Annotated in this window: 47 protein-coding genes (1 of these 47 running past the window's edge); 26 read left to right on the top strand and 21 right to left on the bottom strand. The window is 66.2% G+C overall.

Annotation, left to right across the window (positions count from 1 at the left end):
- The 3 genes from GF399_13010 to GF399_13000 form a co-directional block, all read right to left on the bottom strand.
- The coding region annotated (locus GF399_13010) for a DNRLRE domain-containing protein (protein ID MBD3401235.1) crosses the window boundary (this coding region is incomplete at its 3' end): on the bottom strand, nt 1-166 show 166 of its 609 nt. The annotated region extends 443 nt beyond the left edge of the window.
- A 153-nt stretch (nt 167-319) separates the two neighbouring features.
- Nucleotides 320-1939, bottom strand: a complete 1620-nt coding sequence (locus GF399_13005) for a hypothetical protein (protein ID MBD3401234.1) — start codon at nt 1937-1939, stop codon at nt 320-322.
- Nucleotides 1940-1952: 13 nt separating this feature from the next.
- Nucleotides 1953-3368 carry an undecaprenyl-phosphate glucose phosphotransferase gene (locus GF399_13000; protein ID MBD3401233.1) on the bottom strand — a complete coding sequence of 472 codons (1416 nt, stop codon included), beginning with the start codon at nt 3366-3368 and terminating at the stop codon, nt 1953-1955.
- 148 nt (nt 3369-3516) lie between these two features.
- On the opposite strand from GF399_13000, the gene GF399_12995 reads away from it, so the two are divergent.
- Complete coding sequence (locus tag GF399_12995) at nt 3517-3681, top strand: hypothetical protein (GenBank protein ID MBD3401232.1); 165 nt, start codon at nt 3517-3519, stop codon at nt 3679-3681.
- A 468-nt stretch (nt 3682-4149) separates the two neighbouring features.
- Here the strand turns inward: GF399_12995 and GF399_12990 are convergent, their stop codons facing one another.
- The gene (locus GF399_12990) at nt 4150-4929 is read right to left on the bottom strand and encodes a hypothetical protein (GenBank protein MBD3401231.1); all 780 of its coding nucleotides are present in this window, start codon (nt 4927-4929) and stop codon (nt 4150-4152) included.
- A 161-nt stretch (nt 4930-5090) separates the two neighbouring features.
- Nucleotides 5091-7514: a signal peptide peptidase SppA gene (gene sppA, locus GF399_12985; protein ID MBD3401230.1), complete on the bottom strand. Its 2424-nt coding sequence runs from the start codon at nt 7512-7514 to the stop codon at nt 5091-5093.
- Between the two features lie 163 nt (nt 7515-7677).
- Between sppA and GF399_12980 the strand changes: the two genes are divergently transcribed.
- Complete coding sequence (locus GF399_12980; GenBank protein MBD3401229.1) at nt 7678-8754, top strand: hypothetical protein; 1077 nt, start codon at nt 7678-7680, stop codon at nt 8752-8754.
- Nucleotides 8755-8871: 117 nt separating this feature from the next.
- Here the strand turns inward: GF399_12980 and GF399_12975 are convergent, their stop codons facing one another.
- Nucleotides 8872-9234, bottom strand: a complete 363-nt coding sequence (locus GF399_12975; protein ID MBD3401228.1) for a hypothetical protein — start codon at nt 9232-9234, stop codon at nt 8872-8874.
- A 362-nt stretch (nt 9235-9596) separates the two neighbouring features.
- Between GF399_12975 and hisS the strand changes: the two genes are divergently transcribed.
- From hisS to GF399_12950, 5 genes are all read left to right on the top strand, one after another.
- Nucleotides 9597-10958, top strand: a complete 1362-nt coding sequence (gene hisS / locus GF399_12970) for a histidine--tRNA ligase (protein MBD3401227.1) — start codon at nt 9597-9599, stop codon at nt 10956-10958.
- A gap of 183 nt (nt 10959-11141) precedes the next feature.
- On the top strand, nt 11142-14702 hold the full coding sequence (locus GF399_12965; protein ID MBD3401226.1) for a T9SS type A sorting domain-containing protein: 3561 nt from the start codon (nt 11142-11144) through the stop codon (nt 14700-14702).
- 203 nt (nt 14703-14905) lie between these two features.
- Complete coding sequence (locus GF399_12960; GenBank protein MBD3401225.1) at nt 14906-16687, top strand: ATP-binding cassette domain-containing protein; 1782 nt, start codon at nt 14906-14908, stop codon at nt 16685-16687.
- Between the two features lie 427 nt (nt 16688-17114).
- Nucleotides 17115-18386, top strand: coding sequence for a 2-hydroxyacyl-CoA dehydratase (locus tag GF399_12955; protein ID MBD3401224.1), 1272 nt, complete (start codon nt 17115-17117; stop codon nt 18384-18386).
- A complete protein-coding gene (locus tag GF399_12950) occupies nt 18383-19195 on the top strand; it encodes a 2-hydroxyglutaryl-CoA dehydratase (protein ID MBD3401223.1) in 813 nt (270 codons plus the stop codon). The genes GF399_12955 and GF399_12950 overlap by 4 nt, the downstream gene beginning before the upstream one ends.
- Nucleotides 19196-19886: 691 nt before the next feature.
- On the opposite strand, the gene GF399_12945 is transcribed toward GF399_12950, so the two are convergent.
- From GF399_12945 to GF399_12935, 3 genes are all read right to left on the bottom strand, one after another.
- Entirely contained in the window at nt 19887-20735 is an 849-nt protein-coding gene (locus tag GF399_12945; GenBank protein ID MBD3401222.1) for an ABC transporter permease, read from the bottom strand.
- Between the two features lie 86 nt (nt 20736-20821).
- A complete protein-coding gene (locus GF399_12940) occupies nt 20822-21637 on the bottom strand; it encodes an ATP-binding cassette domain-containing protein (GenBank protein MBD3401221.1) in 816 nt (271 codons plus the stop codon).
- Between the two features lie 230 nt (nt 21638-21867).
- Entirely contained in the window at nt 21868-22833 is a 966-nt protein-coding gene (locus tag GF399_12935; GenBank protein ID MBD3401220.1) for a GNAT family N-acetyltransferase, read from the bottom strand.
- 614 nt (nt 22834-23447) lie between these two features.
- On the opposite strand from GF399_12935, the gene GF399_12930 reads away from it, so the two are divergent.
- Together GF399_12930 and GF399_12925 are read left to right on the top strand one after the other, a co-directional pair.
- Nucleotides 23448-23888, top strand: coding sequence for a tRNA-specific adenosine deaminase (locus GF399_12930; GenBank protein ID MBD3401219.1), 441 nt, complete (start codon nt 23448-23450; stop codon nt 23886-23888).
- Entirely contained in the window at nt 23872-24642 is a 771-nt protein-coding gene (locus tag GF399_12925; GenBank protein ID MBD3401218.1) for a hypothetical protein, read from the top strand. The genes GF399_12930 and GF399_12925 overlap by 17 nt, the downstream gene beginning before the upstream one ends.
- Here GF399_12925 and GF399_12920 read toward each other — a convergent pair.
- From GF399_12920 to GF399_12875, 10 genes are all read right to left on the bottom strand, one after another.
- Complete coding sequence (locus tag GF399_12920; protein MBD3401217.1) at nt 24639-25385, bottom strand: DUF5131 family protein; 747 nt, start codon at nt 25383-25385, stop codon at nt 24639-24641. The two genes, GF399_12925 and GF399_12920, sit on opposite strands and share 4 nt — an antisense overlap.
- Before the next feature lie 48 nt (nt 25386-25433).
- A complete protein-coding gene (gene tcmP, locus GF399_12915; protein MBD3401216.1) occupies nt 25434-25925 on the bottom strand; it encodes a three-Cys-motif partner protein TcmP in 492 nt (163 codons plus the stop codon).
- Nucleotides 25926-26195: a three-Cys-motif partner protein TcmP gene (tcmP, locus tag GF399_12910; GenBank protein ID MBD3401215.1), complete on the bottom strand. Its 270-nt coding sequence runs from the start codon at nt 26193-26195 to the stop codon at nt 25926-25928. It abuts the gene before it with no gap.
- Between the two features lie 42 nt (nt 26196-26237).
- Nucleotides 26238-29087, bottom strand: a complete 2850-nt coding sequence (locus GF399_12905) for a BamA/TamA family outer membrane protein (GenBank protein ID MBD3401214.1) — start codon at nt 29085-29087, stop codon at nt 26238-26240.
- Nucleotides 29088-29363: 276 nt separating this feature from the next.
- A complete protein-coding gene (locus tag GF399_12900) occupies nt 29364-30074 on the bottom strand; it encodes a hypothetical protein (GenBank protein ID MBD3401213.1) in 711 nt (236 codons plus the stop codon).
- Nucleotides 30064-30453, bottom strand: a complete 390-nt coding sequence (locus GF399_12895; protein ID MBD3401212.1) for a tetratricopeptide repeat protein — start codon at nt 30451-30453, stop codon at nt 30064-30066. The genes GF399_12900 and GF399_12895 overlap by 11 nt, the downstream gene beginning before the upstream one ends.
- A complete protein-coding gene (locus GF399_12890; GenBank protein MBD3401211.1) occupies nt 30450-31268 on the bottom strand; it encodes a stage 0 sporulation protein in 819 nt (272 codons plus the stop codon). The genes GF399_12895 and GF399_12890 overlap by 4 nt, the downstream gene beginning before the upstream one ends.
- 78 nt (nt 31269-31346) lie before the next feature.
- Entirely contained in the window at nt 31347-32270 is a 924-nt protein-coding gene (locus GF399_12885; GenBank protein ID MBD3401210.1) for a DNA polymerase III subunit delta', read from the bottom strand.
- On the bottom strand, nt 32267-32920 hold the full coding sequence (tmk, locus tag GF399_12880) for a dTMP kinase (GenBank protein ID MBD3401209.1): 654 nt from the start codon (nt 32918-32920) through the stop codon (nt 32267-32269). The genes GF399_12885 and tmk overlap by 4 nt, the downstream gene beginning before the upstream one ends.
- An 11-nt stretch (nt 32921-32931) precedes the next feature.
- On the bottom strand, nt 32932-33426 hold the full coding sequence (locus GF399_12875) for a hypothetical protein (GenBank protein ID MBD3401208.1): 495 nt from the start codon (nt 33424-33426) through the stop codon (nt 32932-32934).
- Nucleotides 33427-34368: 942 nt separating this feature from the next.
- On the opposite strand from GF399_12875, the gene GF399_12870 reads away from it, so the two are divergent.
- The 5 genes from GF399_12870 (at nt 34369) to GF399_12850 (ending at nt 38337) form a co-directional block, all read left to right on the top strand.
- Entirely contained in the window at nt 34369-34695 is a 327-nt protein-coding gene (locus tag GF399_12870) for a hypothetical protein (GenBank protein MBD3401207.1), read from the top strand.
- Nucleotides 34696-34863: 168 nt separating this feature from the next.
- Nucleotides 34864-35193, top strand: coding sequence for a hypothetical protein (locus tag GF399_12865; GenBank protein MBD3401206.1), 330 nt, complete (start codon nt 34864-34866; stop codon nt 35191-35193).
- 204 nt (nt 35194-35397) lie between these two features.
- Nucleotides 35398-35715 (top strand): hypothetical protein, encoded by a 318-nt coding sequence (locus GF399_12860; GenBank protein ID MBD3401205.1) that lies wholly within the window; start codon nt 35398-35400, stop codon nt 35713-35715.
- A gap of 136 nt (nt 35716-35851) precedes the next feature.
- Nucleotides 35852-37096: a DUF21 domain-containing protein gene (locus tag GF399_12855; GenBank protein ID MBD3401204.1), complete on the top strand. Its 1245-nt coding sequence runs from the start codon at nt 35852-35854 to the stop codon at nt 37094-37096.
- Nucleotides 37093-38337, top strand: coding sequence for a DUF21 domain-containing protein (locus GF399_12850; GenBank protein MBD3401203.1), 1245 nt, complete (start codon nt 37093-37095; stop codon nt 38335-38337). Before GF399_12855 ends, GF399_12850 begins: the two co-directional genes overlap by 4 nt.
- 285 nt (nt 38338-38622) lie before the next feature.
- On the opposite strand, the gene GF399_12845 is transcribed toward GF399_12850, so the two are convergent.
- The gene (locus tag GF399_12845) at nt 38623-39297 is read right to left on the bottom strand and encodes a hypothetical protein (protein ID MBD3401202.1); all 675 of its coding nucleotides are present in this window, start codon (nt 39295-39297) and stop codon (nt 38623-38625) included.
- 526 nt (nt 39298-39823) lie between these two features.
- Here GF399_12845 and GF399_12840 point away from each other — a divergent pair.
- From GF399_12840 to GF399_12825, 4 genes are all read left to right on the top strand, one after another.
- A complete protein-coding gene (locus GF399_12840; GenBank protein ID MBD3401201.1) occupies nt 39824-40120 on the top strand; it encodes an HPr family phosphocarrier protein in 297 nt (98 codons plus the stop codon).
- Nucleotides 40121-40225: 105 nt separating this feature from the next.
- The gene (gene ptsP / locus GF399_12835; GenBank protein MBD3401200.1) at nt 40226-42013 is read left to right on the top strand and encodes a phosphoenolpyruvate--protein phosphotransferase; all 1788 of its coding nucleotides are present in this window, start codon (nt 40226-40228) and stop codon (nt 42011-42013) included.
- A 119-nt stretch (nt 42014-42132) separates the two neighbouring features.
- Nucleotides 42133-43482 carry a hypothetical protein gene (locus GF399_12830; protein ID MBD3401199.1) on the top strand — a complete coding sequence of 450 codons (1350 nt, stop codon included), beginning with the start codon at nt 42133-42135 and terminating at the stop codon, nt 43480-43482.
- Between the two features lie 419 nt (nt 43483-43901).
- A complete protein-coding gene (locus GF399_12825) occupies nt 43902-45242 on the top strand; it encodes a hypothetical protein (GenBank protein ID MBD3401198.1) in 1341 nt (446 codons plus the stop codon).
- A gap of 1156 nt (nt 45243-46398) precedes the next feature.
- Here GF399_12825 and GF399_12820 read toward each other — a convergent pair.
- Nucleotides 46399-46998, bottom strand: a complete 600-nt coding sequence (locus GF399_12820; protein MBD3401197.1) for an NUDIX domain-containing protein — start codon at nt 46996-46998, stop codon at nt 46399-46401.
- Nucleotides 46999-47086: 88 nt separating this feature from the next.
- On the opposite strand from GF399_12820, the gene pgk reads away from it, so the two are divergent.
- The 8 genes from pgk to ribD all read left to right on the top strand — a co-directional run bounded on the left by pgk (nt 47087) and on the right by ribD (nt 56974).
- Complete coding sequence (gene pgk, locus GF399_12815; protein ID MBD3401196.1) at nt 47087-48286, top strand: phosphoglycerate kinase; 1200 nt, start codon at nt 47087-47089, stop codon at nt 48284-48286.
- Between the two features lie 170 nt (nt 48287-48456).
- Complete coding sequence (locus GF399_12810) at nt 48457-49290, top strand: bifunctional methylenetetrahydrofolate dehydrogenase/methenyltetrahydrofolate cyclohydrolase (GenBank protein MBD3401195.1); 834 nt, start codon at nt 48457-48459, stop codon at nt 49288-49290.
- A gap of 22 nt (nt 49291-49312) precedes the next feature.
- Nucleotides 49313-50569 carry an efflux RND transporter periplasmic adaptor subunit gene (locus tag GF399_12805; GenBank protein ID MBD3401194.1) on the top strand — a complete coding sequence of 419 codons (1257 nt, stop codon included), beginning with the start codon at nt 49313-49315 and terminating at the stop codon, nt 50567-50569.
- Nucleotides 50570-50628: 59 nt separating this feature from the next.
- Nucleotides 50629-51309: an ATP-binding cassette domain-containing protein gene (locus GF399_12800; protein MBD3401193.1), complete on the top strand. Its 681-nt coding sequence runs from the start codon at nt 50629-50631 to the stop codon at nt 51307-51309.
- Nucleotides 51306-52985 (top strand): tetratricopeptide repeat protein, encoded by a 1680-nt coding sequence (locus GF399_12795; GenBank protein ID MBD3401192.1) that lies wholly within the window; start codon nt 51306-51308, stop codon nt 52983-52985. Before GF399_12800 ends, GF399_12795 begins: the two co-directional genes overlap by 4 nt.
- A gap of 197 nt (nt 52986-53182) precedes the next feature.
- Nucleotides 53183-54496, top strand: coding sequence for a DNRLRE domain-containing protein (locus GF399_12790; GenBank protein MBD3401191.1), 1314 nt, complete (start codon nt 53183-53185; stop codon nt 54494-54496).
- A gap of 15 nt (nt 54497-54511) precedes the next feature.
- Nucleotides 54512-55684 (top strand): hypothetical protein, encoded by a 1173-nt coding sequence (locus GF399_12785; GenBank protein MBD3401190.1) that lies wholly within the window; start codon nt 54512-54514, stop codon nt 55682-55684.
- A gap of 129 nt (nt 55685-55813) precedes the next feature.
- Nucleotides 55814-56974, top strand: coding sequence for a bifunctional diaminohydroxyphosphoribosylaminopyrimidine deaminase/5-amino-6-(5-phosphoribosylamino)uracil reductase RibD (ribD, locus tag GF399_12780; GenBank protein ID MBD3401189.1), 1161 nt, complete (start codon nt 55814-55816; stop codon nt 56972-56974).
- The last annotated feature ends 697 nt before the right edge of the window (nt 56975-57671 follow it).

Here is a 57671-nt window from a genome sequence, read left to right as displayed (position 1 = left end):
TCGCCAAACACACCCCCGCCAGCAACACCACCGCTAACAAAACGTAACGCATTCTGACCTCCCGGCTGCGCCCACAGCTAAGATAATCCGAAGCATCCGGGGCGTCAAGCCCCCTCATCACACACACCCCGACGAGAGCGCCCAGCCGAGGCTCGGTCAACACCATAAACCCCGTACCGACCCTTGCGAAAAAGGCGCGGTGCGGGGGCTGGTACCGCCGGCGGCTCGCGGGAGAAACGAGCGCCGGCGCGGTTGTTGCCCGCGTTGCCCCGCCAGGGGGAACGCGGCGAGCAAGAACCGTGCCGGCGCGGCGGAGGGCCTAGCGCCAGTCGAGCAGATAGCTCGCCGACAGCCCGGCGTAGATGTCGGTCAGCTCGGCGCCCTCGAGGTTGGCGTAGTTTGTCGCCCGGCGCAGGGCCAACTCCAGGCCCACCTCGAGGTTACGGTTGGGGTGCCAGGCCCCGGAGAGGGCGTAGGTCTGCAGCTCCTCGACCACCCCGGAGGGGAACGGCTCCGAGGTGAAGCCCTTGGCTTCCCACTCATCCTCGATGCGCCCCTCGCCCTTGCGGTCCAGGGTCACGGCGAAGCGGGTCGACCAGTCGGCGCCGAAGTCCCAATTCAGGCGGAAGCTCCAGCGGTCGGCGTCGTTGCCCCGGGGAAAGCCCAGGGGATGGCCGAGGTAGAGCAGCTTGTCGTAGTCCGGCTTGACGTTGTAGACCCAGTTCCAGACCTTGAGGTACTCCAGCGACAGGGTCAGTCCGGCCAGGTTCAGCGGATCGGCCCAGGCCGCCCCGGCGAGGAAGCCGATGTGCGGCGGCTCGGGATCGTCCTCGTACTGGTAGTCGTCGATCATCAACTGGCCCCAGAAACGACCGCCGGGGAAGGGCAGCACGTCGACATCGAGCTGCCAGAAGGGATTGTCGTTGTGGACCCGCCCGGCGAGCTGCTCGACGTAATGCAGCATCAGCTGGTTGAGGTAGGCCAGGTCGATGCCGCGACCCTCACCGCCGTAGGTGGTGGCCTCGCCCAGACCGACGACCAGCCAGGGCGCCGCCTGCCAACTCAACCGATGACCGACCAGGAAGCGGTTGTAGTAGGTGTAGTCGCTCTCCGGCCCCTCGCGCCAGGTGTCCAGGGCGCAGTGGAAGTAGCTGAAGCGCAGCGGCCCCCACTCCAAGCCGTAACCAAAGCCGTCGGGGGCCGGAGCGGTGCCCGAGAACAGCAGCGAGCCGCCGATGCTGTAACCCCACTGGAGCTGATCGCGCCCGGCCCAGGCCTGGAACCACTCCGTCGGCCGCCAGCGCAGGAAACCGTAGTCGAACTGGGCCGAGATGCCCGCCTTCCAGTCCAACCCGCGCCAGTCGGAGTCCTCCAAGCCGTCGGTGTCGGCCTCGGCCCTGCCCCAAAGGGCCAGCTCGTCGCCGTAACCGCCACCGAACAACAGCTCCAGGCGCTCGCGATCCCGCAGACCGGACTCCGGCTCCGCGGGCGCGTCCTCACCCTCGGCGCCGTCCTCCGGCAACTGCAGTTCGGCGGAGCGGTAACCGGCGGAGGCCTCGAGCCGGGCGCCGACCTCGAGGGCCGGCTCCGGCGGCTCATCGCGGGCGGCGTAATCCGCCCGGGAAGCCGGTCCCCGATCGGACCGCCAGCGCTCGATCTCCGGGGCGAACTCCTCGACCAACCGGTCCAGCCAGCCCCGCGAGGCGGGATGCAGGCCCACCTCGCCGCGCTCGTACTGCTCCAGCAGGTAACCCGCTCCGGCGGCGAAGTCGGCCCGGGACCAGGGACGCTCGCCGAAGCGCTCCGCCGTCCACAGCCCGCGGATGACGAGCTCATCGGCCACCTCATAGGCCCAGTGGTCCAGGGGCACCGTGGCCGCCGGCAGGGCGGCGCCGGCGCCGGTGGCGATCATCAACGAGAATACCAGTAGTCGTTTCAACACGATGACCTCGCTAATAGGCGTCCCGGCCGCCGATCACCCGGAAGATGGTCATGAAGATGATCCGCAGATCCAGCCAGAAGGACCAGTTCTCGATGTAGTAGATGTCGTACTCCACCTTCTGCGGGATGGTCAGCTCGTAGCGGCCGTTGACCTGTGCCCAGCCGGTGATCCCCGCCTTGACCTGGTGGCGGACCTGGAAACGCGGCACGCTCTCCTTGAACTGCTCGACGAAATGGGGCCGCTCCGGCCGGGGCCCGACGATCGACATATCCCCCTTGAGGACGTTGAAGAACTGGGGGATCTCGTCCAGGCTGGTGCGACGCAGGAAACGGCCGAAGGGCGTCACCCGGGGGTCGTCCTTCTTCGTCCAGACCGTATCCGAGCTGCTCTCGCTCTGCACGTACATCGTGCGGAACTTGTAGAGAGTGAACTCCTCCAGGTCGCGGCCGACGCGGCGCTGCTTGAAGATCGCCGGCCCCTTGCTGGTCAGGGCCACCCCGGCGGCTACCAGGACGTAGAGCCAACTGAAGACGAGAATGAACAGCAGCGAGACGATGAAGTCGAAAGCCCGCTTGACGAAGCGGTTCCAGAGCGAGTGCAGCGGCACCTCGCGCAGCCCCACCACCGGGATGCCGTCCATATCCTCGAGCTGGGTCCGCTGGATCGAGCGGCTGAGCAGCACCTCGAAGAAGTCGGGCACGATCGAGGCGTTAACCCCCTCACGCTCGCAGAGATCGAGGACGGCCAGCAGGCGGTGGTTGTGGTGGCGCGAGAGGGCGATGAAGACCTCATCGGGCCGGTTCCGCTCCAGCACCGCGGTTAACTCGTTGAAGCCGCCCAGGTACTCGAGGCTCTCCAGCCGTCCCGCGTCGACCGCCTCCTCGGCGATGTAGCCCGTCACCTCGTAGCCGTACTCCGGATGATCGAGCAGCCGCTCGACGACCTGTTCGGCCAGACCGCCCGCCCCGATGACCAGGGCTTTGCGCGTGTCCACACCCATCCGGCGGACCCGCCGCGCCACGGCGTCCACCAGCAGCCGGAAGACGGTGATGAAAACGACGTCCAGCACCCAGAAGAAGGCCAACAGCCAGCGCGACAGGGCGCTGACCCGCCAGAAGATCGTCACCCCGTAGGCCACCACCAGGACCAGGAAGCTGATGCGCAGCACCGCCAGGAACTCCTCGATGTTCGAGTGTCCCCGGCGGCGGGAGTACAAACCGTTGGCGGCGAAGACAGCCACCAGGGTGACCATGATCGCCAGGGCGAAGGGCAGGTAGTCGGCGAAACTCGGCGTCCAGTCCGGCAGATTGGGCGCCAGCTTCCAGACGAAACGCATCACGTAGGCCAGCGCCAGGGCGCCGAAGGTGCACGCCAGGTCGCCGACCACCAGAACGACGGCGATGAGACGGTCCTGTCGGTGGAGCAAGTCGCCTCCGCTAAGATGTTAACATAGGCCAGTTTAACACCGAACCGCCCCCTTGGCAACCGGGATGACCCGAGCTGTCATGCCTGGGGACGACTATGAACGCGCAGTCGTTCGACAATTTTTCCTCACGCTCACCGAAAGGAGAATAATGAAGAAGGTCTTCGCCATCATCCTGGGGGTTATCGGCTTGGGATTCGCCATCTTCGGTTACTTGGACGCCCGACCGATAAACGAGCCCATCGTCCTGTCCATCATAGGCCTGGCCGTCGGTCTACTCGGCGTGATCATCGCCCTGCCGCAGGAGCCGCAGTAGTCGCCCCAAGCGGCCTGACGGCGCGCACGCAAGAAGCGTGACGGCGGCGGCCGGGTGCCCCGGAGCCTCCCGCCGGCGGCGGCACGGGGCATGACGCCCCCGCCCGCGCACGACGGCGGCCGTAGGGCGGGTTGGTGCAGATGATGAAGACATGACGCCCACGCCCGCGCACGACGGCGTTACCGGCATAAGCGCCGGGAACACCGCTACCCGTCCACGACCCAGCCGTCGGCGCGCTTGTTGCCGCGCCGGACCCCCCGGTCCGGCGCGCACGCAAGAAGCGTGACGGCGGCGGCCGGGTGCTCCGGAGCCTCCCGCCGGCGGCGGCACGGTTTTTGCAACCCCGCGGTCTCCCCGGCGGGAGACCGCGGGCAAAAACGCGCGCCGCCGCCTCGATACCGACCCTTCCGCACAGACGACAAACCCTCCCGGCGGGAGGGTTTGTCGCACTTCATCGCGGACGGTAAACTACTCGTCGGCGGCGTCGCGTTCGTGGTTCCAGCGGACCCACTCGCTCTGCTCGGCGGGATCGGAGTGGGAGAAGGAGCCCTGGCGCAGCACCTCGCCGTCGGCGCCGATGATGACCTCCTGCATCGAGGTGATCAGGTTGCGGCGCCACTCCTCCTCGGTGACCTCGTGGGGTCCGGCGACCTCGTGGGGTCCGACGACCTCGTGCTTGCCGTCCCCGTCTTCACCCTCGGCGGCGCCGGTCTCCCAGAAGCCGGGGCCGGTGATGGCCTTCATCGGGTCCCAGAGCTCGACGGCGCCCTCGTAGACGCGCAGCATGGTGGTGCCGTCGCCGGTGACCGAGACGCGGTAGGTGGTGCCGCGGCAGGCGGCGCCCATGATGTCCGAGGTGATGGAGAAGCTCTCCGTGGAGCCCAGCTCCTCGATATTGGCCCAGACCTCGCCCTCTTCGACGTTGAACAGGGTCTCGTTGTAGCCCTCGCGGCTCTCCTCGAAGAGCTTGACCACGTCGACGGTGGTGCGCGGCGCCAGGCGGACGGCGCTGCCGGTGTTGAGGGTCAGCTCGGCCCGGCTGAGCTGATAGGTGCGGACCTTGTAGCCCCGGCTGACGACGCTGTTGAGTTCGGCGACGTCCCAGGTCTCCTGGACCTCGGGCTTCTTGACGACCTCGCCCTCGACGTAGGTGACCACGGCCTCGGTGTCTTCCTCGTCGGCGGCGTAGAGCAGGCCTGTTAGCGCCAGAACGACGGCGGCGACCGCTAGACTGATGAACCTGCGCATAACTACCTCTCTTCTTGCGCTTCGTCGCCCCCTGGTCAACCCGCTGGGTAACGCAATGGGCAACGGCGGAACGGCTACCCTAAGTTAGCTCATTATAGCCGAGAAGGGGTTCGGTTTCCAGCGGCTGACGGGCCTGAACGTTGTCAATTTGCGTCAGCGGTTCACAGGTCCAACTCGACCACGGCCAGGTCGCTGTAGCCGAGGAGTTCGACGAGATCGCGGCTGACCAGCTCCATGAACAAGGGCCCCCAGTCACCGTAGGTGATGATGTCGGGATCGGGGTGCTGGACGTCGGCGCGCTCGGCGGCCAGCTCGACGGCCCGGCGCAGGCCGCCCAGCTCGTCGATCAGCCCGCCTTCGAGGGCCTGGCGACCGGTCCAGACCCGGCCTCCGGCCAGCTCGTAGACCTCGTCGAGCTCCAACTCGCGCTCGGCGGCCACCTTCTCGACGAAGATGTCGTAGAAGTACTCCAGCTCTTCTTCGAGCATCGCCTTCTCCTCGTCTGTCAACCGGCTGCCGTAGTCGCCCAGAGCGGCGTGCTCGCCGACGGTGTAGCTTTCGCGGACGATACCCTCCTCGGCGAACAGGCGCTCCAGACTGGCCCGGATGCCGACGACGCCGATGGAACCTACGGCGCTGGCGGCCTCGGCCAGGATATAGTCGGCGGGACAGGCGATCCAGTAGCCGCCCGAGGCGGCGATGTCGGCCATCGAGGCGATGACGGGCTTGCCGTCCTCCAGGCAACGCTTGACGGCGCGGAAGATCTGGTCGCTGGCGATGCCGGAACCGCCGCCGGAATCGATCCGCAGCACGATCGCCTCGACGAGGGGGTCCCGGCGGGCGCGGTCGAGCTGGCCGGCGACGGTCCGACCGCCCATCGTCCGACCGCCGCGCAGGAAGTCCCGGGTGGAATCGCCCTCGTGGATCGCACCATAGGCGCCGATGACGGCGATCCGGGGCCGGGTGCTCCACTCGTCCTCCCAGTAGGTCCGCTCGGCCAGGCCGACGACGCGCACCCCGTCGGCGTTGTCGACGTCGTCCCCGGCGGCGCGGGCCGCGGCCGTCAGCGCGTCGCGGTACTCGCCGAGTTCGTCGACCAGGCCGTAATCCAGGGCCTCGTCGGCGTGCAGCAGCCAGGTGTCGGTCAACTCGGCCAGCTCCGCTGCGCTGAGCCCGCGGCGCTCGGCCAGGTGCTCGCAGAGCTGGGCGTGGTTGTCGTCGAGGAGGGACTGGATCGCCGCGGCCTGCTCCTCGGAGGCCCCCTTGGTGGTGGGCCAGAAGCTGGACTTGTAATCCCCGGCCGTAATCGTCTCCAGGTCGACGCCGTACTTCTCGGCCAGGCCGCCGTAGCGGTTGATGTTGAGCGCCATGCCCAGACCGCCGACGTCGGAGAGAGGCGGCAGGTAGACCCGGTCGCAGAAAGCGGCCAGATAGAGGGCGCCGGGATCGACCCCGCCGCCGGCCAGCACGGCGTAGACGGGCAGTCCGGCGGCCCGGGTGCGGTCGATCTCGGCGCCCAGCTCCTGGATGGAGCCGGTGACCTCGCCGAAGAAGCCGCCCAAACCGTGGATGGTCAACAGCACAGCGTCGACGTCATCGTCGCGCCGGGCGCGTTCCAACTCCCCCAGCAGGCGGCGCAGCGGGGTGACGGTCCCCGCGGGCAGGAGGCTGAAGCCGGCGCCGACGTCGTCGAGGGCTCCGGCGACGGTCAGCGTCAGCACCCCCGGCGGCGCCAGACAGACCAGGGGCTCGCGCCGGTCGAGATTGAAAGCCGTCCAGCCGCCGTGACGGGTGAACTCACCCTCCTCGGTCAGCGCGCCGCCGTAACCCAGCACGGCGTGGCTGAGCTCGAGGGCCGCCCCGACGGTCAGCCCGCCGGCGTCGTCGTAGCTCACCGTCAGCGCCAGGCCGTCCAGGGGCCGCAGCTCGAGGGCGGCCCGCCAGTCGAACTGCTCCGCCTCGTCGACGAGATCCTCGGGATCGGCGGTCCAGCCGCCGTCGAAGGCCAGGGTCAGCAGGTCCGGCGCAGAGTGGAGGAAGGGCGCCAGGGGCCGCAGAGCGACAGCGCCGCCCAGGCGGTTGTGCAGCTCGCTGGTGCCGACCTCCGCCCCCAGGGCGTTCTCCAACACCCCGCCCAGGGAGAAGAAGCTCCAGGGCCGCCAGAGAACGCCGCAGCGCAGATCGAAAGCGGTATCGTCCAGGGCGCCCAGGTGCTCGGTGAACCAGTCCAGACCCAGACCGAAACTCAGGCGCCGGTCGCCGAAGCCCAGTCCCAGGGAGAAGCGACCGTAGTAGTCGTCCTCGAAGACGCCGGGACGACGCCGGTAACCCAGGGCCAGCGGCCCGAGCTGCAGCGCCCCGGCGTAGTCTTCCCAGGCGTCCTCCAACCCGGCGAGGGCGAAGTAGCCATTGGGCCCCCGGGCCGGTCCCAGGGCCGCCGGATTGGCCCACAGCGCACGGGCGTCGTCGATCGCGGCCGCGCCGGCGGCGGTGCCCGTCGTCGCGGCGTCGAAGGTCTCCGCCGCGACGACCGCGGCCGAGAGGACGAGCAGAACGAACAGGACGAAGCTTCTGCCTGGCTGCATGACGGTCTCCTATCTCTGAACCTGGGTACTCCGGGGCCGCCGGAGGTCCACGGCCAAGAATGGAAACATTATTGCACGAACGGGGGGTGTTGTAAAAGGGTCGACGACGGTAAACCCGGGCCGCCTCCACCGTCCGCGGGAACGATGTGGTAAACTTGTCTCGATGAGACCCTCCGCCGACAACCCGCCGCCTCCGGCCGCGCCGGTCCGCACGCTCTCCGCGCTCTTCGCCGTTCTGGCGACGCTGGCGCCGACGGCCTGCACCACCCACGAGACCGTCAAGGAGTTCGCCGCCGCGGAGCTGGCCCTGGCCACCGGTCGCTACGACGAGGCCCTGGAGCACTACACCGCCGTCGAGCAGCCCGAGCTTGCCGACGCCGTCGCCGAGGGGATGCGCACGGCCCGGGCCCTGCGCGACCTCAACGCCGCGGCACGGGCCCTGCGTGACGGCGACACCGCCCGGGCCGTCAATCTGTTCTGCCGTCCCGAGTGGTCCCGGGTGCCACGCTACAAGATCCCACCGACCGAGGTCGAAACCCTGGAGAGTATACGCCGCAAACTGGTCGTGGCTCTCGAAGAACGGCTGTCCAGCGATCCCATCCTCCTCGAGCATCCCAGCGTGCTGCTGCCCGCCGGACTGCAACTCGAAGAATTGGGCATCCTGCCCCAGGGGCTGGAGCGGACCATCCGCCATTACCGGGCCTGGGGCTTCCGCCGCCGAGGCGACATCGCCGCAGCCTGGTGCGAAACCGCCCTGCTGCGCAGCATCGGCGGCGTCTACGAGGCCGACCGCCTGCGCGATGAACTGGAGCCCCTCCTCGGGAGCGTCCTTGACGATTTGCCCCGCGAAAGCGTCCGACGCCTCGACTACACCATCGAAGTCGACGGCTACACCCTGGGTCCCGACGGAGCCCTGGAGGTCGACTACACCCTGCTGACCCCGGAGCGAAGCTGGGTACCCCCCGTCTTCTGCGTCGTCTCCCGGGAACCCCCCGGCTTCCGCCAGGTGGCCGTCCTGCAAAACGACCCGGCCGCCGAACCCCTGGAAATCGACACCAGCGACGAATACGCCCCCGTCTACCGGCTGAAGCTCACCTCACGGGGAGACCTCTCGAGCTGCCTCGACCACGAGCTGTACCTGGCGCTGCGTAACTACGGCGGCCAGCGGGCCTTCAAAAAGCTGACCCAACTGCTGGACAGCTTCCTGCCCCTGTTGCGTCTGAACGGCGCGGGCGACTGAAGGCCGCCGAGCGTTTCGACGTACACTCCGGCAAACCGTCCAGCGAACCAACGAAAGGGGGCTCCGTCGACGGATCGCTATCCGTCACCGAAACCCCAAAACGAACCGGAGAAAGACCTAGGCGAAATCGTCCCACTGCTGGCGCAGCAACAGGAAGAGGATCAACGGGCTGAGGAGGGCCCAGATCCACATATAGTAGGGATAGCCCTGGTAGATTTGCAAGCCCAGGTTGACCAAGGCGGCGGCGCAGATGGCCCAGAAACCCCAACGCTTCCAGAGCATCAGCACGATCGCGCCGACGAGCATGGCCAGACCGGCGATGCCGTAGACGGCGAAGACCCAGATCTCGTCACCGCCGGAACTGTACTGCGAACCGATGTCGGTGATAAAGAAGTTCATCGTCGAGACGAAGGCACCGGACAGGATCATCAACACCAGCCAAGCGGTCAGGCAGCCGCCGCGCTGTCGCGGATCGGTCATGGATTCCCCCTTCGGGTTAGCTTCGAGATGGTCCGCTGATATCGCCCGCGCACAAACCAATATGCGCGGCTGACAGACTCAGAATCCCAGTATATACCCTGTCGCCGAAAGGGTCAATTCGTTACCGACCATCCCGACCCGCACAAAAAAGCGGCCCGCAACGTCGGCAACCCGACGCCGTCGGAACCGGCACGGTTTTTGCATCTCGGCGCCCGTTGGAGTTATGATAACGTCCGCCTCCGCAAAAACCGTGCCGGTTCCGACGGCGTCGGGGGCGTCCCTTCCCGACGGCCGCTTTTTTGTGCGGGCGGCGGCGGCGATCAACGCTCAGGGGACCTTTTCCCTCCACTCCGGACATAACCATGGAACGCATCACTCCGCGCACCTTCAAGGGCACCCGCGACTTCCTCCCCCAGGCGATGATCCCGCGGGAGGACCTGCTGACGATCATCAAGGAGAGTTTCGTCCGCTACGGATTCGCCCCGCTGCAGACGCCGGCCTTCGAGTATCTGGACGTCCTGACGGGCAAGTCCGGCGGCGAGGCGGACAAGCTGATCTACCGCCTGGACTACAAGGGCGGCGGTGAGCTGGCCCTGCACTACGATCTGACGGTCCCCCTGGCCCGGGTGGTGGCCCAGTATCCGACCGAGATCGTCCTGCCCTTCAAGCGCTACCAGATCCAGCCGGTTTGGCGGGCGGACCGTCCCCAGTTGCGTCAGGGGCGCTTCCGCGAGTTCGTCCAGTGCGACGTGGACATCGTCGGCGTGGCCGAGGCCCTGGCCGACGCCGAGATCATCGCCCTGACCGCCGACATCCTCGGGCGCTTGGGCTTCGGCGGGGGCGAGGGACGTTTCGTCATCCTGGTCAACGACCGCCGCCTGCTGGCCGAGTTGACGGCGCAGGCGGGTCTGAACCCCGGGAAGGACCTGCAGGCGGTCTGCCGCTGCCTGGACAAGTACGACAAGGTCGGTCGTGAAGGGGTGGCGGCGGAGTTCGAGAGGGAAGGGGTCCCGCCGGCCCGCGCCGCGGAGCTGCTGAAGACCTTCGAGCTGGTCAACGCTCCCGGTCCGCAAGCGGCCCGCGCCAACCTCGAAGGGCTGGCGGCGCGCCGCCACGGAGCGACGAGTCCGGCCTTGGAAGAACTGGAGCGGCTGTTCTCCAGCCTGGCCGCCCTGAGCGTTCCCGACGACGCCTGGGCCTTCACCCCCTGGCTGGCCCGGGGGCTGGACTACTACACCGGCCCGATCTTCGAGAGCGTCCTGCCGGGCAAACCCCACATCGGCTCGCTGACCGGAGGCGGGCGCTACGACGGCCTGGTGGGGCGTTTCGCCAAGCGCGACCTGCCCGCCACGGGGACGACGATCGGCATCGATCGTATCCTGACGGCGATGGAGCAACTGGAGATGTTCGACGAGCGCCCCAGCCGGACCCAGGTGCTGGTGGCCTACTTCGGCGGGGAGACGCGCCGGGAATCCCTCGGACTGGCCGCCCGGCTGCGGCGGTTGGGTTACAACGTCGAGGTCTACCTGGAGGCGGCCAAGCTGGGCAAGCAGTTCAAGTACGCCGACCGCCTGAGCATCCCGCTGGTGGCCCTGATCGGCCCCAAGGAGGCCGCCCGCGGGCTGGTCCAGGTCAAGACCCTGGCCGACGGTGAACAGCGCGAGCTGGCCGACGACGATGCGATCTTGAGCGAATTCCTGGCCGCACAGCTCGCAAAGGGCTGAGGCGCAGCGTGGACAGCGCCGGGACCGCTGGTCGATCGACCCCACGGCCGCTCGTGGGGTCGTAGCTATTGCAGCGGTCACAGAAAGCGGCGCCGTCTTGAGCTATAATGCATACTCGAGGGGATAAACCATGCAGTTTTATCATTCCGGCAGGTTTCGGTCGGTTCCCGGTTGGAGGTCACCGTGCGGCAGACAATGAAGCTGACCCTGTTGATCGTGTTGATGATGGTCGCCATCGCCCCGGGGGGCTGGCTGTCCGAGGAGATCGACTACCGCGACGGCGGGCATTTCACCGAGCGTCCGGCGGTCCACTTCTCCCCCGACGGTACGCTGTACCTGGTTGTTATCGACAGCTCATCGTCTCAGCTGTTCCTCTACGAGATGATCACGCCGGACAACTGGTCCAATCAGGTGCTGACCAATGATGTCTACGACTACGGGGTGGACTTCGGCTTCGACGACAACGCGGCGCCCCAACCCGTCGTCTTCGCCTATAACTCCTCCGGCTACATGATCAATTTCTTCTACTACACCTCCTCCTGGCAGGTCGACTATATTGACCCCAACGGCAGCGGCGTCAACCTCCACGTCCAGGAGCATCATCTACCCAACATCATCCCGCTGGCGACCCAGGTGTTTGAGGCCTCGTTGATGAAGCCCACCTACGCCGTCTATGACAAGGACACCTACAGCTTCCCGACCCTGACCATGGTCGACAGCTACAACGACGCCGAGAACTGGGCCCGGGCGGTCCACAACCAATACGATGGGTTCACCTACGTTTTCTACGTCAACGAAACCGGCGACCTGGTCTACGAGAGTGAAATCGACTTCAGCGGCAGCGGCGCCATGGTCAATCCGGGCTCGCTCTGCAACCGTCAGTACGACGCCGACGGCGGTCAGAATCAGCTCTTCGTCGCCTACTACAATGAAGGCACCGACAACCTGGAGGTCTTTTCCGCCGATGCGGACTCGATGGGCAGCTGGTTCCAGGTCGACGAGATCTATTCCGCCGGCAGCCACACCTTCCCCCTGGGCTCGATCGCCCTCGACGTCCACCAGGGTCCGGTCCAGGACCTGCCCCAGGTGGTCTTCACCGCCGACGACGGCGGCGGCCCCGCCTTCTACCACGCCCGCTTCGACGGTGCCCGGTGGTACACCACCCACCTCGGCGGAGCCGAGGGCGAGAACTACCTGCTGGACTTCGCCCTCGACATCACCGGCCATCCCTACATCGTCCACTACCACAACCAGGGAACCTACGACGACACCATCGAGCTGATCTACTGCGACAACTTCCCCCCCGATTTTTTCAAACTGACCTCCCCTGTCGACGGCGCCACGGTCACCACGGACACCCCGACCTTCGAGTGGGAGAGCAGTATGGACTTCGAGGGCGGCGATGTTTACTACACGCTGCGCCTGGCCCTCGACGAGACGATGGAGACCCTGTTGCATGAGTTCGACGCCGACGTCTCGACGATCTACATCCCCACCGTCGACGAGGCCCTCCACGACGGCGAGTACTGGTGGAACGTCATCGCCACCGACGACGCCGATCAGCAAACCTGGTCACTGTTCAAGCATTTCCTGACCGTCGACGCCGACGACACCCCCTTCCCCGACAGCGCCGAGGCCTTCGCCTACGACGACACCCAGGGTATCCAGGACGGCGACTGGGTCGAGATCGTCTTCAGCGAGCAGATCGACGGCCCGCCGGCCATCGACGGCGCGAATATCGACGCTTACCTGCCCCTGGAGGGCGGCCACACTTGGACCGACGGCAACGGCCAGATCCAGAGCGCCGTTTGGGGCTACAACCACGTCGGCAACGACACCCTGCTGGTCTACCTCTCGACGGGCGGCGGCGCCCCCACCGTCGAGGTCGGCGACATCATCGACTTCTCCAACGCCCCCAGCAAGTTCTACGACCTGTCGAGCAACCCGATCAACGGCGCCATCACCATCACCGGTAACTTCGGACCCCAGGGACCCGAGTTCGACGCCGGTCACCAGTTCATCGAGACCCTGGAGTACGCGCAGGACAACGAGATCACCTGCACCTTCATGCCCGATGAGAACGTCGACAGTTGCGAGATCTACTGGGCCTACGGCGGGACGACGGACTTCGGCAGCTTCGCCATGACCGAGGACGTCGACGGCTGGCGGTACACCCTGTCCGCCGCCCAGGTGAGCACCGACGGCATCGCCTACGGCTTCCACGCCGTCAGCCCCGAAGGCGGCCACTCCTGGTACCCGGAGAACTTCTCCGACGGCACCCACCTCCACGCCCGGGTGCACTGCGACGTCTTCGTTCCCGACGACGTCGACATTCCCGCCGGTGACGACGTCTCCGCCTACCGGATGATGTCCAACCCCTTCGAGTTCCCGACCGACGCCGACGACCCACAGAGCCAATTCGCCGACGACTTCGGCCCCTACGACGCCGCCGACTGGCGCGTCTTCGGCTGGGACGCCGCCGCCCAACAGTACTTCGAGTACGACCCCGGAGCCGACAACTTCGCCCTGAAGCCCGGCGACGGACTGTGGCTGATCGTCCGCGACGGCTGCGACTCCCTCGACATCGAGGACGGCACCGGCCTGAAGCCCGACCCCGCCGACCCGCACATGATCCCCCTCCAGGCCGGCTGGAACCTGATCGGCGCCCCCTACAGCTTCTTCGTCGCCTGGGAGGACTGTTACCACCTCGAGGACACCAACACCGTCGAGCCGCCGCTGACCTGGAACGGCAGCGACTACGACGAGGACTCCCACCTGCTGACCGGCGTCGGCTACTGGGTCTGGTCCGACGGCGAGGACATCCTCTACGTCCCCGCCATCGCCAGTGATCCCGGCGGCACCGGCGGAGGCGACGGCTCCGCGCCGCTCACGCCCGGTTCGCGACCCAGCGGCGGCGCTCTGCCCGACCTGACCCGCTCGCTGACCCCGACGCTGAGCGTCCCCGGTAACGGCGACGCATCCCCGCCCCTGGTCAGCTCCCGGGCCGACCACGGCGACGGCTGGGGCGATCCCCGCCGCTGGCGCATCGCCTTCTCCCTGAGCGACGGCGCGGCCGCCGACCGTCGGCACCTTCTCGGCGTCGACCCCGCCGCCGGCGACTATCACGACGCCCTCGAACGCCACGAGCCGCCCAACCTCGGCGAGCGGCCCCTGCTGTGGTTCGAACACGACGACTGGCCCAGCCACCGCGGGCGCTACGCCACCGACCTGCGCCGCCCCTTCGACGACGGGTCGAGCTACAGCTTCCACCTACAGGCCGCCGGTCCCGCCGAGCTGAGCTGGGACATCGAGAACGGCTGGCCCGCCGGCTTCGGCGCCCTGCTCGAACTGCCCGACGGCCGCGTCATCGACCTGCTGGCCCAGTCCCGCCTGACCATCGACGAGGCCCTGACCTCCAGCGGGCTGCCCTTTAACGTCCACGTCGGCACCGCCGAGTACCTGGACGGCGAATACGTCGCCGACCGCTTCACCCTGGCCCAGAGCTACCCCAACCCCGCCGCCGGTCTGGTGCGCATCGAGTACGAGCTGCCCCACTCCGGCAACGTCGAACTGGCCGTCTACGATATCGCCGGCCGCCGCGTGGCCACCCTGCACTCCGGCGAGCAGACCGCTGGACGTCACGCCGCGGCCTGGGACACCAACGCCGTCGCCCCCGGCGTCTACCTCTACCGCCTCAGTTGCGACGACGCCCGCCTGACCCGCCGCCTGGTCGTCGAACGCTGAGCGGAATGCTGTAGCAGCGACACATATCTGAACGGGTCGACCCCTGGGTCGGCCCGTCAATTCCACGGCGGACCGCAACGGGTCCGCCCTACGTGGACCGCTGTAGACAGTACCCTTGACGCAGGGGGGCCTGGAGCCCCACCGCTTCAACGCCCCGGCGAGCCGCTCGCCCGGCAGGCCCGAGCGCCGCAAATGCGCGACGAATGAGGGCCGGCAAGGTTCTTGCGCCGAGCCGAGCCGGTCGCGAGACCGACTCGGCTCGGCCTGCAACGAACCGTGACGGCCCGGCGCCGAACACCCCGACCCTTGCCCCCGGGAGTCCCGCTGCTGTATCATCGCCCTCCGCAAACACTTTCCTTGGAAGCGCCATGCTACGCGCCGTCGACCTCGCCGCCTACGTCGGCAACACCCCGCTCTACACCGGGGTGTCCTTCGACCTGCCCGCCGGCGAACGCCTGGCCGTCGTCGGCCCCAACGGCTGCGGCAAGACCACCCTGCTGGAGATGCTCGTCGGCGACCGCGAACCCGACGAGGGCGCCGTCGAACTTTCCAAAAACGAAGTCCTCGGCTACCTGCCCCAGGTGCTGCGGGAACCGTCCCACGTCACCGTCGGCGCCTACGTCTCGCGTGATTTCGCCCGGCTCGAGGAGCTGGGGCGCAAGATCGAGAAGCTGCACAGGGAGCTGGGCCGCTACGCCGGTGATCGCAGCTACACCGCCAAACTGCTGCGCCGCCTCGAACGGCTGACCGAGCGCTTCGACAAACGAGGTGGCTACGAGCTCGAGCACCGGGTCCGCCGGGTGCTCTCCGGCCTGGGCCTGGGCAAAGTCAAGCACGGCCGACCCCTGAGCACCCTCTCCGGCGGCCAGAAGACGAAACTCGCCCTGGCTCGGCTGCTGCTGGGCGAGCCGACACTCCTCATCCTCGACGAGCCGACCAATCACCTCGACCTGCCGGCGGTGACCTGGCTGGAGCGTTACCTCTGGCGCAGCGAGGCCGCGCTGATCATCGTCAGCCATGATCGGGCCTTTATCGACCGTTTGGCGAACCGCGTGCTGGAGATCGAACCCGAGAGCGCCTCCGCCCACCTGTTCCGCGGCAACTACTCGGCCTACGTCGAGCAGCGCCGCCGCCGCCGTGAGCTGCAGCTCAAACAGGCCGCCGCCCGGGCCGAGGAGCGGGCCAAGCTCGAGGCCTACGTCCGCCGGTACAAAGCCGGCAACCGCTCCACCCAGGCTCACGACCGCGAACGCAAGCTGGCCCGCCTCGAGCCCGTCAGCGTCCTGGCCGAGCGCCGGGGACCGGATTTCGGCTTCCGCCGCTCCACCCGCCCCGGGGAGTGGACGCTGCGTTACGCCGGAGTGACGGCGGGCTACGGGCCGCGGATGATCCTGCGCAAACTGGACCTCGAGCTGCGCCGCGGGGAGCGCCTGGCCGTCGTCGGCCCCAACGGCTCGGGCAAGACCACCCTGTTGCGCCTGGCCACCGGCGCCCTCCAGCCCCGCAAGGGCTACGTCGAGCTGGGGCTCAACGTCCGGCTGGGCTACCTGGCCCAGGAGCACGACACCCTGGACCCCGAGGCCGGCGTCCTCGAGGAGCTGCAAGAGGTCACCGGGCTGCGGCTGACCGCCGCCCGCTCCCATCTGGCCCGCTTCGACTTCGGCGCCGAGGACGTGGAGAAGCCCGTCGGCGTGCTCAGCCAGGGCGAGAAGACCCGCTTGACCCTGGCCCAGCTCGTCTGCCTGGATCGCAACCTGCTGCTCCTCGACGAACCGACCAACCACCTCGACTTCTGGGCCCGGGAGTCGATGGAGCGCGCCCTGATCGAGTACGACGGCGCCGCCCTCGTCGTCTCCCACGACCGCTACTTCCTGCGCCACATCGGCGTCGAGCGGGTGCTGGTGCTGCCGGAGCAGGAACTGATCGGCATCGCCGAGCTGGAGGACTACTACGCTCCGGGCTCGGGCCGCCGGGCGACGGGCTGAGCGGCCCCCGGACCGAAACCGCGGCAACACCCTGCACGGCGGAGATACTCTCCGCCGTTGTCATATCGAGGCGACACGGGCCGCCCGGTCGTCCGGTCCCCACGACGGAACAACGGCCCGAGTTCATCCCGGCGGATTAGTAGAGGCTGCGGTTTTCCCATCGCCGTTGACAGTATTGCAAAGGGATAATAAACTAGTCGAGCCTCGTACCAACCCAACCCGGGAGTGACGATGTACCACCGCACCTGAGCCCAGGTCGCGACGCGGCGCACCTGAACGTGCGCCGTCGGCGGCTCGGAGCGGGCCGCCCGCGCAAGTTTCGCCGGGCCGACGGGGTACGTCGTCCGGGTTCCCGGGTGAACCACCCGGCCTCCCGTCGTCAACCTCCTCGGCCACCGTCCCCACCCGTACCGAGGAGGTTGTTTCGATGCCCGAAGACCACCACCCCATGTGGCGGAAGCTCGGCCTGGATCTCGACAAGCACGACCGGCTGCTCGGGATCCTCAACGAGTTCTATCCCGCCGTCTACCTCCAGCAGGACCAGCGCCCCGCGGCCATGGACTACTTCGATTTCGTCATCAGCGAAATCCACGGCCTGCGGATCAAGGAGCTGCTCGAGCACAAGGCCGCCGGCGGCAAGGTCGTCGGCACCTTCTGTCTCTATGTCCCCGACGAGCTGCTGACCGCCCTCGAGGCCATCGGCGTCGGACTCTGCGCCGGAACGGACTTCTCCATTCCCGACGCCGAGGTCGATCTGCCGCGCAATCTCTGCCCGCTGATCAAGAGCTTCTACGGCTTCAAGGCCGGGATGATCTGCCCCTACTTCGAGGCCACCGACGTCATCATCGGTGAAACAACTTGCGATGGTAAAACCAAGGCCTACGAGGTCCTGGGCGAGAAACACCCGGTGCGGGTGCTGGAGATCCCCCACCGCAAGAACGACGAGACCTTCAAGCTCTGGCGGGCCGAACTGTCCGCCTTCGTCGACTACCTCGAGGAGCTGACCGGCAACAAGCTGACCGCGGAAAAACTGCGGGCGGCCATCGAGCTGCACAACAACAAGCGCCGCGCCTTGCAGCGGCTCAATAAGCTGCGCTGGCGACGCCCCGTGCCCATCAGCGGCAAGGACGCCCTGCTGATCAACCAGATCGCCTTCTACGACGATCCCGCGCGCTTCACCGCCTCGGTGACCAAGCTGGCCGACGAGGTCGAGGCCCGCGTCGGCCGGGGCGAGAGCCCCTTCGCCGCCGACGCCGTGCCGTTGATGACCTCGGGCACCCCCTACGCCATCCCCAACTGGAAGCTGCACCACGTCGTCGAGGGACCGCAACGGGTCATCGTGGCTGAGGAGAGCTGCGTCGGCAGCCGATACTACAGCGAGCTGGTCGACGAGGACGCCGCCGATCTGGACGGCATGCTCGAGGCGCTCGCCCGGCGCTACTTCAACATCCACTGCGCCTGCTTCACCCCCAACACCGAGCGCCTGGACGACATCGTCGAGCTGGCCGGGGCCTCGGGCGCCCGGGGGGTGATCAACTACACCCTCTCCTTCTGCACCCCCTACCTGGTCGAGGATAAGCTGGTCCGCGACCGGCTGGAGCGGGAGGGCATCCCCCTGCTCTCCCTGGAGAGCGACTACAGCATGGGCGACGTCGAGCAGCTCAAGACGCGCATCGACGCCTTCGTGGAGTCGCTGTGAGCGGTGACGACGGGGGGACCGCCCGGTCCCCCCGCGCCTTCGCCGGCGTCGACGTGGGATCGACGGCGACCAAGGCCGTCGTGGTGGACGCCGCCGGAGCCGTCCTCGGCCGGGGCGTGATCCCGACGGGGGTTTCCGGGGAGCGGGCGGCCCGTCAGGCGCTGGCCGCGGCCGGCCTCGACGACCCCGACGGGGCGTCCGTCGCCGCCACGGGCTACGGGCGCGAACTCGTCGGCTTCGCCGGCGAGCGGATCACCGAGATCACCTGCCACGCCCGGGGGGCCTTCGCCCTGCGACGGGCCGAGCTGACCCTGATCGACATCGGCGGCCAGGACACCAAGGCCGTCGCCGTGGGTGCCGAAGGTTCCGTGCTGCGCTTCGTGATGAACGATCGTTGCGCCGCCGGCACCGGGCGCTTCCTCGAGGTGATGGCCCGAGCCCTGGAAACGGACCTCGAGCGCTTCTCCAACCTGGCCCTGAAGGCGGAAAGAGCCAGCCGCATCAATAGCATGTGCACCGTCTTCGCCGAGAGCGAGGTCATCGGTCTGCTGGCCCGGGGCGCCCCGCGCGCCGCAATCGCCCGCGGCCTGGTCGAGGCCGTCGCCGAGCGCGTTTCGGGGATGGCCCGCAAGGTCGGGCTGCGGGAGAGCGTCGCCCTCTCCGGCGGCGTGGCGCTCAACCCCGCCGTGGTCGAGGCCCTGGGCGCGGCGCTGGGCGTCCGCCCCGTCGTGCTGAGCGAGCCGCAGTTCGTCGGCGCCCTGGGCGCCGCGCTGCTCTGCCGGGAGCGTCGGGCAACCGCTGACGGATAACCGTAAGGCGCAGCGCCCACCCCCGGGCCGTCACGGTTCTTGCAGGCCGGGTTCTCCCCGGCGGGAGAACCCGGCGCAACAACCGCGCCGGCCCTGGGCGAAGCCCCGTCCCGCCCCGCCGGTCGGGGGCTCGGGCACCCCGTCGGCTGGGTAAAGCAGCGGGCGGCTGCGGACGGCCGCCCCTACGACAATCCGGCAGAGCCATAGTACGACCGGCGGGGTCGCGAAACCCCGCCGGTTTTCCGTGTTTACGTTCGCTTCTTGAGGCGGACTAGAGGTTTTCCTTCTCGTCGCCGCCGTCGATGCTGCTCAGGTTGCTGAACAGGGCTTCGAGGTCCTGCTGGCGGGCGAGACTCAAATCGTCGAAGGGATACATGCTTATCTCCTTGGAGTGGAGTTGGTGGTTCAGGTTTATTGTGGGCGACCCGCTACGGCGTGCGTAAGCCGTAGAGGCAGTGCCTCCGCCGGATCGCGTCGACGGCAATCGCCGTTTTCAGCGTCACCGCCGCGCACGATCCGTTATGGCGTACGTAAGCCGTAGAGGCCGACGGTGCGCACGCTCCGGCGCTGCTTGAACTTGGTGAGCTTCATGGTTGCCCTCCTTTCCGCGGTTGTCGGGGGCCTTCATCTCCCCCTGTGTCTCTATAAGATACAAGAAATTGGCGCCGGTTTCAGTTCCAGCGGTTTTTCTTCAGCCGCTGCGTTTGAGCTTGCCGGTGCGCTTGGCGTGGCGCTCGGCCAGGCCGAAGATCCACAGGCCCAGCGGTATCAGCGCCACCCCCATGCCCAGCAGGATCAGGATGTCGCCCCACAGGCTTTCCAGCCCGGCGCCGTCGAGCAGGGCGGCGCGGCTGGCCCGCAGGGTGTAGGTCGCCGGGCTGACGTAGGACAGCGGCCGCAGCCAGGCCGGCAGGACGTCGATCTCGTAGTAGACGCCGGAGACCAGCAGGATCAGCGCCTGGATGATGTGCGTCGCCTGGGCGCCCTTCTCCGGGCTGATCAGCGGCAGCACGGCGGCGATGATGCCCAACCCCATGAAGGCGAAGCTGGACGAGGCCAGCACGATCATGAAGGCGCCGATATTGGCTCCGGCCAGGGAGAGGTCGAAGAACAGCACCACCACGCCCAGCACGATGGCCGTGCGCAGCAGGCCGTAGACCGCGGCGAAGAAGCAGGTGCCGCCGAGGCGGGTCAGCCGGGTCACCGGGGCCATGAAGGTGTACTCGATGGTCCCTTCCCAGCGCTCCCAGGCCACGTCCTCGCTGACCACCTCGAAGAGTACCGACAGGTAACTCCAGAGCAGCGCCCCCACCACGAGGTAGAGCACCCGGTCCGCGCCGGGCTGACCGACGGCGATCAGGCCGATGGTCAGGGTGTTGACGATGGTGTAGGCCAGGAAGACGATCTCCCAGTTGATGTAACGTTTGACGAGGTTGAAGTTGCGTTCGACGAAGGCGTAGGAAGCCTTGGCCTCCCGGGCGAAACTATTCAGCAGGCGGGGGCGGGCTTTCTTGACGGTTGTCGGTTGCTTCTCGGACATCTCGGGCCTCCCTTCGGAGGTCAAAAAGGGCTGCAACGGGGACGGAGCCGCGAACGGACAAGCCGTCCCCGTCAGTTGCGGGTCGGTTATTCCTCCTCGGGCCGCCAACCGTGACCGGCGACCTTGAGGAAGACCTGCTCCAGGGTGGGCAGACTGCCGTTGTCGCGATGACGCTCGCGCAGCTCGGCGGCGGTGCCCGTCTCCAGGATCCGGCCGTCGTCCATGATGGCCAGACGGTCGCAGATCCGCTCGACCTCGTCCATGTCGTGGCTGGTCAACAGGACCGTGGCGTCATGGTCCCGTCGCAGCCGGCGGACGAAGGCCTGCACCTGGAGCTTGCTTTTGGGGTCCAGCCCCGTGGTGGGCTCGTCGAGGAGCAGCAGCACCGGCGAGGTCAATAGCGCCCGGGCGATGGCCACCTTCTGCTGCTGGCCCCGGGAGAGTTCCTGCATCGGTTCCCTGAATTTGTCCTTCGGGAAGTCGAGGCCGTCGAGGATGCGCTGCGCCTCCTCCTTGACGTCGGTTCGGCGGCCGCCGTAGAGCCGGGCGGCGTAGATCAGGTTCTCGTAGGGCGACAGCTTCTTGAAGAAGGCCGCGTCTACACTGACCCGATTGATCAGCCGCTTGACCCGGGGGGCCTCGTCGATGACGTCGAGGCCGAAGACCTCCATCCGTCCGCTGTCGGGGAACAGCAGGGTCGACAGGCAGCGCACCAGGGTGCTCTTGCCGGAGCCGTTGGGGCCGATGATGCCGAAGATCTCCCCCCGGCGGACCGTGAAATCGATGCCGTCCAGGGCGAGGACGACGCGTTTTCCGCCGTTCTTCTTCTTGCGGGCGAAGGCTCTCTTGAACTGCTTGGCCAGGCCGGTGCAGCGCACGGCGTATTCGTTCGTGGTAACCATGGTTGCTCCTTAAAGCGGAGGACGGCCTCCGTTGTCGTCTTGGTCGCGCTCCCCGGCCGGCGCCCGTCTCAGGCGTGATCCGGTCGGGGAAGGGTGGATTGGTGCCTGCGGCGCCGGGTCCAGACGGCCGCCGCGCGAACGCGGGGGCGGTTGATCAGGCGCAGACGCTCCCCGCGCCGCTCCGTGCGGATGATCCGTTCCATCTTCCCTCCTTAACGGTCGGTGTATTCTCAGATGCCGTAATCGTCGGCGGTATCGTTCTTCAGGCTGAAGCACAGCCAGGGCGGCTGGGGCTGGAAGCCGAGCTTGCGGTTGATGCTCAGCACGGCCTCGTTGCCGTCGGCGTTGAAGGTGTAGATCGCCGGGACGCCGTGTTCGCGGGCCCGGTCGACGCTGGCGTACTTCAGCGCCGTGGCCACGCCGCGACCGCGGTAGTCGGCCCGGGTGCCGGTGCAGTCGATCTCCGCCGCCGCATGGGGTCCGGCGTAACGGGCCAGGCTGGTCAAACCGATGAACTCGGCGGCGTCGAGGGCGATCAGCGTGGTGTCGATATCCCTGGCCGGGCTGTCCATCACCCGCCGCCAGCTCTCCAGGCTGCGCCGCTGGTACTCCAGGCTGCCCGGCATGTCGGCGGTGACGTCCTCGGTCAACCGCCAGAGCTTCTCCTCTTTATCGTCATCGCGGATCTCCCCGTAGCTCCGCAGCTCGAAGCCCTGACCGGTGAAGCGCTCGAGGGCCGCGTCGTAATCGGCGGGTCGCCGGTAGCGGCGGAGCTCCAGCCGCGAGGGCAGCTCGGTGTCGCAGAGCTCGAAGCCCAGAAGCTTGATCCAAGCCACGGCGGGCTTGCAGTCCGCCGAGGCGTCGACGAGCAGCTCGCTCCAGTCGAGGCGCTCGAGCTGGCGCAGCACCTGCTGCCACAGCCGGCGTCCGTAACCCCGGCGGCGCCGGGACGGATCGACCAGCAGGTCCAGCTGGTAGACCCCGCCCTTGACGCTCCAATCACAGGAATTGAGATCGGCCTCGGCGACGAGGGCGCCGTCGTGCTCACCGACGACGAAATAGCGATAGCCGGCGGCGGGTTGCCGGTTGTCCCAGTGGGCCAGCACCGCCGAACTGGTGGGGTACAGCGGTCGACAGCGGTTGATCAACCGGGTGCGGGCGGCCAGGTCCGCGGGTCGATAGTGCCTGATCAGCATGGTCACTCCCGTTAACAAACGAATAATGATGATTGTCCAGCGCGGGCGGTCCGTCGAGCCGCCGTTGGGGCGCGTAAAAAACCGCCGCCGAGGTTTCCCTCGACGGCGGCTTGGTATTTTGATGCCCTATATTCTAGGGTCCACTTCGCCGTCGAGGTACAGTGAGGGTGATGAAGTCACCGCCGAGGGGCGCATTAAGACGCACCCAGACACCGGCGCAGGCGTCGACGTACGGCCGGCGGGCCGTAGCGCTCATCACGCCTCCGTGGCTGTCGCGATAACGATTCACTCGCACCTCGTTCGGCTGCCGGGACTGCAAATAACCCGGCGTTCCAGTGTAGAATAATGGCGGTCGGTTCTACCCGCGTGTAACTGGTAGTAATATAGACGCCTCCGGGCGGGGTGTCAAGAACATTTTTCCAACACCCGGAATTCGACGGCCGGGCGCGCCCCGGCGGACCGTCACGGTTCATTGCAGGCCGAGTCGACCCGGCTATCGACCGGCTCGACCCGGCGCAAGAACCGCGCCGGTCCTCGACGATCCCCGGGGCTTGATACCGGACCCCCGCTGGGCTAAACTCGCCGCCGTGGAACAGTCCGTCGACAGGCGGTGGATGGAGCAGGCCCTCGGGGAGGCCCGGGCGGCGGCGGCGGCCGACGAGGCCCCCGTCGGCGCCGTGGTGGTTTGCGACGGCGTCCTGATCGCCCGAGGGCGCAACCGCATCGAGGAACTGGACGACGCCACGGCCCACGCCGAGCTCGAGGCCCTGCGCGCCGCGGCGCGGGAGTTGGGGCGGCGGCGCCTCTCCGGCTGCACCCTCTACGTCACCCTCGAGCCCTGCGCGATGTGCCTGGGGGCCTGCTATCTGGCGCGGATCGACCGTCTGGTCTACGGGGCGGCCTCGCCCAAGTTCGGCGCCCTGGGCTCCGTCGTCGAGCTGGGCGGCGTCGAGGGGCTCAATCACCGCCTGGAGATCACCGGCGGCATCCTCGCCGAAGCCGCCGAGGAGCTGTTGAAAACTTTCTTCCGGAGCTTGCGTGGGACTGAGCGCTGACAAGCCCGCCGCCCTGGCCGCGGCCCACGAGGTCTGGGTCGACGACTACCGGATCAACTCCTGGGAGACCGACGCCCGCCGCCGGGCGCCGGCGCCCCACCTCTGCCGGCTGATGCAGGAGACCGCCTGGGGCCACGCCGAGCACCTGCGGATGGGAACGCGCGACTTCACCCGCCAGGGGCTGGCCTGGGTGCTCAGCCGCTTCACTATGCGCCTCGTCCGCCGGCCGCGCTGGCGCGAGACCCTCCGCGTCTACACCAGCGTCCCCGCCCGCGAGAAGCTCTACTTCCACCGCGATTTTTTCCTGACCGATCGCAAGGGTGGCGAACTGGCTCGGGCGAGTTCACTGTGGTTCGCCATCGACGCCGCCCGACGACGGCCCCGCCGCACCGAGTCCTACGCCGAGCACGTCGTCGTCGCCGAATACGCCGACCTCCTCGGCCCGCCGGAGAAGCTCGAGCCCCCCGCCGCGGGCGAACCCACCGCCAGCTTCCGCGTGCGCTACCACGATCTGGACTTGAACGGCCATCTGACCAGCTCGCGCTATCTGGACTGGGTGCTGGACTCCTTCCCCGGCGACCGGCATCGGGATCACGAACTGCGCGGGTTGACGGTCAACTACCTGGCCGAGGCCCTGCTGGACGAGGAGCTGCGGGTCTTCACCGCCGACCTCGGCGCGGGTCGTTACCTGAGCGCACTGAAAAAGACGCCCGACGGCCCGGACGCCTGCGTGGTCAGCACGGAGTGGAGCTAGGGGGCGAGCAGCAACTGCGGCGAGTGTTTCCGTAAGGTTTCCGGCATGGCGCTGTAGGTCCGACCGTCGAGCAGGCGGCCGGACTTTTTCTTGTTTGTCCCGCCCCACTGCTTGAAGAAGAAGGCCGCCCCGGCGGCTGCGCACTTCTCCCGCACCTGGTAGACCCATTCCTTGCGCAACACGCGGGCCCCCGGCCCCGACTCGCCGCCGACGATGACCCAGTCGATGCCCTCCAGGTTCAATTCGTCCACCGGACCCAGCAGGGGCTCCAGGCTGAGAAAGCGCACTCGCGCCGGAACCCGCCTCAGGTGGGCAACTCGCTGCAGATAATCCGCCGCCTCAACGGTGACCCCCATCCAGATATTGTCCGGCCAATCGAGCCCTGGCGCCAGCTCCGCCAGCCGCGCGGCGCGCTTGGTCAGCACCTGGTAGACGTGGCGCTCCGTCCGGGCCATGACGTCGAAAACCCGCTCGATAAACTCGAAAGGAACCTGTTCGTGGAACAGGTCGCCCATGGAGCAGGTGAAGATCAGGTGGGGTTTCTTCCAGGCAAAGGGTCGTTCGAGTTCGTCTTCGTGGAGGGTCACCGCGAAGCCGTTGCGATACTTGGCCTGGCCCATGGCCCGCAGACGCTTGGCCAGGCGCTCGGCGTAGCAGTGATCGCAGCCCCGGCTGATCCTCGTGCAGCCGGTGACCGGGTTCCAGGTGGAGGAGGTCCACTCGATGGGAGTATTAATGGCCATATCTATCTTGGTTTACGAAAGATGTCTTTTACAATTTTACCTGCGATATTAACCTGCGAAGCAAAGTATAAATAGTAAATAATTGAACCACGTTTTGTTTTCATTGGCTTCGGCTTTGGTACAAAAATAATCAGCAATATTTATTAATCTATTACGAAACTCATTTAATATCGCCTCGGTCTTCTTTTTCACTTTATGCTTTTCCCCATTAAATGTTAGCTGTGAATTATCATATGAAACATCGAGCCACGATGAATCACCCCAGGCTCTATTCATTCTTTCAATTTTATCCTCAGGTAAACGATCCGGATTCGCCCATAATGCATTTCTTTGTATATCCATGACGGGAAAATGGATAAATAATTCTATTGATTTTTGTTTTCCTGCTAATTTTATTACATCCCACTTTATATGCAATCCATATGAGTCTAATATGCAAAGAGCACGCTGTTTAGCATTATAGCTTATTTTTGGAAAGATTTCTCTTAAATGACAATTACAATCCCCCTCTTTAAATACAACATCGTTTCTACTTCCAATTTATATTTTAAGATGACTTATCTTATCACCATCTAAATCTATAAACAAGAAGCGATTAAAGGAAGGAATAATATCTAATGCATTTAGAGGACTACCATTTACAAATTCACCGTCACAACGCTTCTTATGCATTCCAGCGCCAGCAAATGCATCAATATAATATTTCTTAAAACCCTTTTTGTTTAATATAGTTGTATATGCATGAGCATATTCCTTTATGATATCGTGCTTGATGAGAGTCCAATCATTTACCTCATCAAACTCAAACATCTAAACCACCTCCTTATTTGACTATACGAAATCCCCCTGACATCAAAACTCCCAATAGATCGAGAAGTGGAATTCGGCGTCCTCGAAGTCGCGGCCGTTCCAGGGCCAGGCCCAGTCGAAGCGCAGCGGCAGCCCCAGGGAGGCCCAGCGCAACCCCAGCCCCATCGAGGCCTTGAGGTCGACGAAGTGGAACTCGGGATCCTCGGTCCACAGCTCGAGCTTGGAGAAGTCGAGCTCGCCGTCGACATTGTCCCAGGCCAGTCCAGCGTCGAAGAAGGCCACGCCGCGGAAGTTGCCCAGGATGAAACCGGGAAGGAAGCCGAAGTCGATGCGGTCGATGACGGGCAGGCGGAACTCGAGGTTGGTGAAGGCGACGTTGTTGCCGACGAACTCGGTGTAGCCGTAGCCGCGCAGGTCGAGGGCGCCGCCGAGATATTCGACGGGGTCGAAGGGCTCGCCGCCGAAGTTGAAGCTGCTGTAGAGGCGCCAGGCGAAGCCGGAGGTCTGGAACAGCAACAGGTAGGCGCGCAGGTCGAGGGTCAGGCGGTTGTACTCCCAGTCGGAGCCCAGCAGGGCCAGGGGTCGCTGGTAGCCGAGGTTGAGGCGCAGTCCCTTGATGGGGAAGTAATAGTACCACTCGGTGTCGTCGTAGACGAGGTTGACCCCGGGACCGATGACGCTCATGTAGTCCTCGTAGGTCGAGCCGTCGAAGTAGTAGTACTTGCGGCCCTGCTCGTAGCCGGTGAGGTTGGCGTCGACGCGCCAGCTCTGTGACAGGGGATAGCTGACGGTCAGTTGGCCGCCGGATAGGCGCTCCCAGAAGTAGCCGTCGGCGAAGAGGTAGTACTCCTTCCAGGTGAAGCCGCGCACGCCGTAGGTCGGGCGGTACTTGAGCCAGTAGTAGGCGGCGTCGAGATCGAGATCCTCGATGGTCGCGACGTCGGTCAGACCGAACTTGACGAACAGGCGGTGGTCGCCGAGGGTGTCGGAGCCGGTGACGTAGCCCACGGCGCGGAAGGCCCCGCCGGTGGTGTACTCGGCCTGGGCGCTACCGCCCTCCAGCTTCAGGTCGTACTCCCAGGGCTGGATGGAGCCGATCTTGGTCAGGTCGCCGACCTCATAGCCGCTGCGGATCGGCGGCCCTTCGCTCTCGAGGGTCAGCTCGTCCAGGGCGGTGTCGTAAACCTCGTCGACGGAGCGGTCGAGGTCCATCACGTGGACCTGGAAGGTCATCTCCTTGTAGGCGTTGAAGACCAGCTTCCCACCGTCGGCGGAGACGTCGGGGTTGAAGATGTCGCGCAGGGAGTCGGTCAGTTGGGTGATCGCGCCGTCACGGCGGTCGTAACAAAAGATGTTCGAGGGGCCGACGCGGTCGGAGCTGAAGGCCAGACGCTCGCCGTCGGGGTAGTAGTCGGGATAGCGGTCCTCGTTGGGCCCGGCGGTCAGCACGGTGATCTCGCCGGAATCGAGCTCCATCTCGGCCAGGTGGGTGCCGTCTTCTTCCTCGAGGGTGAAGGCCAGGCGTTCGCCGTCGGGTGAGGCGACGGGGTGGGCCTCGAGGTAGGGGCTCTCGGTCAGCCGGGTCAGCTCACCGCCGGCGGTGTCCAGGCGGAAGAGGTCGACGTAGCCGCGTAGCTGGGCGGTCAGGTAGAGGTGGCGACCGTCGGCGGAGTAGCAGAGCCCGCTGATGTCGTCGAGCTCCAGCCCGCCGAACTCACGGTAGATGTCGCCGCTGACGACGTCGACGAGGTAGATACCCTGCCAGACGTCCTCGGTGGCCACCAGGGCCAGGCTGTCACCATCGGGGGAGAAGGCCAGGGTGCGCCCCTCCGTGGAGAGGTAGTCGAAGTCGCCGGAACGGGTCAGCCGGTCGAAGACCCTGCCCTCGTGGGAGTCGATCAGGTAGACGTGGGCTCCGCGGTCGAGGTTGGAGACCACGGCCACCAGGTCGCCGGAGGGGGAGAAGCGCGGCCCGAGGTAGCTCTTGTACTCGTCCCCGGCGTCGGTGATGCGGGTGCTGAAATCCTCGGGGCGACGCCCCTCGACGAGGTCGACCCAATAGCGTCGCTTGAGGTGGATGATCCACTCGTCGGTGAACTCGTCGAGGTCCTTGTCGATGACCTGCTCGAGGGCCTGCGAGACATCGCGGGCGGGATCGGCGGCCACGGCCCGGATCAGCTCGGGCAGGGCGTCCCCGCCGTAGCGCTCGACGAAAAAGTCGACGGCGCTGTGACCCTCCTTGTAAGCCAGGTAGAGCAGGTAGCCGGGGATGTAGGAACCGACGGCGAACTGCTTCAACGGCACGATGTTGTCGGAGAGCACGGCGTCGCGCAACACCATCCGGGCGTCGGTGTCCCACTGACGGGCCTCGTGGGAGGCCAGGCCCTCCATGAACCAGAAGTCCGGCGTACCGATCTCCGAGGTCAGCAGCTCGCCGGCCAGATCGCGATAGAAGCTGTAGAAGTTGAAAACGTGGGTCAGCTCGTGAACGATGACCTCGTACATCAACGGCTGGGAGCCCTCGAAGGGGATGACGATCCGGTTGCGCACCGGCTCCGAGAAACCACCGACGCCCTGGGGCAGGAAGCTCAGGGTGATGTTGGTCTGGCGAAAGTCGCGCTGGGAGTTATAGAGGATGAAGGGGATGCGATGGGTGGGCTCGTTGCCCAGATCGTTCTTGAGCTTCTTCCAGGCCGACTCGGCCATCTCGGCCACACCGCCGACGACCTCGGCCCCCTCGCCGTAGTAGTAGACGTCGAAGTGCTCGGTGGACAGGATCTGCCAGTCCATCTCGACATCGCGCACCTTGTTGATGCCGAAGGCGCCGTACTGGGCGGCGGCGCCCAGGCACAGCAGCAGGACGAGAAATACGCTGGTTCGGGATCGTTTCACGGTTTCCTCGCGGGGTCCGCCGTGCGGTTTCCCGGTCGACGGCGGCGGGGCGGTACGACGGGCGAGACCCTTCACTGGAGACTGCTGAAGAAGGGCGGGGTCCGGCGGCTGAACCGGCACGGTTTTTGCATCTCGGCGCCCGTCGAAGCGGAAGAGCGGTTGCGCCTCCGCAAAAACCGTGCCGGTTCAGCCGCCTAGACGTTTTCGAGCCTTACGCAACGGTGCAAGCGGTAAGGAAAAGGGTCTCGCCCGGGGTCGGGCTTAGGTGAGTGGTTCTCAGGGGATGATGTAGCGGAACTCTTCGACCAGGTGTGTCTGCAGACCGTCCCGCACCTCGCGGACCAGCTCGTTGACCAGGTTGGTGTAGATGGACATCAACTCGGAGCGTCCTGGCGGTGTGCGGCTGCGCAGCTCCCGGGTGGTCTGGACGTCGCCGGTCTTCTTCCAGACCTGGTCGCCGGTGGCGGCGTCGTAGCCGCGCAGGGTGACCGAGAGGACGTAGGTTTCCTCGTTCTGGCGCTGGGTGGCCTCCTCGGAGCGACCGAAGAGCATCGAGGGGCTGTCGTCCTCGGTGACGTCGTAGCTTTCGGCGAGGCGTTCCGAGTAATCCAGGCTGCCGTAGCGGCTGAAGGTCACCTCGCCGGTGACGACGAGCTCGGCGCCGGTCAGCTCGCCCAGGCGGATAAGCTGGTCGACGTCGAGGGGGTCGAAGTCGCCGATTTCCTCGAGGGCCCGTTGGAGGCGGTTCTCGGGCAGGATCTCGAAGTCGCCGATCTCGCCGAGGGCTTCGCGCAGCCGCCGGGCGGTGATCTCACCCAACTCGAGTTCGCCCCGATAGTCGAGGTCCAGCAGGACCAGGCGGCCGTAGCGCTCGGGGTTGACCTCGCTCTCGGCGCGGCGGCGCAGCATCACCCGGGTGCCCGAGGCGTAGCAGCCGAGGAGCAGCGCGAGGGCACACAGCAGGTAGCTGAGGCGTCTAGTCGCCATTGGTCTCCCCTCCGGCGTCGCCGGCCGGTTCGTCTTCCCCGTCGTCGAGCAGGCCGGGGTGGGCGTCGCTGAAAGCCAGCAGGTTGTCGCGGATGGTCTCGTTGCCGGGTTCGAGGTCCAGGGCCCGGCGGTAGAGGCGGCGTGCCTCGTTGTAGTTACCGAGGGCCTCGGCGGCCACGGCCAGATTGTTGAGCAACTCGGCGTCGCCGGGCTGCAGCTCGAGGGCCTGTTGCCAGCGCAGCTCGGCCTCGCGCCACAGGCCCCGCCGGGCGGCCTCGGCGGCGAAGGCCCGGTAGTCGGCGGCGTCGGCGCGGGCGGCGCAGCCCGTAGAACCCGCAACGAGCGCCGCCAGCAGCAGCATGGTAGCTAGGAATCTCACTTGTCGCCTTTCACCAGTTGCTCCTCTTCGACCTCGACACTGTCGCCGGAGTCGAGCTTGACGACGACGCTGGCCTTGAGGGGCTCGGCGCGTATCAGGCGGCCCTGACGGCCGTCCGTCAGACTCACCCGGCTGCCCATCCGCGGCAGCCGTCGCTTGAACTCGACGTAGAACTCGTGCTCGTAGGCCAGACAGCACATCAACCGGCCGCAGAGGCCGGAGATGCGGCTGGGATTGAGGACCAGGTCCTGCTGCTTGGCCATCTTGATGGTCACCGGATCGAACCCGCTCAGCCAGGTGGCGCAGCACAGCTCGCGCCCGCAGGTGGCGAAGCCTCCCAGACGGCGGGCCTCGTCGCGCACACCGATCTGGCGCATCTCGATCCGCGTACCCAGGCGTCGGGCCAGCATGGCCACCAGGCGCCGGTAATCGACCTTCTGCGGCGTAGTGAAGAAGAAGGTCACCAACTCGCCGTCGACCTCGGCGGAGACGTCGACCAGCTTGAGGGGCAGCCGGCCGACGAGCTCGGCGAACAGCCGGCGGGCGCGGCGCTCGAGGTGGGCGGCGTGGGCCATCCGGCAGTAGTCGTCGCCACGGATGCGTCCCACCACCCGGCAGGGCAGGTGGAAGCGGCTTTTCTCGTCGATGGGGAAGTCGACCCGGCTGACCTCGCAGAAGCGCTCCCGGGCGTTGAAAACGACCCGATAGCCGTCGCCGACCTGGACCTCGGCGTCGAGGCAGCAGCCCACCAGGCGCAGGTGCTCCTCGCGCAGGCGGAACTCCAGATAACGGGGCTGGCAGTCGGTGTCAGGCATCGATCACCCGGCAAGTTGTACCCTTAATACACTGAAAAAAGTGGTAATTAGTTTCACCAAACTGCGGCAACCGGGGCATCAGCCTCGGGGAGCGCTCAGGGCCAGGGCGCTCAGCGCGGTTTCGGCGGCCAGGCGGGTGTTGACGTTGGCGGCGATCAGGCGCGCGGTGCGCTCCAGCTCACGACCGGCGGCGGCGAACCAGGCGGCGCAGGCGGAGCCCTCCGCGCGGGCCGCGGCGTGATCCTCGGCGGCCCGCCGGGCCAGCTCATCGAACAGCTCGCGGCTGCGCGCCCGGTCGGGCAGCTCGGCGCAGGCCGCCGTCAGCTTGACCAGCTCGCCCCGGCGCACTGAAGCCCACAACCCGTCGACCAGACCGAGGAGCTCGTCGTCGGCGGCCAGGGAACGGGCCCGGGCCAGGGAGCCGTCGGCCCGACCGGCCAACAGCCGCGCCCGCTCATCCTCCACCCCCTCGGCGATCAGCAGCTCGGCGATCAGCTCCCGGGGCAGGGCCCGGCAGCCGATCAACTGGCAGCGGCTGACGATGGTCTCCAGCAGGGCCTCCGTCGAATCCGTCGTCAGCAACAACACCGCCGCCGCCGGCGGGGCCTCCAGGGTCTTGAGCAGGGCGTTCTGGGCCTCGACGGTCAACCGCTCGGCCCGCGGGACGAGGACGGTCCGCCGCCGCCCCTCGACGGGCTTGCGCGACAGATAGAGGATCAGCTCACGCACCTCTTCGATCTTGAGGACGGCCTCCGTCGAGTCCAGGGCGCGATAATCGGCGTAGTTGCCCGAATCGAAGCGCCGGCAGGGTCCGCAGTCGCCGCAGCCCGTACCATCGGCGCAGGCCAGGGCCCGGGCGAAATCCCGCGCCAGGGCGGCCTTGCCCACCCCGGCGGGACCGTGAAGGAGGTAGGCGTGACCCAGCCGTCCCGCCGCGACGGCGCGGCCCAGCAGGGCGGCGGCGGTCTCCTGGCCGCGGACGCTGGTGCGGAAGGTGCTCATCGATCCTCCCCGTCGAGCAGTCGCCGGACCCGCCCGCTGACGGCGGCGGCGACGGCGGCGGGCGGACGAGCGGCGTCGACGATCAGCCAGCGCTCCGGCTCCCGCCGGGCCAGCTCCAGATAGCCCCGCCGCACCCGCTCGAGGAAATCCCGCCGCCGACTCTCGATGGCGTCGTGGCGCTTGCCGGCGGAGTTGACCCGCCGCAGGCCCCGCGCCGGTTCCAGGTCCAGCAGGATCACCAGATCGGGCTCCAGCCCGCCCGTGGCCAGCCGCAGCGCGTCCTCGACAAGCCCGCGCTCCAGCTCCAAACCCCAACCCTGGTAGGCGCGGGTGGAATCGCTGAAGCGATCGATCAAGACCACGGCGCCCGCCTCCAGGGCCGGGCGGATACGCTCGGCCACCAGCTCGGCCCGGGCCACCTGGAACAGCAACAGCTCGGCCCGGGGGCTGCGCTCGAGTTCGGCGTCGAGGAGCAGCTCGCGCACCCGCTCGCCGAGGGGCGTGCCGCCGGGCTCGCGCAGGGTGACGACGTCGCGTCCGGCGCCGCGCAGCTCGGCCGCCAGCCCCTCGACGTGGCTGCTCTTGCCGGCGCCGTCGACGCCCTCGAAGCTGATCAACAGCCCCCGCGGGGCTGGCTCTTCCCTGGACATGGCCTGCTCGATCACCAGAAGGGGCTGAAGAAACCAAGACTGAAAACGACGTAATCCAAGTCATCGTTGCGCTGCCAGAGCGCGTCGACGTAAACACCCAGCAAGCCGCCGAATCCGAACTCCAAGCCGCCGCCGTAGTTCACCAACCAGTCGATGGCCCGCTCGCCGCCCCCGTCGAGGATCATCCCGCCGCCCAGGCTCAGATACGGCGTCAGACGCCAGGGCAACCGCAGCCGGGTCTGCAGATACAGGGGGGCCAGGGAGCGACCGCCGGGGGCGGCGTAATCCAGACACAGAGCCAAATCCGCCATCGGGAACAGCACCCCGGCGAAGCGTAACCCGCCGGTGAAGGCGCCGGGATAGTCCTCGTCGCCGACGCTGAAGGCGTCCTGGTAACCCAGCTTGCCGCCCCAGGTAAAGTGGGGTTCATCGAACAACCAGCTCGCGGGGTTCATGGCGCTCGCCGCGGTCACGGCGAGCAAGACGAAGAACAACAGACGACGCATCACCGACCTTCCCTGGTAATCCTGCACAATCGAACATGACACCCCGCCTCCAGCTCAACGAGCCGCTGGATCGCAGGAGCGCAACGACAGGCGACACGAACCAAAACCATTGTAGCATACGCCGGCCCGCGGCATCTTCGCCCGACAGGCCCGCGACGGAGCCGCTCAATGAAGAAAAGGGATCATCACAGAAGACGAACATCAGCTATTGCAGTTGGGATCTTACAGCGGCGTGAACGGGTCTGTCATCCCGCCACCGACGAGGGGAACAATGTGGCGGGGAAGAGCGGGTCGGGGGAGCGGCACACCGACCGTCCGAGATGCAGCTAGCGCTAACACTACCGCCGCGCCGTCGCTCGCCGGGCCGCGCTCGACCCGACCAGCTACACCGATACGCCGACGGCCGGCGGGCCCATAAGAAACCGTCGCTCAACGGCATCCACCACAGGCGCACCGACAACCAACAGGATTTCGCTGATGACGGACACATATCAACGGCCTCGAGCACTTCCGGGGCGGCGCCAACAGCCTTAAAGCCTACCACGGCGGCTTCAAGCGTAACTGCAGGCTCGTTATCCGTGAAAGGTCATTGCGCTTCAACCCTCGAGACGCCGAAAACGTCTATACATTCTCAGGAGTGGACTGCGCGCTTGTTGATAATCGGGTGGTAATCCCATCAAGAAAAGGGACGCCCCCGCCCGGAATCCCCGGCCCCCATACGACAAACCCCCGCCCCCATCCTGAAGGCCGGATAAACCGCAACGACCCCACCAAACCAGACCCTCGACCGCCTGATACACAAATTGGCTTGCCAAACTACAACGGATAAACTATTCTAGTATTGGAAGTAGAAGATATTATCATCTCTCGCTCAACCCCCGGCCCCGCCGACAACCGCCGAACTCAGCCAAAAAACCATGCCCCCAAGGAAAGGATTCCGCCATGGCACGACCCGTCGGACCAACCCTGGCCGAGGATTGCCGCTACCTCCTGGCCGAACTCATCCGTCAGGGCTACACCCTGGACGAGATAGCCGAGGGCTGCCGCGACGACGTGGAACTGATCCGCAACGTCTGGCTCTCCAACGGCTACCACGAACTCGGCGAACGGCTCTACCTGGACCTCGATTCCCTCGTCCGCCACAACCACTTCCTGCCCAAGATCCGCAAACTCATCCACGACGGTCAGCACCTGCAACAGAAAATGGGCGAAGCCGTCTGGGCCGATCCAACCCAACGCGAAGAGTGGCTCAAACAGCAAGCCGAGTGAATGAGCACCAACCGGAACCTCCATCATCGGCCAGTCGATCGATGTCGCCGGGCTGACGAGCAGACCCGACTTGCAAACCACCGGCCGGTTTCCTAACATTGAGGCGAAGCTGCCGACGACCTCACCGCAAACCGACGGCTTGTTCGAGTCGATATAAGGAGGACCACCGTGGCCGAGATCCGGGAGGACAAGTCCACTAGTTCGGAGAACTGCCGCTACTTCATCGCCGCCCTGCTCAGGCGCGGTTACACTATCCGGAAGATCGCCAAGTTGTCCGATCTCAAGCTGTCGAAGATCCGCACAATCTGGCAAACCAACACCTACAACCCCACGGCCCACGAACTCAATCTGGAGTTCAACACCCTGGCCGAGCGCAACGACGATCTGCCCCGCTATGTCGAACTCCTCGAAGAGGGTAAACGGATCGCCGAAGAGATGCCCGAGGACACCTGGCTGACCTTCCGCAACCGGGAGCAGTGGATCAAGGAGCATTCCTAAACACACCGGGCTGACCGGGTAGTTGCACCCTTAGGGAACGGCGTTCGTTATTCGCTAACGATCGCCGTTTCCTTGTCACGCACGCAGATACCGGACACCACCGCCCTTGTCAGTCTTGCGGAACCGGTGTAAGATAACGAGGTTGACGGTCGCAGCCATACCCTACGCGCCGGTAAAACGACGCCAACGTCTGGAAATACGACGATGACCTCGATGGACTCCAGCCGGCAATGCCGGTTGTACCTCGCGGCCCTGCTGGCCCGGGGCTTCAGCATCAGGGAACTGGCGCGCGGACTCCACGTCGGCCGCCGGCTGCTCAAGCGGGTGTGGTTTTCCCTGGACTACCTGCCCCAGACCGCCGGCATCAATAGCGAGCTGGGCGGCTTCATCGCCGCCCATCCGGGCCTGCCCACGCCCAGGGAGCTGAGCGAGGAAGGGCTGGCCCTCGAGCGGCGGATGGGGTCCGCCGTCTGGGGCGACCCGGACCAGCGCGACGCCTGGATCGCCGCCAATTCCGCCTGAGAAATCCAGCCGACGGTTCGGGTCGGCCTAACAACCGGCCCGCCCGTCGTATCGACGACGGACCACGCATAGTCGAACACCGGCAGCACCGGTCCAATCAACCAACTACAACGGCAGAGCGGACGCGGATCGACCCGTGTTGATCATCGAACTCAGCCTTCTGGCCTTACTACTGACCTTCTCCGCCTTCTTTTCCGGCTCGGAGACGGCCTACTTCTCCCTGGCCGAGAGCCGAATCGAGACCCTGGCCCAGAGCGACAAGGCAGCCCGCCGCCGGGTGGCCAAGCTGATCCGCCGCCCCGCCGACCTGCTGGCCACCCTGCTGCTGGGCAACATTCTGGTCAACGTCGCCGCCGCCTCACTGGCGACCATGCTTACCCTGCGGTTGTTCGAAACCGGTGGGCTGGAATACGCCACGCTGGGAATGACCTTCGTCCTGCTGATCCTGGGCGAGGTGACCCCCAAGAGCCTGGCCTCCTACCACCCCGTCGATTTCGCCAGCCTCGGCTCCCGCCTGCTGGGCTTCTTCCGCTGGCTCTTCACCCCGATTCGACGACCGCTGACCCGCATGACCGAAGGCTTCACCCGGCGCCTGGTCGCCCGAACCACCGACGATGAGGAGCTGACCCTGGCCGAGCTGCGCACGGCCCTCGAGCTGGCCCGGCAGCACGGTGAAGTCGATGAGTTCGAGAGCATGCTCCTGGGACAAATCTTCACCCTGGAGCACAAGCAGGTGCGCCAGATTCTGACACCGGTTACCGAGATCGTCTCCATCGACGTGGAGAACAAGCCCGCAGCGGCCCTCGACGTCTTCCGCCGCAAACAGTTCGCCCGGCTGCCGGTCTGGGAGGCAGAACCGGACAACTGGATCGGCGTAGTGCGTGCACAGGACGTGGGTCACGCCGTCCTATCGGGACCTCCGGATGACCTGCGTCCCCTGCTGCGGCCGATCACCTTCATTCCCGAACAGGCCTCCGCCCTGACCCTGCTGCGACATTTACGTCGCAGCGGCAGCCACCTCTGTCTGGTCAACGACGAATACGGCGTTCTCGTCGGCCTGGTAACCCTGCAGGACGTCTACGACGAGCTCTACGAATCGACACCGGCCCGGGAGAGCAGGATCCGCCAAGCCGAACCCGGTCGCTGGATCTGCCGGGGATCCCTGGGTCTGGACGACTTCAGCCGCATCACCGGTATCGAGGTGACCGATGATTACTACAGCTCCCTGGGCGGTCACCTGACCGGCCTGCTCGGACGGATTCCCGCGGCCGGTGAGCGGATCTGCACCGACGGCTTCACCTACTACATCACCGAGGCCGAACCGACCCACATCGACAGGATCGTCGCCCAGCGTCAAGAGGAGGGAGGTGGGAGCGGATGAGCCTGACCCTGGGTCTGGTCTTGCTGGTATTGGCCCTCGCCGGCTCCTCCTTCTTCTCGGGGATGGAGACGGCCATCATCAGCGCCAACCGGCTCACCTTCCTCGTCGACGCCGAAAAGGGCGACCGGCGGGCCCGCCGAGCCCTCAAGGAGCTGCGCGATCCCCAATTACTGATCACCACCATCCTTGTCGGTAACAACATCTGCAACGTCGGCGCCTCAACGGTGGCTACGGCGCTATTGGTGCAGTACCTGCCCGACCAGTTGATCAACGCGACCACCGTCATCGCCAGCCTGGGTCTGACCCCACTGCTGTTCGTCTTCGGCGAGCTGCTGCCCAAGGCCGTGGCCCGGACCTACGCCAACCGCTTGACCAAGACGATTATCCCCCTGCTACGCATCTTCAAATGGCTGTTCATCCCAATTTCCCTGGTCGCCGGCGGTCTCTCCCGCCTGCTCTTCCGGATCAAGAAACTCGACCCCCGCTCGGCCTGGCGTATCTCCCGGGAGGAATTGCGCGTCCTGCTGCGCCAGGGAGAACGCCGCAGCGCCATCGAAACCCCGACGGCGCGGATGGCCGGCGCAGCTTTCCACTTTTCCGAACGCGAGGTCCGCGAGGTGATGACCCCCCTGCGCGAGTTACGGGCCATCCCAGCCTCAGCGGGAGTCGACCAGGCCTACGCCGAGGCCAGCGCCGGGGAAACACCCTTCCTGATCGTCTACGAGGAACGCGTCGATCGCATCGTCGGCGTCCTGCCCGTCGGCGAACTGCTCCGCGCCCCCCTGGGAAGCCGCCTGGGCGAACTGGCTCGCCGACCCCTCTTCGTTCCCGAGAGCAAATCCCTCGAGGGGATGCTCGACGAGCTGCAGCACGCCGGCGCCAACCTGGCCGTCGTCGTCGACGAGTTCGGCTCCACCCTGGGCGTCGTCACCCTCGATCACCTGCTGGGTGCCATCCTCGATGTCATCCCCGGCGACGACGAGAACGGCGGCGCACCCCTCGAGGCCACCCAGGAGATCGTCCTACCCGCCGAAACGACCCTCGTCGAACTCACCGAACGCTACGAGGTCAGCCTGCCGAGCGGCGACTACGCCACCCTGGCCGGGCTGATCATCGACCGGCTGGAGCGGATCCCCGAACGAGGAGCCGAATTGACCGTCGAGGGCTGGCGCCTGCGCGTCGTCGAGGCCGATCCTCGACGAATCCTCAGCGTCTCCCTCAGCCGACTCGAGGAAGACTGACGTAAAGCCCTTGTCCGCCCCCGCCGCCGCAGACCCTTGACAACCCCGCCGCGTTGTACACTACGGTCCGCCGCCGGAACCGGCACGGTTTTTGCGGAGGCGGACCGTTATCCTCGTTCGTAACGGTTGCCGAGATGCAAAAACCGTGCCGGTTCCGGCGGCGGGGGTTGTCGAGGAGCGGTCCGGTAAAGGTCTGCGGCGGCGGGGGCGGGCATCGGAGCAATCCGGGGTGAAAAAAAGAGGCCCTTGGGCCCTTGGTCGCAAGGCGTTCGGCTGGGTCGGAGTCTACTCCTCTTCGCCGAAGAGGCTCTTGATGTAGCTCCAGGACTGGTTGTCGGCCGAAGAGGGCGGCTGTTCGATGGGGCTGTCGCTGTTTTGGGGCTCGGGTTCACCGCGGAGGTGGAAGTCGAAGAGGTTGTTCTGGGTATCGAGGCCGTTGCCGCGCTCCTCGTCGTGGTAGCTGCCGCTTTTACGTTCGAGAGAGCTGCCGGTATTGGGTGTGTTGCAGGGTGTACCCTCGTAGTAATCGGTGATCGGCGCGCCCCAGCCGACGGTGTCGACGAGTTCGCCGGTGTCGTAGAGGATAATCCCGCCGCTGAGGGTGTCGATCTCCAGCTCGGGAAACACCAGGTCGGGGACGGTCCAGTTGGTGGGCCAGTCGGCGTCGGCCAGGGCGATGAGATAGAAGCCGTAGGCCGGGATATCGTCCTCGAGATAGAGCACGGGGCCGCCGTTCGAGGATTTGATGAAGTAACCGTCGAGGTCGACATCGTCGTCGGTGGGGTTGTAAAGTTCGATGAAGGGGGCCTGCCCCTCGTAGGGCGCCAGCAGGATCTCGGAGACGACGACATAGTCGGCGATGTCGTCCAGGGCTCCGGCTGCGCCGGCACAACACAGCAACAGGATCAGGCCGAGCAAAACGGCCGGACGGGACCGGGGAGCTGGATTAGGCTTTGGCATCGGCGCTCATCAGCGATAGTCGATAGTAGTATAGTAGTCGATGATAATCGGCGGTAAACAGCGGTCGCGAGGCAGATTGAGGCTTCCAGTTTTGGCTGATCCAGCCGCGGGCGATCGATGCCGGAGACGACGCCGCCTGCGGCAGCCGATTATAAAGACAGTTCAATCAACAGGTTAAACGAACCGAAACAAACGAACCGAAACAAACGAATACTGTTCAACTTTCAACTCCAATGAGTATTGCAATTACAATATCATTTTCAATTTCAATTTCAATTTCAATTACAGACTTTACTCCTCACTCACGATCCAATATAGTCAAAAACATCGTAGGGGTCAAGGCTTTTCGGGCGGCCGCGGAGGGGAGCCACGGGAGTAATTGACCGACTCTCGACCGGGGTGTTATAATGCGGCGGCTGGCGATACGGTGGACGGTGGATTCGGGCAAATTCGCCCTCCGCCGGACGGAGCACGACAACGACCGAAGCGTCAACCACGACCATCATTCGCGGAGCGGTCTAGCCAAATGCCCCAGCTCGAGATCATCGTCAACAACAAACTGGGGCTCCACGCCCGTCCCGCCGCCCTGTTCGTTCGGGTGGCCCAGAAATTCGAAGCCGACATCTACGTTTCTCGCAACGACGGCAAATCTGGCGAAGTCAACGCCAAGAGCGTGATGGGCGTCATGGCTCTGGGCGCCGGTCCGGGAACGGCGTTGATGGTCCGCGCCGAGGGACGGGACGCCGAGCGGGCCCTGCGCAGCCTGCAACTGCTGGCCGAGAAGCATTTTCTGGAAAAGAGCGCCTCCAAGAATCAAGCCTAGCGGGCCGGACCAACCCAGCGCAACCCGCGGCTCGTCCGCGGTTTTTTTAACACTTCGTCAACGACAGCCGTCAGGACGACGGCAATCGAACCAACGGCGGCAACGATGAACTTCTACCGCGGCATCCCGGTTTCCTCGGGCGTGGCCATCGGACCGGTTTTTAAGCCCCGATTGGAACACCTGGGCGTGGGCCGGGACAACATAGCGGACACCGCCACCGAGGAAGCCCGCTTCCACGAGGCTCTGGAGACGGCCAAGGCCCAGGTTCGGCGGCTGATTGAGCAGCTGCGCGCCGGCGGTCGCCAAACGGAACTGGAGATCCTCGAAAGCCAGTTGATGATGTTCGAGGACGCCAGCCTGATCGACGGCGTCGTCGAGAAGATCAACACGCTCAACTGCACCGCCGAATACGCCATCAGCGTCGTCGTCGACCACTTCGTCGAGACCTTCACCAACTTCGAGAACGACTACCTGCGCGAGCGGGTGGCCGACGTCCGCGACCTCGGCGACCGGCTGATCCGCATCCTCCTGGGCAAGCGCGAATCCGCCGTCACCCGCCTGAACCGCCAGGTGGTCATCGTAGCCCACGACCTGCCGCCCTCGACGGCGGCCCAGATCGATCCCAAGCGGGTGCTGGGCCTGGCCATCGACGTCGGCGGCACGACCAGTCACACCGCGATCATCAGCCGGGCCCTCGAGGTCCCCGCCGTCGTCGGCCTGGGCAACCTCTACCGCCGGGCCGAAGAGGGCGACATGCTGATCCTCGACGGCCGCAAAGGCATCGCCGTCCTCAACCCCTCCCAAGAGCTGCTGGAGAAGTACCGTCACGTCCAGGCCGCAGAGACGGCCAAGCTCAAATCCCTGCGCAAGCTGCGCGACGAGCCCGCCGAAACCAAAGACGGCTTTCAGATCGAGCTGGCGGCCAACATCGAGCTGCTCAGCGAGGTCGACGCCGTCCAGACCCACGGCGCCGACGGCGTCGGCCTCTACCGCACCGAGTTCCTCTACCTCAACCGCGACGATCTGCCCAGCGAGGAAGAGCAGTTCGAGGCCTACACCGTGGTGGCCCGCCAACTGGCCCCCAAGCCCGTGGTCATCCGCACCGTGGACATCGGCGGCGACAAGTTCCTCTCCCACCCCGACGTCCCCGTCGAGATCAACCCCTACCTGGGCTGTCGGGCGGTGCGCTTCTCCCTGACCCGCCCGGACACCCTGCGCACCCAGTTGCGCGCCATCCTGCGCGCCTCGGCCACGGGCAACGTCCACCTGATGTTCCCCATGATCAGCTCCCTCGATGAGCTGCGCCAGACCAAGACCATCCTGGCCCAGTGCATGGAGCAGCTCGACGAAGAGCAACGGCCCTACGATCCCGACATCGAGGTCGGTATCATGGTCGAGGTGCCCTCGGCGGCCATCCTGGCCGATCAGTTCGCCCCCGAGGTCGATTTCTTCTCCATCGGCACCAACGACCTGATCCAGTACACCCTGGCCGTCGACCGCTCCAACCCTTCCCTGGCCCACCTCTACCAGCCCTTCCATCCCGCCGTGCTGCGCCTGCTCAAGACCATCGTCAACGCCGGACACAACGCCGGCATCTGGGTCGGTATCTGCGGTGAGATGGCCGCCAACCCCATCGCCGTTCCCTTCCTGGTCGGTCTGGGCATCGATGAGCTCTCCGTCAGCCCCGTCAACGCCCCCGTGGTCAAGGCCACCATCCGGGCCACCGAATTCCGCCACGCCTCCCAACTGGCCGAAGAGCTGATCAAACTGCGCAACCCCGAGGAGATCATCGAGCGCCTGCGCCGGGCTCTGCCCGAGGACGTCCATCGCTACGTCGATCTCCAGTCCGACCAGACGGATAACGGTACCCTCCTGCCGCAAACCGAAGACTGATCCCCCTGCTACCGCCGCAGCTTGCTAACCGAGCATCTTTTCAGCTATGCTGGGTAGGTGAACTGGATCTCAGGTCCAAACAAGACCGAACCAACGTCCCGCCCGCCAAAGGAGCAACCATGAAGCGAATCGTTACGGCGATACTCATCCTCTGCGCCGTCGTCGGCGCCACCGAGATCTACGGTCCGCGTTCGATGGGCCTCGGCGGCGCCATGGTCGCCCTGGTCGACGACGGCACCGCCGCCTACTGGAACCCGGCGGCCTTCGGGCGCCGCGACCTGATCTTCGGTGCCGATCCCACCTGGGGCTTCGGCGTCAAAGACGGTATCACCGAGCAAATGAACAATTTCCGCGACTATTACGAGAGCGCCGACGAGCTGCCGATGGATCCGGCCCAGATCCAGAACTTCATCATCGACTTCCAGGGAGCCCTCGAGGATTTCAACGAACCCGGCGTCGGCGTCATCGGTAACATGCACGCCGGCTTCGCCACCCAGATCGGCCCCGTCGCCGTCAGTTGGGTAGACATGACCAAGCTCGAGATCGGACCCTGGGTCGACACCTACACCGCCCGCCTGATCTCGACCACCTACCTCGACTCCTTCGAAGAGATCGTCGCCCTCTACGGCGGCGGACTGCTTACGACCGCCGAGTTCAACACCCTGGCCGCCCAGGGCTGGCGCACCATCGAGGGCGACGGCATCGGCCTCGAAGATGACAACATGTCCGTCATCAACTCCACCGGCTTCGCCCAGCACGACTTCGCCGCCACCTACGCCCACAGCTTCGACCTCAAACGCGACAACTACATCGCCATCGGCGCCAGCGCCAAGTTCATCTACGCCCAGCGCTACAACCACCAGATCCCCTTCCAGCTCGAAGACGCCCTGACCACGGGACCAAACTGGCTCTTCGAGAACATCCTCAACGTCGGCCCCTCATCCACCGGCACCAGCTTCTCGATGGACCTCGGTGTCCAGGGTTTCGTCGGCGACTTCTTCCACTTCGGCATCATGGGCCGTAACATCATCCCCCTCGAAATCGAGTGGGACAACGGCGACCCCAGCACACCCCTCGATCCCCAGGTCCGTATCGGCGTGGCCTTCGAACCCATCGAAGGCCTTAACCTGGCCCTGGATATCGACGCCCTCGAAGTCGAGTACACCATCCGCACCTACGACCCCCTGACCGGCGAGACCATCCAGATCCCCGTCGACAAGGTCCGGGACCTGTCCTTCGGCGTCGAGTGGTCCTTAGCCGATATCTTCGACCTGCGCGCCGGTATCAACACCAACTACAACTCCCTCATCGAAGAGCAGGCCGACGCCAACTTCCTCGGCTGCTTCGGCTTCGGCATCCACATCGGCGAGATCTTCCACTTCGACCTCGGCGTAATGACCAACACCTTCTCCTCGGGCGACCACAACTCCCACCTCGGCGGCTCCGTCGCTCTGGGCTTCGCCCTCTAGAGCCCGCCGAACACGATGACGAACCGGTCCCCCCGGGGACCGGTTCTTCAATATCAACGCCGTTGAACCCCGCTTGAGCAAGAACGCAACCGGCCACGGCGCGACCTTTGAAAAACAGCGCCGCGGCACCTCCAGCACAAGCCGACCCGGTCGCGCCGGAACCGGCACGGTTTTTGCGGAGGCGAAACGTTAAGATCGCGCTAACGGTCGCCGAGATGCAAAAACCGTGCCGGTTCCGGCGCCGTCCCCCCGTATCTCCCGGAGCGACGGCGGTTGTTTTTCAACAGGTCGCGCCGCCGCTCGGGCATTTCAGCCACGTGGACGACCGGCCTGCCCCACCCGACCCTTTACAACGCCCGTCGGCCGGATTATGATATGAATCGAAAACGTCAACGACCCGCCGGCGGGGGAGGTTACCAATGCGCAAACGCTTGTCGATGATGGTGCTGCTGGCCGCGACGCCGGCGCTGGCCCTGTCCTTCTTCGGCCCCCGGGCCATGGCCCTGGGCGGCGCCTACGTGGCGGTGTGCGAGGACGAAGCCAGCGTCTACTACAATCCCGGCGCCATGGCCGCCGCCGAGGACTACTTCGCCTGCGTGCCGCAATTCGGCCTGGTCTCCGACGACCGCCTGACCGAGGCCGTCGACGGCTTCCTCGCCAACCGCCAGGACATCTACGACAGCATCCCCAGCGAGTTCTACGACGAGGAAGACCTCCTGCCCCTCGTCGAGGCCGTCGAGGACGCCCATGACTACCTCGTCCGCTACAGCGACGGCGAGGCCGGTGTCTCCGGCTACCTCAGCTACGGCGCCGGGGTGATGCTCGGCCCCCTGGCCGTCAGCTGGCTCTCCACGGGCGACGGCCAGGTAACCTTCGAGACCGACCCCGACACCGGCCGCCTGATCCCCGGTTACCTTCTCGACGATCCCTACCTGGTGGCCCTGTTCTATCAACAGGAGCTCCTCGACGCCGAGCAGTTGACCACTCTCTGGCCCACCTACCCCGACCCCACCGGCTTCATCGGCGACACGACGGGCAACGGCGTCGGCCTGGACGACAACCGCACCCTGACCCGGCTGGCCAACGACGCCCGCCAGGAGTTCGTCCTCACCTACGCCGATTACGTCTACCGCAATCGGGCGGGCGACTGGGCCGTCTCCGCCGGGGTCAACCTAAAATACCAACTGCATCAGGCCTACCGGGAAACCTTCGACAGCCACGACGCCGGCATGGCCACCACGGGCCCCCTGTGGATAACCGAACGCCTGCTGTCGGTCCGCCCCGTGCTGGGCAACTCCTTCAGCGCCGACCTCGGTGTCCACGCCCAGCTCAGCCGCTACTGCCGCTTCGGCATCCTGGGCCGCGACGTCATCCCCTCGACGATCGAGTGGGACGAGGCCGTCGCCAACGCCCCGCTGCGCCTTCAACCCACCTGGCGCCTCGGCCTGGCCGTCGACATCATCCCCGATATGCTGACCGTCAGCACCGACGTCGATCTGCAGGAAATCGAGGGCGCCTTCAGTCCCCAGCAAGACCTGGCCGCCGGCGTACGGATGCGCTTCGGCGAAGTCGCCTGGGCCGGCGCCGGCCTGCTCTACAACCTGGCCGATGAACTGCAAACACCCCTCTACACCCTGGGCGGCGGCATCAAGCTCCTGGGCGTCCGCTTCGACTTCACCGTCGGCCTCGGCGTGGTCGACTTCTCCGGCGAGCTGGATACCTACTTCTCCAGCGCCGCCGCCGTCGGCTTCACCTTCTAGTTCGGCGCGTCGCCGATCCACGATACGTGAACGGGGAGGACCTGCTGGTCCTCCCCGTCGTCGAACCAACCGCGAAGTCAATCTCAATAGAGCACTTAAGGCAAGGGAGCATCACACGAGTTGAACATCAGCTGTTGCAGTTGGGTTCTTCCAGCGGCGTGAACGAGTTTGCTGTCCCGCCACCGATCGAAGGGGGCAATGTGGCGGGGAAGAGCGGGTCGCGGGAGCGGCACGTCAAGTGTCCCAGATGCAACTACCGCCGCGCCGAGGGACGTCAAAAAAGCGAGGGTCGCGGCAAGCTGTTCAAGCAGCGTCCCCGGGAACGTCGTAACGCGCCGCCGGAAAAATGCGGCGAGACAGCCCGTCTGTTCCGCCTCGGCGTCCCGACCGTCCGCGCCGCCGCTCGCCGGGCCGCGCTCGACCCGACCAGCTACACCGCTACGCCGACGGCCGGCGGGTCTATAAGAAACTGCAAATCATCGGCTTTCACCATAGGCGCCTCAATGACGACAAGACCCCAATCGATGGCCGGCGACGGCAAACAGCCGAGCAGAGCTTCGGACTCTGTATCCGTGAAAGGTCGTTCAGCTTCAACCATCGAGACGCCGAAAACGCGCTAAAGCACCTCGGGTGTATACGTCGCGCTTGGTTAGATGTCGCTGATAATCCCTAAGGTAATGCACCCCCTTTGTATCGATGACCGACAATGATGCAGACCGCTGGTAACGGGCGGGACAGGTTCGAATCTCGTCAAAGCTTTGGCGGTACCCGAGGCGCTGCAACTCAGCGATGCCGGCACCGGCGGCTCGCGGCTGTTTGAGCCACCCTCGGGGCTGTCGTCCACCTCTGGGGCATCCTGTGGCTAGGCCCCGGCATGACAGCCGGTGGGGATCGCTCTTCCACCAACAGGCCAAGCCAGCCGGCCAAGCCAGCCGCTACAACCGCTCCTCGCCAGGTTCTCCACCAGTCGTCTTCACGAACGGCCTGAACTGCTCACCCTCAGCGAGCGGGACCGGCAAGGTGTTTTACGCCAGCCGAGCAACACCCCCGGGAACGGCGCGCGGCGGGGTTGTGCCGCGCCCTGTCGCTTCGCGCTCGCCTCCCGGCGGCCGCGGCCCGCAACAACCGTCACACCGCCGGAGCTTGGCCGGGCGGCTTAGGCGTCAAAGCGCGGCGGCAGGCCGTAGCGCCGCGCCAGGTACAAGGCGCCGATGATCAGCTTGGTATCGATGAACCGTCCGGCGATGATCCCCTCCAACAGCGTCTCGAGGGGAAACTCGACGGGTCGGACGAACTCGTCGGCGTCCAGGGGCGGATCCGGCGGCCAGCTCAACCCCCGGGCCAGGTACAGCCGGGTCAGGCCGCTGGAGTAGCCGACGGCGTGGGCGTACTCGAGCAGGAACTCCAGCCGCCCGCAGGTGCAACCCAGCTCCTCGAGCAACTCGCGCCGGGCGCTGGCGGCGGGCTCCTCACCGGGATCGACGAGACCGGCCGGCAGCTCGACCAGCGTCCGCTCAACGGCGGGACGGTGGTGCTCCAGGGCGTGGACGATCCCATCCTCCCCCAGGGGCAGCACGGCCACGGCGTCGGGGGCTTCGACGATCTCATGGTGGGTTTGTCGGCCGTCGGGCAGGCGCAGGCGCCAGCGAGCCAGTTTCAGGTACCTGCCGCTGAAGACGGGCTCCCGCTCCAGCACCTCGGCTTCGATCCGTGGATCATCCTTCAAGGCCCATCCTCTGCTTAAGGTCAGCACCATGGTATCACATCGGGCAGACCTGGCGCCTTGCCCGTCCCTTGGGTTACAATCACCCTAGACAACAAACCAACGTCGGTGGGAGGCTACTGTGGATAAACTGTTCCTCGAGGAGTTGGAATTACAGAACAAGCGGGTGCTGATCCGTCTGGACCTCAACGTCCCCGGCGACGCCGCGGGCAACGTGACCGACGATACCCGCATCGAGGCCGCCCTGCCGACCCTCGAGTACTGTCTCGAGCAGGGCGCGGCGCTGATCCTCTGTTCCCACCGCGGCCGCCCCGCGGCCGAGCACGTCCCGTCGCTGAGCCTGCGACCCGTGGCCGCCAGGCTCGGGGAGCTCCTCGGCCGACCGGTGATCATGCCCGCCGAGGACCCCGACTACATCATCAATGACGAGGCCTTCGCCCTGGCCGACAACCTCGAGGCCGGGCAGGTCATGCTGCTGGAGAACCTGCGTTACGACAAGCGCGAGAAGGCCAACGACCCCCACTTCGCCATGCGGCTGGCCTCGCTGGCCGACCTGTTCATCAACGACGCCTTCCCGGTCTGCCACCGCGTCCATGCCAGCGTCGTCGGCGTGGCCCGCTACCTGCCCGCCGCCTACGGCTACCAGGTCAAGAAGGAAATCGAATACATGGGTCGGCTCAAGGGAGACGTGGAGCGGCCCTACGTCGGTATCCTCGGCGGCGCCAAGGTCTCCACCAAACTCGGCGTCCTGGAAACCTTCCTCGACAAGGTCGACAAGCTGCTCATCGGCGGCGGACTGAGCTACACCTTCATGGCCGCCGCCGGCCGACCCATCGGCCGGAGCATCTACGAACCCGACTACACCAACATCGCCCACGACATGCTCGAGGATAACCCGGACAAGATCATCCTGGCCGTCGACAACTACGTCGTCGACCAGATCGGCCCCGAGTACGAGGCTCAGCTCGTCGACCGCATCCCCGCCGACAAGGAATCCGTCGACATCGGCGAAAAAACCAAACCCCTCTTCGCCGCCGAGATCGCCCGGGCCAAGACCCTGTTCTGGAACGGCCCCCTGGGCTACTTCGAGGACGAGCGCTTCGCCGCCGGCACCCGCTTCATCGCCCGCGAGGTGGCCAAGCTCAAGGACAAGGGCGCCCTGACCGTCATCGGCGGGGGGGACTCCGCCGCCGCCATCCGCCAGACCCCGGGCTTGAACTATGACAACTACTCCTTCGTCTCCACAGCCGGCGGCGCCGCCCTCGAGTTCGTCCAGGGCAAGGTCCTGCCCGGCTTGCGCGCCCTGACGGACAAGGCTTGATCCTCGAGCGCCGCGCGACGGCGTTGAGCATTCCGCGGCGGACCCGAGCGGTCCGCCGCTAACGCAAGCACCCCGCCCACCCGGTCGCCACGGCCCGACGCCTTGACCTTTATCGGGCCAGGCGCTAAACTGCATTCACTGGAAAACCTCCACCGACGGAGAGGAGAAAGATGCCGGCGCAGCTGCTGGACGGGAAACTAGCCGCGACGGAAATCCGTAAAGAAACTACGGCCCGCGTCGAAGCCCTGAGCATCCCCCCGCGCCTGGGAATCCTGGTCGCCGAGGGCGACCGACCCTCGGCCGCCTACGCCAAGGTGCTGCGCCGCAGGGGCGACAAGCTGGGCCTCGAGGTCCAGCGCCACCGCTACCCCGACGACATCGCCCGGCACGACTTCAACGCCCTGCTGGCCGAGGTCGAGGAGGCCGCTCACGGCGTACTGGTGATGCGGCCCCTGCCCCGGCAGCTCGACCCCGCCGCCGTCGACGAGTTGATCGATCCGCTCAAGGACGTCGACGGCGTCCAGCCGGCCAATGTGGGCCTGCTGGCCCTGGGACGCCCACGCTTCGTTCCGGCCACGGCCCGGGCGATGCACCTGCTGCTCCAACGCAGCGGTGTGCCGTTGAAGAGCAAACGGGCCGTGATCATCGGCCGCAGCCCGACGGTGGGCAAGCCCCTGTTCCAGCTCCTGCTGGCCGAGCATCTGACCGTCACCGTCTGCCACAGCCGCACCGTCGACCTGGCCGCCCGGGCCGCCGAGGCCGACGTCCTCGCCGTGGCCGTCGGTCGGGCCCACCTGGTGACCCCGGAGTTCATCAAGCCCGGCGCCGTGGTGCTGGACGCCGGTTACAACTGGGACGCCGACGCCAGTCACGAGCTGGGCGACGTCCATCCCGCTGCAGCCGAGACCGCCGGGTGGTTCACCCCGGTACCCGGCGGCGTGGGGCCGCTGACCACGGAACTGATGCTGGCCAACGCCGTCGCGGCCGCGGAGCTCCAACAGTAACCCAGCCTAAACGAGGGCCGACTTGGCAGAGAAGAAAGATAAACGCAAGCGCCGCCGGCGCATCATCCTGATCATCCTCGCCGCCGGCGCGGCGATCCTGCTGATCAACATCTTCGCCGCCGGCGAGGAAAAGCCCCGGGTGACCGTCGAGACGGTCCAGCCCCGGAAGCTCTCCAGCGTGGTCAGCGGGCCAGGCCACGTCCGACCCTCGATCGAGGTCGAGCTGACCGCCCTGACCACGGGGCAGATCACGCGCATTCCGGTCAAGGAGGGCCAGCGGGTCTCCAAGGGAGACCTGATCGTCGAGATCGACCCCGACCAGTCGGAGAGCCTGCTCTCCCAGGCCCGGGCCGCCTACTCCGGCGCCGTGGCCTCCAAGGAGCAGGCCGCGGCGGCCCTCGAACAGGCCGAAGAGGAGTATGAACGCCAGCGCCAGCTCTACGAGGACGGCCTGATCAGCGCCCAGGAGTGGACCCTGGCCCAGACGCAACTGCGCACCCAGCGGGCGGCCTTGGATGCCGCCAACAGCCAGATCTACTCCGCCTCGGCCCAGGTGCGCGCCGCCCGCGACGGCGTCGAGAAAACCCGCTACATCTCCTCGATCGACGGCGTGGTGGTGGCCCTCAACGTCGAAGAGGGCGAAATGGCCGTTCCCGGCACCACCAGCATCGGCGGCACCCCCCTGGCCACCGTGGCCAGCCTGGAGGGCATGCTCGTCGAGGCCGACATCGACGAGACCGACGTCGTCGACCTCGAGGTCGGCCAGCCGGCCGAGATCTACGTCGACGCCTTCAACGACCGCGTCTTCGCCGGCGTGGTCATCGAGATCGCCAACTCGGCCAGCACAACCCTGGCCGGCACCAGCGAAGAGGTCGTCAACTTCGAGATCAAGGTCGTCATCGAGGACGAGGTGCCGCCCAACCTCTACCCGGGGATGAGCGCCACCGTCGAGATCACCACGGCGACGGTCGAGGACGCCCTGACCATCCCGATCAGCGCCGTGGTCATCCGCGACGCCGAGACCGTCGCCGACTGGCTGGGCGAGGAATTCGATCCCGCCGGACAAGACGAGATCGAGGGCGTCTTCGTCAACGACAACGACAGCGCCGCCTTCCGGCCCATCGAAACGGGCATCAGCGACCAGACCCACATCGAGGTCCTGGCGGGGCTGGAAGACAACGAGAGCATAATCAGCGGCCCCTACAAGGAGCTGCGCACCCTGGCCCACGGCGACGAGATCGAGCGCCAGCAGGCCGACGACGCCGGCGGGGAGGACTGAGCGTGAGCGCCGAGCACGGCCCGCTGATCAAGCTGCGTGAGCTGACCAAGATCTATCGCATGGGCGAGGTCGAGGTCCGGGCTCTCGACGGCGTCGACCTCGACATCGAGCGCGCCGAGTACCTGACGATCATGGGTCCCTCGGGCTCGGGCAAGAGCACCCTGATGAACCTGATCGGCTGCCTGGACACACCGACGGCGGGCGACTACCACCTGGAGGGCGAGCTGGTCTCCGAGCTGGAGGACGACGAGCTGGCGGCCATCCGCAACCGCCGGATCGGCTTCGTCTTCCAGACTTTCAACCTGCTGCCCCGTTCTACGGCCCTGGACAACGTCGAGCTGCCGCTGATCTATTCGCGTCTGGAGCGCGACAAACGCCGCCGCCGGGCCCGCCGCGCCCTGGAGAAGGTCGACCTGGGCGACCGCATCGGCCACCGGCCCAACGAGCTCTCCGGCGGCCAGCGCCAACGCGTGGCCATCGCCCGCGCCCTGGTCACCGAGCCCTCGATCCTGCTGGCCGACGAACCGACGGGAAACCTGGACTCCAAAACCGGCGTAGAGATTCTACAGCTCTTCAAGCAACTGCACGACGACGGCCAAACGATCATCGTCGTCACCCACGATCCAACGGTCGCCGATGCCGGCGAGCGGATCATCCACCTCCTCGACGGCCGGATAGTCCGCGACGAGGAGGTCGGCACCCGGCGGAAGATCGCCGCTGAAACTACCCTGCAACCATGACCGAGCGCAAACGCCGCTACCTGACCTACATCCTGATCGCCGTGGCCGTGGCCGCGGTGATCGTGCTGTTGTCGGTGGACTTCGGCCGCAACCCGGCGGCCAACCTGCGCACGGCCAACGTCCTGCTCGACGAGGGCTTCCTCGAAGAGGCCCTGCTGGAATACGAGCGGGCCCTGGAGGGCGATCCGACGAATCTGGAAGCCGCCGTCGGCCGCCTGGACGCCCTCGACGGCACCCACCAGCTGCGCGCCGCCCGCGACCGTTTCATCGCCGCCCGGGACGCCCACCCCGGCGACCCCTTCTATAGCTTCCAGCTGGCTCTCTACTACGCCCACCACCTGGACTTCCACCGCGCCCAGGAACAGCTCGAACAGGCCGCCGCCAACGGCCTCGACCGCGGCTGGAACGCCTACGGCACCGGGGTGATCTACAACGCCTCCGGCCAGTTCGCCAACGCCGTCGAGGAGTTCTCCAAGGCCGTCTCCATCGATCCGACCCTCAGCGCCGCCTACATCCGCCTGGCCGACGCCCATATCCGCCTCGAAGAACTCGACGAGGCCCGTAGAATTCTGACCAACGGACTTGAGGCCTGTCCCCACGACGCCTACCGTCTTCACCCCCGACTCGCCTGGCTCTCACTGGCGGAAGGCAACAACGAATTGGCCTACGAAGAGCTGGAACGCGTCCTCAAAACCGCCGACGACTCCCCCAGCTGCTACTACGCCGCCGCCCGTATCGCCCTGACCCTGGAACCGTCGACCGGCTTCGTCGTCCAGGAGCTCTACGACGAAGACACCGAACCGCTGACGGCCACCACCGACCTCGAGCCCGGCGCCGAACTCGCCGTGGCGATCATCACCCGAGCCGTCAACGACGATCCCCTGCCCTCGCGCGCCCACTTCCACGCCGCCGACATCCTCTTCAGCGTCGGCGATGTCGACGGCGCCGCCGAGCAGCTTGAACTCAGCGCCCAACATGCCCCGAGCGGTTCCTGGTACGAGGACGCCCCCCTGGAGCTCCTCCACTGGCGCGGCCATCGCCAACTGACCGCCGGTGACTACGCCGCCGCCGCCGACTCCTTCGAGCAAATCCTCGCCGCCCGCCCCGGCGACACTCGGGCCCTCTATCAGCTGGCCCGGTGCCAGCAGTCCCTCGGGGACGACGAGCAGGCGCGGCGGGTCTACGAAGAGTTGACCAACCAGGCCCCCGATGATCCCCGCGGCTACCAGGGGCTGGCCCAGCTTCACGCCCGCCGGGGGGAACTGCAGGCCGCTATCGCCAACGCCGAAACCGCCGTCGCCAAGGACCCCGGCGATGTCGGCGCCCAGAAAAGCCTGCTCGATTTCTACATCTCCGCCCACAACCACCAGCGCGCCCAGGTACTCCTCGACAACCTGCTGCAGCGACAGCCCGACGATCCCGAACTCGAACTGCTCAGCGGCCGCCTCAGCGAGAGCAGGGACGACCTGGTCGCCGCCGTCGACCACTACCAGCGCGCCCTCTCCCTGGGCCTGTCCACCCCGCTGGCCGGACGCACCCACTTCACCCTGGCCCGGCTCTACAGCCGACGGGCCGCCGCCGGCACCGAAACCGCCGAGGCCGAACGCTTCCTGGAACTCGCCGACGAACACCGCAACGAAGCCCTCGGCCTGTCCAACACCCTGACGACCCTCTAGCCAACCCGGGGAACTGGGAGCGCTACAAGGTACGACAAACGCGGCCTCGGGAAACCTGACCGAGCAACCGCAAAGACAACCGTTCCCGCTCTCCGCGGCGACTGGACCAGCCCCGCCGACCCGCCGGTTGGCAAAACCGACCCGAACGGTCCGGCAACAGCCGCGACCGCTCAAGACCCCAAGCGAGTGACCCGCCAATGACCATAACACCGCCCCGATCGCTGATTATCGCCCTGCTGGTCCTCCTGGCGGGCGTCGCCTGTGAGCCGACGACCTCGAATCCTCTGGGATCGGAACTCGACGATCGCGAGCAGGAGGTCTATACCCTGATCATCGAGCCCGACGTCGACTGGGTCGACACCGGCTATTACGGCTACAGCAACACCGACGGCTCGATCAAACTGGCCGTCGGCCGCGTCGACGACACCATCGTCCGCAGTCTGATCGAGTTCGACCTGGACGACCTGCCCGGCGAGGTCGATGCCGACAACCTGGAACGGGCCTACGTTCAATACTACTACACCCGGGGTTACAGCGTCGCCAACTGGCGCCCGATCAACCGCGGCGAGCTGCGCGTCGACGTCCACGCCCTCGGCGCCGACTGGGTGGATGAGGAGGCCGACTGGCTCTATCGCAGCGCGGATCACCGCTGGGACAGCCAGGGCGGCGATTTCGGCCCGACCTACTCCAGCTTCGTCCTCGAAGAGCTGGAAACCGGCGACGCCGAGACCCGGCGCTTCGAGGTCACCCAGCTCGTGCTGGATTGGCTCGCCGATCCCGACGCCTACCACGGCCTGCTGCTCAAGGCCGCCGACGAAGCCGGGGCGAGCTGCGTCAAGGAGTTCTACTCCGACGATCTCCAGGCCTCGGACAACCGCCCCTACCTGCTGGTCGTCTACGAGAGCTCGGACGGTGAGAAGCGCGAAGCGCGCATCCAGGCCGAGCAGGACGTCCACATCGCCCGCAACACCGCCGACGGCGGCTCCGGCTACAGCTACGGCGCCGATCCCGAACTGGAACTGGGGATCGCCTACGGTTCCAGCCGGCGGCTGGTCTTTGATTTCGCTCTCCAGGAGCTGCCCGACGAGGCGACGATCAACCTGGCCCGCCTCGAACTCTACAGCTCCTTCCCCGACCGAGCCTACGAACAGACCCTCTACCTCCAGCACCTGCTGGAGGATGTCGACGAGGGCTACACCCAGGAACAGCTGCGGGCCGCCGAACTGGCCGACGACGACGAGGGGATCTACGGCCGGGATATCACCGGCGCGCCCGGCGGCTACTACGACTTCCAGATCGCTCCGATCGTCCAGGACTGGCTGGCCGGCGACTACGAACAACACGGCCTGGTGCTGCGCCTGGGTCACACCCTGGACTACGCCCAGAGCATCCGCGTCGCCACCTCGCAGACGCCCTACGAGAACCGCCGCCCCCGCTTAGTGATCAAGTACACCCTGCCGCCGGGATACTGGAGCACCGCCCCCGTTGGAACGCACACCGTGCTGGACTAATACCCCGAGGAGACCATGCGCCGGATCCTGATCATCTTGCTGCTGCTGCCCGGACTTTGCCTGGCCTACTCGCTGTTCGCCCTCGGACGGCCCGGCGAACCGCTACCCCCCGTCGACGCCCGGGGCCGGGCCCTGGGCAATACCGCCCTCGGCCTGTGGGACAACTACAACCTCAGCTTGCTCAACCCGGCCAATCTCGCCGGGTACGGCTACAGCACCTTCACCATGACCACCCTGCGTGAATTCAACGCCTACCGGGTCTCGGCCGGGGAGAGCAACTACACCACCACGGGGATACCCAACCTGCAGTACATCTTCGCCCTCTCCGACAGCTTTAACGCGGCCCTGGGCTGGCGCGAGCGCCAGAGCTGGCGCTTCGAGTACGCCACCCCGCTGACCGACGGCGGTCAGCAGGTCGGCTGGACAACGGTCGAGGGCAGCGGCTCCGTCAACGCCGCCAGCCTGGCCCTCGGCTGGCACGCCGCCGATAACCTGGGCCTGGGCCTGCGGGTCAGCGGCCTGATCGGCGATCCCGAGGAGACCTGGACCGCCGATTACGACGACGAAGACTACGGCGACTACGGCAGCACCACGGACGTGCTGCGCAGCGAGGTCCGCGGCCTGGCCGTCGCCGCCGGGGTCAACCTGCGCTTCGGCGACCTCAACACCGCCGCCTACTGCGAGTTCCCCCTCCTCGGCGACGTCACCCGCGTCACCGAGAGCAGCTTCGGCGAAGTCGAGGCCACCGACACCGAGTTCAACTATCCGCTCAATTTCGGCGCCGGCCTCGGCTGGACGCCCGACGATCACTGGAGCCTCGTCGCCGATTTCCGCTACGAGCTGTGGAGCGGCTTCAAGGTCGGCGAAGTGGAGCTGGGCTATGAAGATGCCTTCCACATCGGCCTGGGCGCCGAATTCGTCCCCGTCCGGCGCATCAACGCCCCCTTCCTCGCCCGCCTGCCCCTGCGGCTGGGCGGCTTCTACGAACAGCTCTACGACGCCCCCAGCGGCCAGGCGCTGACCGAATACGGCGCCACCGTCGGCCTGGGGATGTTCATGGGCGACGAAGACGAATCGGCCCTCGATGTCAGCTTCCAGTACTCCCGCCGCGGCGACCTGGAAGCCAACGACCTCGAGGAGGAGTTCTACCGGGTGATCTTCACCCTCAACGGCGCCGACAGCTGGTGAGGTCTCCCCGACTGAGCGAACATGGGGAGCGGCCGGCCGCTCCCCTTTTCCTTGACGCCCCCGCCGCGGACAGCTATACTCTGTCCCCTTTTCCACCCCGAACCAGTCTGTACAACACAGTCGGTAAAGATGAGTCAGGAAAAAGCACCATCACAACAGCTCAAGGATCAGCAGTTCATGCGCCAGGTGCTGGAGCTGGCGCGCCAGGCTTTGGGACGCACCTCGCCCAACCCCCTCGTCGGCGCCCTGGTCGTCACCGATGACGACCGGATCGTCGGCCAGGGCTGCCACACCAGGGCTGGACGGCCCCACGCCGAAATCATCGCCCTCGAGGAGGCCGGCGAGCTCTGTCGCGGCGCCACCCTCTACACCAACCTCGAGCCCTGCTGCCATCAGGGCCGCACCCCGGCCTGCGTGGACAGCATCATCCCCGCCGGTATCCGCCGGGTGGTCATCGCCCATCCCGACCCCAACCCCCTGGTCGACTGCGGCGGGATCCAGCGCCTGCGCGACGCCGGGATCGAGGTCGTCGAGGGCGTCCTGGAGGCCGAGGCCCGCGAGCTCAACGCCCCCTACCTCAAGTACATCATCCACGAGCTGCCCTACGTCACCGTCAAGATGGCCATGAGCCTGGACGGCAAGATCGCCACGGCCTCCGGGGAGAGCAAGTGGATCACCTGCGATGAATCCCGCCGCCGGGTCCATGAGCTGCGCAACCAGACCGACGCCATCATGGTCGGTATCGGCACCGTCCTGGCCGACGACCCGCAGCTCAACGTCCGCATCGAGACCCCGGACATCCGTCACCCCCAGAAGGTCATCGTCGACTCCAAGGGTCGGGTGCCCAACCGCTGCCGGACGATCACCACGGATCCGCGCACCATCGTCGCCGTGGCCTCCAAGGCCAGTCCCTCCCGGGTCAAGGCCCTGGAGAGCGCCGGCGCCCGGGTCGAGATCATCGACGGCAGCGCCGTCAAGGTCGACGTCACCCGGTTGATGTACCGCCTGGCCGAGCTGGAGATCATGAACGTCTTGATCGAGGGCGGCGGCGGATTGGCCGCCAGTCTCTTCGAAGCCGGTCTGGTCGACCGCGTGGTCTGCTTCGTCGCCCCGGTCATCATCGGCGGTGCCGAGGCCCCCAGCCCCGTCGGCGGCCGCGGCGTCGTCCAGCTCTCCGAGGCCCACTACCTGACCGACGTGACCTACGAACAGAGCGGCCGTGACCTGATGATCAGCGGCAGGGTCGAGGACAACGGCGCTCCGATCGACGCCCTGAACCTCAAGCGTTGACGACGGTCCGGCCTAATCCGACATCCAGACGAGGCCCCCGGGCCTCGTTTGATTATCAGTGCGGCTTTACGTTATCCGCCGGCGCTCCCGACAGCGTGAAAACCCCCGCCGGCCTGCGCACTTTACGGCAGCTTCCCTCCGCCCCATTCCACTTTCTTTGCCGCAGGATCGCGCTGCTGTGAGAGCAACTAAACCCCCACTGCGCCGCCGACGGCCGCAGAAAAGTGAAGCAAGTCCAGTATCATATGGCAACCCACACGCTACCGGACCATTCGTGGTAGTGGAAACCGTTGTTTCAAATCTCTTGCAAGGTAGAGAGTTCTTCACCGGCAGCGGTTTCGCCGGTGCTTTCCCGGTGATGGTCGGTGTTGAACGGTAACAGCAGTAGACCCGCCCTGATGGGACTAACCGTGCCCGGTGGTGGAGCGAACAGCCCCGGATCGTTAGCACCCTTTACGCAACCTGGCCTCCTCACCATCCACCTTGTCTATGAATATCTTAGTGGTGTTTGCAGAGCCCTCGTCGTCAGATGATCCCGTCACTATGCAATTAAACTAGGGATTATCACCTAATTATGAACAAGCGTGAAGTATGCTCCTGAGGTAGTTTAGCGCGTTTTCGTCGTCGCGATGGTTGAATCTGAACTCCATCTCCCTGATAAACAGCCTGAAGTTGTGCTTGAAACCGCCGTGGTCGG

The organism is Candidatus Coatesbacteria bacterium (genome assembly GCA_014728225.1).
GTDB lineage: Bacteria > RBG-13-66-14 > RBG-13-66-14 > RBG-13-66-14 > RBG-13-66-14 > WJLX01.
This window is presented reverse-complemented; position numbering and strand designations above follow the sequence as displayed.

What these genes read in the sequence shown, in the direction of transcription:
- GF399_12800 (MBD3401193.1), top strand. Translation starts at nt 50,629, where the DNA reads ATGGGCGAGGTCGAGGTCCGGGCTCTCGACGGCGTCGACCTCGACATC.
- GF399_12940 (MBD3401221.1), bottom strand. Translation starts at nt 21,637, where the DNA reads ATGGTTACCACGAACGAATACGCCGTGCGCTGCACCGGCCTGGCCAAG.
- GF399_12975 (MBD3401228.1), bottom strand. Translation starts at nt 9,234, where the DNA reads ATGACCGATCCGCGACAGCGCGGCGGCTGCCTGACCGCTTGGCTGGTG.
- GF399_12990 (MBD3401231.1), bottom strand. Translation starts at nt 4,929, where the DNA reads ATGCGCAGGTTCATCAGTCTAGCGGTCGCCGCCGTCGTTCTGGCGCTA.
- GF399_12945 (MBD3401222.1), bottom strand. Translation starts at nt 20,735, where the DNA reads ATGTCCGAGAAGCAACCGACAACCGTCAAGAAAGCCCGCCCCCGCCTG.
- GF399_12980 (MBD3401229.1), top strand. Translation starts at nt 7,678, where the DNA reads ATGAGACCCTCCGCCGACAACCCGCCGCCTCCGGCCGCGCCGGTCCGC.
- GF399_12920 (MBD3401217.1), bottom strand. Translation starts at nt 25,385, where the DNA reads ATGGCCATTAATACTCCCATCGAGTGGACCTCCTCCACCTGGAACCCG.
- sppA (MBD3401230.1), bottom strand. Translation starts at nt 7,514, where the DNA reads ATGCAGCCAGGCAGAAGCTTCGTCCTGTTCGTTCTGCTCGTCCTCTCG.
- ribD (MBD3401189.1), top strand. Translation starts at nt 55,814, where the DNA reads ATGAGTCAGGAAAAAGCACCATCACAACAGCTCAAGGATCAGCAGTTC.
- GF399_12870 (MBD3401207.1), top strand. Translation starts at nt 34,369, where the DNA reads ATGGCACGACCCGTCGGACCAACCCTGGCCGAGGATTGCCGCTACCTC.
- GF399_12890 (MBD3401211.1), bottom strand. Translation starts at nt 31,268, where the DNA reads ATGCCTGACACCGACTGCCAGCCCCGTTATCTGGAGTTCCGCCTGCGC.
- GF399_12955 (MBD3401224.1), top strand. Translation starts at nt 17,115, where the DNA reads ATGCCCGAAGACCACCACCCCATGTGGCGGAAGCTCGGCCTGGATCTC.
- GF399_12840 (MBD3401201.1), top strand. Translation starts at nt 39,824, where the DNA reads ATGCCCCAGCTCGAGATCATCGTCAACAACAAACTGGGGCTCCACGCC.
- GF399_12930 (MBD3401219.1), top strand. Translation starts at nt 23,448, where the DNA reads ATGGAGCAGGCCCTCGGGGAGGCCCGGGCGGCGGCGGCGGCCGACGAG.
- GF399_12810 (MBD3401195.1), top strand. Translation starts at nt 48,457, where the DNA reads ATGCCGGCGCAGCTGCTGGACGGGAAACTAGCCGCGACGGAAATCCGT.
- GF399_12850 (MBD3401203.1), top strand. Translation starts at nt 37,093, where the DNA reads ATGAGCCTGACCCTGGGTCTGGTCTTGCTGGTATTGGCCCTCGCCGGC.
- GF399_12825 (MBD3401198.1), top strand. Translation starts at nt 43,902, where the DNA reads ATGCGCAAACGCTTGTCGATGATGGTGCTGCTGGCCGCGACGCCGGCG.
- tmk (MBD3401209.1), bottom strand. Translation starts at nt 32,920, where the DNA reads ATGTCCAGGGAAGAGCCAGCCCCGCGGGGGCTGTTGATCAGCTTCGAG.
- GF399_12785 (MBD3401190.1), top strand. Translation starts at nt 54,512, where the DNA reads ATGCGCCGGATCCTGATCATCTTGCTGCTGCTGCCCGGACTTTGCCTG.
- ptsP (MBD3401200.1), top strand. Translation starts at nt 40,226, where the DNA reads ATGAACTTCTACCGCGGCATCCCGGTTTCCTCGGGCGTGGCCATCGGA.
- GF399_12860 (MBD3401205.1), top strand. Translation starts at nt 35,398, where the DNA reads ATGACCTCGATGGACTCCAGCCGGCAATGCCGGTTGTACCTCGCGGCC.
- GF399_12795 (MBD3401192.1), top strand. Translation starts at nt 51,306, where the DNA reads ATGACCGAGCGCAAACGCCGCTACCTGACCTACATCCTGATCGCCGTG.
- tcmP (MBD3401215.1), bottom strand. Translation starts at nt 26,195, where the DNA reads ATGTTTGAGTTTGATGAGGTAAATGATTGGACTCTCATCAAGCACGAT.
- GF399_12845 (MBD3401202.1), bottom strand. Translation starts at nt 39,297, where the DNA reads ATGCCAAAGCCTAATCCAGCTCCCCGGTCCCGTCCGGCCGTTTTGCTC.
- GF399_12900 (MBD3401213.1), bottom strand. Translation starts at nt 30,074, where the DNA reads ATGGCGACTAGACGCCTCAGCTACCTGCTGTGTGCCCTCGCGCTGCTC.
- GF399_12995 (MBD3401232.1), top strand. Translation starts at nt 3,517, where the DNA reads ATGAAGAAGGTCTTCGCCATCATCCTGGGGGTTATCGGCTTGGGATTC.
- GF399_12885 (MBD3401210.1), bottom strand. Translation starts at nt 32,270, where the DNA reads ATGAGCACCTTCCGCACCAGCGTCCGCGGCCAGGAGACCGCCGCCGCC.
- GF399_12830 (MBD3401199.1), top strand. Translation starts at nt 42,133, where the DNA reads ATGAAGCGAATCGTTACGGCGATACTCATCCTCTGCGCCGTCGTCGGC.
- GF399_12790 (MBD3401191.1), top strand. Translation starts at nt 53,183, where the DNA reads ATGACCATAACACCGCCCCGATCGCTGATTATCGCCCTGCTGGTCCTC.
- GF399_12960 (MBD3401225.1), top strand. Translation starts at nt 14,906, where the DNA reads ATGAGGGCCGGCAAGGTTCTTGCGCCGAGCCGAGCCGGTCGCGAGACC.
- GF399_12935 (MBD3401220.1), bottom strand. Translation starts at nt 22,833, where the DNA reads ATGCTGATCAGGCACTATCGACCCGCGGACCTGGCCGCCCGCACCCGG.
- GF399_12875 (MBD3401208.1), bottom strand. Translation starts at nt 33,426, where the DNA reads ATGCGTCGTCTGTTGTTCTTCGTCTTGCTCGCCGTGACCGCGGCGAGC.
- GF399_12820 (MBD3401197.1), bottom strand. Translation starts at nt 46,998, where the DNA reads ATGGTGCTGACCTTAAGCAGAGGATGGGCCTTGAAGGATGATCCACGG.
- hisS (MBD3401227.1), top strand. Translation starts at nt 9,597, where the DNA reads ATGGAACGCATCACTCCGCGCACCTTCAAGGGCACCCGCGACTTCCTC.